This window comes from Achromobacter sp. HNDS-1 (genome assembly GCF_040084795.1).
GTDB lineage: Bacteria > Pseudomonadota > Gammaproteobacteria > Burkholderiales > Burkholderiaceae_B > Achromobacter > Achromobacter ruhlandii.
Map to the genome: position 1 here is coordinate 5,466,573 of NZ_CP157584.1, position 55,637 is coordinate 5,522,209.

General features: G+C 67.2%; 53 protein-coding genes (2 of these 53 cut by a window edge). 18 read left to right on the plus strand and 35 right to left on the minus strand.

Features of this window, described 5'->3' with window-relative positions:
• The 4 genes from ABFG95_RS25295 to ABFG95_RS25310 all read left to right on the plus strand — a co-directional run.
• A protein-coding gene (locus ABFG95_RS25295; protein WP_348995039.1) for an NAD(P)/FAD-dependent oxidoreductase crosses the window boundary here: on the plus strand, positions 1-788 show its 3' portion. It extends 841 nt beyond the left edge of the window; only the last 788 of its 1,629 coding nucleotides appear in the window; the start codon falls outside the window, past its left edge; its stop codon occupies positions 786-788.
• Positions 785-1,678: a transporter gene (locus ABFG95_RS25300; RefSeq protein WP_348995040.1), complete on the plus strand. Its 894-nt coding sequence runs from the start codon at positions 785-787 to the stop codon at positions 1,676-1,678. Before ABFG95_RS25295 ends, ABFG95_RS25300 begins: the two co-directional genes overlap by 4 nt.
• Positions 1,679-1,847: 169 nt before the next feature.
• Positions 1,848-2,222, plus strand: coding sequence for a glutathione S-transferase N-terminal domain-containing protein (locus tag ABFG95_RS25305; RefSeq protein ID WP_049074789.1), 375 nt, complete (start codon positions 1,848-1,850; stop codon positions 2,220-2,222).
• A gap of 12 nt (positions 2,223-2,234) precedes the next feature.
• Positions 2,235-2,660, plus strand: coding sequence for a hypothetical protein (locus tag ABFG95_RS25310; protein ID WP_238908714.1), 426 nt, complete (start codon positions 2,235-2,237; stop codon positions 2,658-2,660).
• A 203-nt stretch (positions 2,661-2,863) separates the two neighbouring features.
• On the opposite strand, the gene ABFG95_RS25315 is transcribed toward ABFG95_RS25310, so the two are convergent.
• From ABFG95_RS25315 to ABFG95_RS25335, 5 genes are all read right to left on the minus strand, one after another.
• Positions 2,864-3,931, minus strand: a complete 1,068-nt coding sequence (locus ABFG95_RS25315) for an AraC family transcriptional regulator (RefSeq protein WP_049074783.1) — start codon at positions 3,929-3,931, stop codon at positions 2,864-2,866.
• A 300-nt stretch (positions 3,932-4,231) separates the two neighbouring features.
• Complete coding sequence (locus tag ABFG95_RS25320) at positions 4,232-5,221, minus strand: tripartite tricarboxylate transporter substrate binding protein (protein WP_049074780.1); 990 nt, start codon at positions 5,219-5,221, stop codon at positions 4,232-4,234.
• A 77-nt stretch (positions 5,222-5,298) separates the two neighbouring features.
• Entirely contained in the window at positions 5,299-6,342 is a 1,044-nt protein-coding gene (locus ABFG95_RS25325; RefSeq protein WP_348995041.1) for a hydroxyacid dehydrogenase, read from the minus strand.
• Entirely contained in the window at positions 6,339-7,007 is a 669-nt protein-coding gene (locus ABFG95_RS25330; protein ID WP_348995042.1) for an RraA family protein, read from the minus strand. Before ABFG95_RS25330 ends, ABFG95_RS25325 begins: the two co-directional genes overlap by 4 nt.
• A 126-nt stretch (positions 7,008-7,133) precedes the next feature.
• Positions 7,134-8,033 (minus strand): LysR family transcriptional regulator, encoded by a 900-nt coding sequence (locus tag ABFG95_RS25335; protein WP_049074773.1) that lies wholly within the window; start codon positions 8,031-8,033, stop codon positions 7,134-7,136.
• 172 nt (positions 8,034-8,205) lie between these two features.
• Here ABFG95_RS25335 and ABFG95_RS25340 point away from each other — a divergent pair, with 172 nt between their 5' ends.
• Positions 8,206-9,363: an alpha-hydroxy acid oxidase gene (locus ABFG95_RS25340; protein WP_348995043.1), complete on the plus strand. Its 1,158-nt coding sequence runs from the start codon at positions 8,206-8,208 to the stop codon at positions 9,361-9,363.
• Between the two features lie 10 nt (positions 9,364-9,373).
• On the opposite strand, the gene ABFG95_RS25345 is transcribed toward ABFG95_RS25340, so the two are convergent.
• Both ABFG95_RS25345 and ABFG95_RS25350 read right to left on the minus strand, forming a co-directional pair.
• Positions 9,374-9,604, minus strand: a complete 231-nt coding sequence (locus tag ABFG95_RS25345) for a hypothetical protein (RefSeq protein WP_049074770.1) — start codon at positions 9,602-9,604, stop codon at positions 9,374-9,376.
• 29 nt (positions 9,605-9,633) lie between these two features.
• The gene (locus tag ABFG95_RS25350; RefSeq protein ID WP_068981389.1) at positions 9,634-10,734 is read right to left on the minus strand and encodes an NAD(P)-dependent alcohol dehydrogenase; all 1,101 of its coding nucleotides are present in this window, start codon (positions 10,732-10,734) and stop codon (positions 9,634-9,636) included.
• A 155-nt stretch (positions 10,735-10,889) separates the two neighbouring features.
• Here ABFG95_RS25350 and ABFG95_RS25355 point away from each other — a divergent pair, with 155 nt between their 5' ends.
• Positions 10,890-11,141: a hypothetical protein gene (locus ABFG95_RS25355; RefSeq protein ID WP_169535949.1), complete on the plus strand. Its 252-nt coding sequence runs from the start codon at positions 10,890-10,892 to the stop codon at positions 11,139-11,141.
• Positions 11,142-11,416: 275 nt separating this feature from the next.
• Here the strand turns inward: ABFG95_RS25355 and ABFG95_RS25360 are convergent, their stop codons facing one another.
• The 8 genes from ABFG95_RS25360 to ABFG95_RS25395 all read right to left on the minus strand — a co-directional run bounded on the left by ABFG95_RS25360 (position 11,417) and on the right by ABFG95_RS25395 (position 19,433).
• Positions 11,417-11,662, minus strand: a complete 246-nt coding sequence (locus ABFG95_RS25360; protein ID WP_217268896.1) for an NAD(P)-dependent oxidoreductase — start codon at positions 11,660-11,662, stop codon at positions 11,417-11,419.
• Positions 11,663-11,678: 16 nt separating this feature from the next.
• Entirely contained in the window at positions 11,679-11,912 is a 234-nt protein-coding gene (locus tag ABFG95_RS25365; protein ID WP_348995044.1) for a hypothetical protein, read from the minus strand.
• Between the two features lie 213 nt (positions 11,913-12,125).
• A complete protein-coding gene (locus ABFG95_RS25370; protein ID WP_238908710.1) occupies positions 12,126-13,442 on the minus strand; it encodes an aminotransferase class III-fold pyridoxal phosphate-dependent enzyme in 1,317 nt (438 codons plus the stop codon).
• Positions 13,443-13,476: 34 nt separating this feature from the next.
• A complete protein-coding gene (locus ABFG95_RS25375; RefSeq protein ID WP_348995045.1) occupies positions 13,477-15,108 on the minus strand; it encodes an ABC transporter ATP-binding protein in 1,632 nt (543 codons plus the stop codon).
• 2 nt (positions 15,109-15,110) lie between these two features.
• Positions 15,111-15,968 (minus strand): ABC transporter permease, encoded by an 858-nt coding sequence (locus ABFG95_RS25380; RefSeq protein WP_049074743.1) that lies wholly within the window; start codon positions 15,966-15,968, stop codon positions 15,111-15,113.
• Complete coding sequence (locus tag ABFG95_RS25385; RefSeq protein WP_054416094.1) at positions 15,965-16,906, minus strand: ABC transporter permease; 942 nt, start codon at positions 16,904-16,906, stop codon at positions 15,965-15,967. Before ABFG95_RS25385 ends, ABFG95_RS25380 begins: the two co-directional genes overlap by 4 nt.
• A 7-nt stretch (positions 16,907-16,913) precedes the next feature.
• Positions 16,914-18,491 (minus strand): ABC transporter substrate-binding protein, encoded by a 1,578-nt coding sequence (locus tag ABFG95_RS25390; protein WP_348995046.1) that lies wholly within the window; start codon positions 18,489-18,491, stop codon positions 16,914-16,916.
• A gap of 60 nt (positions 18,492-18,551) precedes the next feature.
• Complete coding sequence (locus ABFG95_RS25395) at positions 18,552-19,433, minus strand: hypothetical protein (protein ID WP_059269900.1); 882 nt, start codon at positions 19,431-19,433, stop codon at positions 18,552-18,554.
• Between the two features lie 115 nt (positions 19,434-19,548).
• Here ABFG95_RS25395 and ABFG95_RS25400 point away from each other — a divergent pair, with 115 nt between their 5' ends.
• Positions 19,549-20,439: a LysR substrate-binding domain-containing protein gene (locus ABFG95_RS25400; protein ID WP_063580257.1), complete on the plus strand. Its 891-nt coding sequence runs from the start codon at positions 19,549-19,551 to the stop codon at positions 20,437-20,439.
• A 25-nt stretch (positions 20,440-20,464) separates the two neighbouring features.
• Here the strand turns inward: ABFG95_RS25400 and ABFG95_RS25405 are convergent, their stop codons facing one another.
• The 6 genes from ABFG95_RS25405 to ABFG95_RS25430 all read right to left on the minus strand — a co-directional run bounded on the left by ABFG95_RS25405 (position 20,465) and on the right by ABFG95_RS25430 (position 30,170).
• Positions 20,465-22,141, minus strand: a complete 1,677-nt coding sequence (locus ABFG95_RS25405; RefSeq protein ID WP_348995047.1) for a diguanylate cyclase — start codon at positions 22,139-22,141, stop codon at positions 20,465-20,467.
• Positions 22,142-22,821: 680 nt separating this feature from the next.
• Positions 22,822-24,354: a surface lipoprotein assembly modifier gene (locus ABFG95_RS25410; RefSeq protein ID WP_348995048.1), complete on the minus strand. Its 1,533-nt coding sequence runs from the start codon at positions 24,352-24,354 to the stop codon at positions 22,822-22,824.
• A 169-nt stretch (positions 24,355-24,523) separates the two neighbouring features.
• Positions 24,524-25,414, minus strand: a complete 891-nt coding sequence (locus ABFG95_RS25415) for a hypothetical protein (RefSeq protein WP_278991537.1) — start codon at positions 25,412-25,414, stop codon at positions 24,524-24,526.
• Positions 25,415-25,663: 249 nt separating this feature from the next.
• A complete protein-coding gene (locus ABFG95_RS25420) occupies positions 25,664-28,429 on the minus strand; it encodes a TonB-dependent receptor (RefSeq protein WP_278991536.1) in 2,766 nt (921 codons plus the stop codon).
• Positions 28,430-28,636: 207 nt separating this feature from the next.
• Positions 28,637-29,632 carry a FecR domain-containing protein gene (locus ABFG95_RS25425; protein WP_100508273.1) on the minus strand — a complete coding sequence of 332 codons (996 nt, stop codon included), beginning with the start codon at positions 29,630-29,632 and terminating at the stop codon, positions 28,637-28,639.
• Positions 29,633-29,648: 16 nt separating this feature from the next.
• Positions 29,649-30,170, minus strand: coding sequence for a sigma-70 family RNA polymerase sigma factor (locus ABFG95_RS25430; protein WP_068950184.1), 522 nt, complete (start codon positions 30,168-30,170; stop codon positions 29,649-29,651).
• Positions 30,171-31,053: 883 nt separating this feature from the next.
• Between ABFG95_RS25430 and ABFG95_RS25435 the strand changes: the two genes are divergently transcribed.
• Both ABFG95_RS25435 and ABFG95_RS25440 read left to right on the plus strand, forming a co-directional pair.
• On the plus strand, positions 31,054-31,407 hold the full coding sequence (locus ABFG95_RS25435) for a hypothetical protein (protein ID WP_153228277.1): 354 nt from the start codon (positions 31,054-31,056) through the stop codon (positions 31,405-31,407).
• Between the two features lie 153 nt (positions 31,408-31,560).
• Positions 31,561-31,872, plus strand: a complete 312-nt coding sequence (locus ABFG95_RS25440; protein ID WP_047992397.1) for a hypothetical protein — start codon at positions 31,561-31,563, stop codon at positions 31,870-31,872.
• A gap of 230 nt (positions 31,873-32,102) precedes the next feature.
• Here the strand turns inward: ABFG95_RS25440 and ABFG95_RS25445 are convergent, their stop codons facing one another.
• A complete protein-coding gene (locus ABFG95_RS25445; protein ID WP_169537776.1) occupies positions 32,103-32,966 on the minus strand; it encodes a pirin family protein in 864 nt (287 codons plus the stop codon).
• Between the two features lie 252 nt (positions 32,967-33,218).
• On the opposite strand from ABFG95_RS25445, the gene ABFG95_RS25450 reads away from it, so the two are divergent.
• Positions 33,219-33,761 carry a DNA-deoxyinosine glycosylase gene (locus ABFG95_RS25450; protein WP_278991533.1) on the plus strand — a complete coding sequence of 181 codons (543 nt, stop codon included), beginning with the start codon at positions 33,219-33,221 and terminating at the stop codon, positions 33,759-33,761.
• A gap of 113 nt (positions 33,762-33,874) precedes the next feature.
• On the opposite strand, the gene ccmI is transcribed toward ABFG95_RS25450, so the two are convergent.
• The 9 genes from ccmI to ccmA are packed head-to-tail and all read right to left on the minus strand — an operon-like array spanning position 33,875 to position 40,672.
• Complete coding sequence (gene ccmI / locus ABFG95_RS25455) at positions 33,875-34,852, minus strand: c-type cytochrome biogenesis protein CcmI (RefSeq protein WP_348995049.1); 978 nt, start codon at positions 34,850-34,852, stop codon at positions 33,875-33,877.
• A complete protein-coding gene (locus ABFG95_RS25460; RefSeq protein ID WP_238908704.1) occupies positions 34,849-35,412 on the minus strand; it encodes a cytochrome c-type biogenesis protein in 564 nt (187 codons plus the stop codon). The genes ccmI and ABFG95_RS25460 overlap by 4 nt, the downstream gene beginning before the upstream one ends.
• Positions 35,402-35,926, minus strand: coding sequence for a DsbE family thiol:disulfide interchange protein (locus tag ABFG95_RS25465; RefSeq protein ID WP_278991530.1), 525 nt, complete (start codon positions 35,924-35,926; stop codon positions 35,402-35,404). Before ABFG95_RS25465 ends, ABFG95_RS25460 begins: the two co-directional genes overlap by 11 nt.
• A complete protein-coding gene (locus tag ABFG95_RS25470) occupies positions 35,923-37,914 on the minus strand; it encodes a heme lyase CcmF/NrfE family subunit (RefSeq protein WP_278991528.1) in 1,992 nt (663 codons plus the stop codon). The genes ABFG95_RS25465 and ABFG95_RS25470 overlap by 4 nt, the downstream gene beginning before the upstream one ends.
• A complete protein-coding gene (ccmE, locus tag ABFG95_RS25475; RefSeq protein WP_175145593.1) occupies positions 37,911-38,360 on the minus strand; it encodes a cytochrome c maturation protein CcmE in 450 nt (149 codons plus the stop codon). The genes ABFG95_RS25470 and ccmE overlap by 4 nt, the downstream gene beginning before the upstream one ends.
• Entirely contained in the window at positions 38,357-38,566 is a 210-nt protein-coding gene (gene ccmD, locus ABFG95_RS25480) for a heme exporter protein CcmD (protein WP_238908701.1), read from the minus strand. The genes ccmE and ccmD overlap by 4 nt, the downstream gene beginning before the upstream one ends.
• Complete coding sequence (gene ccmC / locus ABFG95_RS25485) at positions 38,563-39,357, minus strand: heme ABC transporter permease CcmC (RefSeq protein WP_348995050.1); 795 nt, start codon at positions 39,355-39,357, stop codon at positions 38,563-38,565. Before ccmC ends, ccmD begins: the two co-directional genes overlap by 4 nt.
• 11 nt (positions 39,358-39,368) lie before the next feature.
• Complete coding sequence (gene ccmB, locus ABFG95_RS25490; protein ID WP_068959246.1) at positions 39,369-40,049, minus strand: heme exporter protein CcmB; 681 nt, start codon at positions 40,047-40,049, stop codon at positions 39,369-39,371.
• Complete coding sequence (gene ccmA, locus ABFG95_RS25495; protein WP_175145581.1) at positions 40,046-40,672, minus strand: cytochrome c biogenesis heme-transporting ATPase CcmA; 627 nt, start codon at positions 40,670-40,672, stop codon at positions 40,046-40,048. Before ccmA ends, ccmB begins: the two co-directional genes overlap by 4 nt.
• Before the next feature lie 413 nt (positions 40,673-41,085).
• Here ccmA and ABFG95_RS25500 point away from each other — a divergent pair, with 413 nt between their 5' ends.
• The 7 genes from ABFG95_RS25500 to ABFG95_RS25530 all read left to right on the plus strand — a co-directional run bounded on the left by ABFG95_RS25500 (position 41,086) and on the right by ABFG95_RS25530 (position 50,921).
• Positions 41,086-41,250, plus strand: coding sequence for a hypothetical protein (locus tag ABFG95_RS25500; protein ID WP_175145579.1), 165 nt, complete (start codon positions 41,086-41,088; stop codon positions 41,248-41,250).
• 38 nt (positions 41,251-41,288) lie between these two features.
• Positions 41,289-42,509 carry a pentaheme c-type cytochrome TorC gene (gene torC, locus ABFG95_RS25505; protein ID WP_348995051.1) on the plus strand — a complete coding sequence of 407 codons (1,221 nt, stop codon included), beginning with the start codon at positions 41,289-41,291 and terminating at the stop codon, positions 42,507-42,509.
• A gap of 7 nt (positions 42,510-42,516) precedes the next feature.
• The gene (torA, locus tag ABFG95_RS25510) at positions 42,517-45,048 is read left to right on the plus strand and encodes a trimethylamine-N-oxide reductase TorA (RefSeq protein ID WP_348995052.1); all 2,532 of its coding nucleotides are present in this window, start codon (positions 42,517-42,519) and stop codon (positions 45,046-45,048) included.
• A 26-nt stretch (positions 45,049-45,074) separates the two neighbouring features.
• Entirely contained in the window at positions 45,075-45,776 is a 702-nt protein-coding gene (torD, locus tag ABFG95_RS25515) for a molecular chaperone TorD (protein ID WP_348995053.1), read from the plus strand.
• A gap of 103 nt (positions 45,777-45,879) precedes the next feature.
• Positions 45,880-46,647 (plus strand): sulfate reduction electron transfer complex DsrMKJOP subunit DsrO, encoded by a 768-nt coding sequence (gene dsrO, locus ABFG95_RS25520; RefSeq protein ID WP_049074705.1) that lies wholly within the window; start codon positions 45,880-45,882, stop codon positions 46,645-46,647.
• A gap of 13 nt (positions 46,648-46,660) precedes the next feature.
• On the plus strand, positions 46,661-47,695 hold the full coding sequence (gene nrfD / locus ABFG95_RS25525; protein WP_059269915.1) for an NrfD/PsrC family molybdoenzyme membrane anchor subunit: 1,035 nt from the start codon (positions 46,661-46,663) through the stop codon (positions 47,693-47,695).
• A 37-nt stretch (positions 47,696-47,732) separates the two neighbouring features.
• Positions 47,733-50,921, plus strand: a complete 3,189-nt coding sequence (locus tag ABFG95_RS25530; protein ID WP_348995054.1) for a tetrathionate reductase subunit A — start codon at positions 47,733-47,735, stop codon at positions 50,919-50,921.
• A gap of 72 nt (positions 50,922-50,993) precedes the next feature.
• On the opposite strand, the gene ABFG95_RS25535 is transcribed toward ABFG95_RS25530, so the two are convergent.
• Positions 50,994-51,848 carry a 3-keto-5-aminohexanoate cleavage protein gene (locus ABFG95_RS25535; RefSeq protein ID WP_059269917.1) on the minus strand — a complete coding sequence of 285 codons (855 nt, stop codon included), beginning with the start codon at positions 51,846-51,848 and terminating at the stop codon, positions 50,994-50,996.
• On the minus strand, positions 51,845-52,807 hold the full coding sequence (locus ABFG95_RS25540) for a 3-hydroxyacyl-CoA dehydrogenase NAD-binding domain-containing protein (RefSeq protein ID WP_238908695.1): 963 nt from the start codon (positions 52,805-52,807) through the stop codon (positions 51,845-51,847). The genes ABFG95_RS25535 and ABFG95_RS25540 overlap by 4 nt, the downstream gene beginning before the upstream one ends.
• A 208-nt stretch (positions 52,808-53,015) precedes the next feature.
• Here ABFG95_RS25540 and ABFG95_RS25545 point away from each other — a divergent pair, with 208 nt between their 5' ends.
• Entirely contained in the window at positions 53,016-53,924 is a 909-nt protein-coding gene (locus ABFG95_RS25545) for a LysR family transcriptional regulator (RefSeq protein ID WP_100508330.1), read from the plus strand.
• A 134-nt stretch (positions 53,925-54,058) separates the two neighbouring features.
• On the opposite strand, the gene ABFG95_RS25550 is transcribed toward ABFG95_RS25545, so the two are convergent.
• On the minus strand, positions 54,059-54,742 hold the full coding sequence (locus tag ABFG95_RS25550; protein WP_049074692.1) for a GntR family transcriptional regulator: 684 nt from the start codon (positions 54,740-54,742) through the stop codon (positions 54,059-54,061).
• Positions 54,743-54,759: 17 nt separating this feature from the next.
• Positions 54,760-55,637, minus strand: the 3' portion of a protein-coding gene (locus ABFG95_RS25555) for an IlvD/Edd family dehydratase (RefSeq protein WP_068949884.1). 898 nt of this gene lie beyond the right edge of the window; the window shows 878 of its 1,776 coding nt (coding positions 899-1,776); its start codon lies beyond the right edge, outside the window — the gene reads right to left on this strand; it ends in the stop codon at positions 54,760-54,762.

Genomic DNA, 55,637 nt, shown 5'->3' on the forward strand with positions numbered 1-55,637 from the left:
TCGTGGCCGCCGGCCGCGAGTACCGCGCCCGCGAGGCCGTGGTCTGCAACGTCACGCCCGGCCAGCTGTACGGCACGCTGCTGCCCGATGCGCCCGAGCCGGTGCGGCGCCGCGCCGCCGGCTACCGCCATGGCCGCGGCGGCATGCAGATCCATTTCGCGCTCGACGCGCCGCCCGACTGGCGCACGCCCGAACTGCGCCACGTGCCGCTGGTGCACCTGACCGAGAGCATGGAGCAGGTCTGCGCCTCGGTCACCGAGGCCAACAACGGCCTGTTGCCGGCGCGGCCGACGCTGGCTATCGGCCAGCCGGTCGCCGTCGATCCGTCGCGCGCGCCGGCCGGCGGCTGGATCCTGTGGGTGCAGATGCAGGAGCTGCCGGTGCGCGTCAAGGGCGATGCCGCCGGCCTGATCGACACGCCCGCCGACGGCCGCTGGACCCCCGCCCTGCGTGAAGCCGTCGCCGACCGCGTGCAGGCGCGGCTGGAGCCGGTCATGCCCGGCCTGGCGCAACGCATCGTCGGCCGCCGCAGCTACTCGCCGGCCGACCTGGAGGCGCTGAACTGCAACCTGGTGGGCGGCGATCCGTACGCGGGCGTCTGTTCGCCCGACCAGTTCTTCTGGCTGCGCCCGTTCGCCGGCAGCCAGGGCGCGCGCGGCCACCGCACGCCGCTGCGCAACCTTTTCCACATCGGCGCCGCCACCCACCCGGGTCCCGGACTGGGCGGCGGTTCCGGCTATCTCGTCGCACAACATCTCGCGCCCCGCGGGGGCAGGAGCGGAACATGAGCAGACACCTGACACGCCGGCTGGCTTGCGCCGCGGCATTGGCGCTGGCCGGCGGCGTGGCGCAAGCCACCGAAGGCGGCGGCCTGGGCATCTATCCGGACGGCCTGGAGAACTTCATGTCGGGCGCGCTGCCGCCGCCCGGGGTGCACATGCTGGTCTACGGCGGCGGCGCGCGCTACGACAAGCTGCGCGGCAACGACGGCGAGCGCCTGCCGGTGCCGGACTTCAAGGTCGACGTCAACGTGCTGGCCCCGCGCCTGATCTGGGTCACGCCGCGGCAGGTGCTGGGCGGCCAGCTGGCCTTCCATGCCATCGCGCCGCTGCTGGACGTGACCTTCAAGGCCGGCGGCCAGCGTTACCGCAGCACCGGCCTGGGCGACATGACGCTGGGCGTGGCGCTGGGCTATCACCTGTCCGAATCGCTGCACTACGTGGTCGGCCTGGACATGTACGCGCCCACCGGCGAATACGACCGCAAGGACCCGTCCAGCCTCGGCAAGAACTACTGGACCGCCCAGCCCGTGTTCGCGCTCAGCCGCATCAGCCCGGACGGCTTCAATGCCGATCTGAAGCTGATGTACGACTTCAACTTCCGCAATTCGGCCACCGACACCCGCTCGGGCCAGGCCATCCACGCCGACTACGCGGTGGGTTGGGGCGTGGGCAAGGGCTGGGTGCTGGGCGTGGGCGGGCATGCCTTCCAGCAGGTCACCGACGACAACGGCCCCAACAGCGCCGCCGGCCGCGCCCGCGCCTTCGGCGTGGGGCCGTCGGTGCGCTACATGAACGACCGCGGCTGGCTGTTCACCGCCAAGTGGCAGCAGGAATTCCAGGTCAAGAACCGGCCGGAGGGCGCGCAGCTGTACGTCAAACTGGCGATTCCGTTCTAGGACCCGCGCCCGGCTCCTTTCAGGGTAGACAGGCCCTGGGGCTACCTGCGGCGGGCCGGGCCGGCAGCGGGCCCGCCTCGGGGAAGGGGGCGGCAGCAAGGCGGGCGTCGCCCGCCCGTCGCCGCGAATGGGCTAGACTCAAGGCTCTCTTCGCTTCAAGCAGCCATCCATGATTGTCAAAGCCTTGCGTGCCGGTGTGGGTCAACTGATTGTCCTGGGCGATGCGCTGACGCGCCCGCGCCCGCGGCAACGCTCGGCCCAAGGCCAGGCCGCCGTCGACCGCGAGGCGGCCGCGCTGTCGCTCTACCAGTTCCATGCCTGCCCGTTCTGCGTCAAGACGCGGCGCGCCATCCACCGCTTGAACGTGCCCGTGGCGCTGCGCGATGCCAAGGGGGACCCCCAGGCGCGCGCCGAATTGCAGGCTGGCGGCGGCAAGGTCAAGGTGCCGTGCCTGCGCATCGAGGAAGCGGGCGGCACGCGCTGGATGTACGAGTCCAGCGACATCATCGCCTACCTTGAACAACGCTACGCCAACGTGGCCTGACGCGGCGGCTCCATGACACGCCCCGTCCGCCGCCTGGCTCTCCTGACCCTGTGCGCGGCCGTGGCGCTGGCGGGCTGCGACTCGTCGCTGCCGCCGCCGCCCGCCGGGTCCAGGCTCACGGCGGAAACCCTGGCCACCCAGGAGACGCCGCCCGAACGCCAGTTCAAGGGCACCTTGGCGGGCAGGCCCATCCACCTGCTCATGCATGAATGCAAGGTCTACAAGGTGGATCCGGCGGAAGGCGACAACGTCGCCTGGACGCTGGTGCTTGAAGGCGATTTCTCCCTGTTGCCCACGCTCTGCGTGCGCCAGGAACTGACGGCGGGAAAGGGCTTCGTGCAGGCCTTCATCGGCCGCCAGGCGTTCGGCGCCGGCGGCTGCTGCACCGGCACCCCGGAATACCGCTCGACCGACGGGCTGACCTGGAAGCCGCGCTGAACGCCACGCTGAACGTCGCACTGAACGCCACGCTGAACGTCGCACTGAACGCCACGTTGAATGCCGAACTGAATGCCGCACTGAACGCCATCAGCGCGAGCAGATGATCGTTTGCGGTTGGCCATCCCCAGGGTTGTTTGAACGCAAGGCCTGGCCAGTCCTGACAAAGCTGCCGCTTCAGCCGTGCCGCCGCGCGTGCCGCGTCAGCCGTGCCGCCGCACGCTCTGGCTGGGGCTTTCGCCGTAACGCGCCTTGTAGCTGGCGCTGAAACGTCCCAGGTGCGCGAAACCCCAGCGCAACGCCACGCCCGCGACGTTCTGGCATTCGCCCGACAGCAGTTCGGCGCGCGCCCGCTCCATGCGCAGATCGCGCAGATAGTGCATGGGGCTGATGCCCAGGAATTCCTTGAAGCCGGCATACAGGCTGCGCACGCTGACCCCCGCGATGCGCGCCAGCTGCTCGGCGCTGACCGGCTCGTGCGCATGCGCCTGCAGATAGTCTTGCACGCAGCGCACGTGGCGCGGCAGCACCGCGCCGCGGCGGCCCGCCGGCGTGGCGCTGTAGTTGTGGGGCAGGGCGGACAACAGCGTCGCCGCCACCAGTTGTTCCATCTGGTGCACGATCAGCTTGTGCTCGGCCAGGTCGGCATGCTGCGAGGAACAGTCCAGCAGATAAGCCATCAGGCAGCGCCAGGCCGGACACTCGCGCCAGCGGAACCCCAGCTGGAAGCGCAGCGGCCGATCCAGCGTACAGCCCAGGTGGCCCACCAGCGTGCGTTCCAGCAGCGAGCGGCCCACGCGCAACATGAACTGATCGTTGTCGTCGGCCCAATGCATCGCCAGGTCGTCATCCGGACTGACCACCGACGCCACGTCCGGCGTCGAATCCACCCGCTGCGGCCCGCTCTCGATCAGCGCGGCGCCCGACAGCGGCATCTGCACCAGGAAGAAGTCCTCCAGCGGCCCCGGCCGGATCTCGACGTTCGCGCCGTAGCGCAGCCGGTTCAGCGACACCTCGCCCAGCGGCTGGTGATGCATGCGCGCATTCAGGCGCTGCGTCGATCCGACCACGCCCAGGTGGTGCGGCCGCATCACGCGGCCCACCATGGCGCGCGCTTCGTCCAGGTCGCCCGAGGCGAACAGTTGCTGCGCGGGTGTCGCCAGGATGGTGTCGATGCGCCACCCCGGGGCGCCGGCCATGGCCCCGGCGGCCGCGCGCGGCCCGGCGGCTTGCCATGATGTCTCGGCATCGGACTGCGTCGTGTTCAGCATGGCCGGGATTCCTTGCTCAGGTCCTGATGTCCGGCGGGCAGCGGCCGCCGGTTCCCCTGGCGGCCACGTCCGTGGCGCGCCTTTATGATGGTCCTCATAGTAAAGCGCCGCGCCGCGAGCGGGACTGCTGGAAAACCCGTCCCGGCGGGCATGGGGCTATCCGTTTCTTGCGCTGGCTGTCCAGGGCGTGCGGGAAAACGTCCAGGGCCGGCCGCCCGTCAAGGCTTGAGGCAGCTGGACACCGATTCGGCCAGCCGGCGGGCTGGCGCGGGAACCCGCCCGCGCGCGCCCTCCAACCGCCTACTTATCCAGCCACGGCGCTTCCTTCCAGAGCGCCTGGAATTCCGCTTCGCCAGCCGCCAGTTCCTTGGCGTACTCCGGGGGCGCCAGATAACGCAACGGCGCGAACATGTCCCTGGCCTTGGCCTGGAACTCCGGATCGTCCACCGTGCGTTTCAGCGCGGCGACGAGCTTGGCGCGCACCTCGTCGGGCAAGCCCTTGGGCGCGGCCAGTCCTCGCAGCGAGGCCAGCTCGAAATCGAAGCCCTGTTCCTTGAAGGTGGGCACGTCCGGCAGCGCGGCCGAACGCGTCTTGCCCATCTGCCCCAGCATGCGCAATGGGGTGCCGCCTTTCTGGTACTGCAGCGCTTCGCCCACGTTGATGGCGCCGATCGTGATCTCGCCGCTGGCCAGCGCGCCCCGCACCTCGCCGGCGCCCTTGTAGGGGATGTGGCTGAGCTTGCTGCCGGACACGCGTTCGAAGCGCAGCATGGCCAGGTGGTCGTCGGAGCCCGTGCCGGTGGTGCCCACCGTGACCTTGCCCGGGTTCTTCTTGGCGTAGGCGGACAGGTCGGCCAGGGTCTTGATCGGGTTGTCGTTCCGCACCGAAAACGCGCCGGGATCGTCGATCAGGTTGCCCAGCAGATCGAAGCTGCGCCAGGTGAAGCTGGTCTTGCGTTCGATGGGAATCGTCAACAGGTTCGGCGTGTTGATGAAGCCGATGGTGTAGCCGTCGGGCTGGGCCCGCGCCAGCTCCGAGAAACCAATCGCGCCGCCCGCGCCAGGGCGGTTCAGCACGACGATGCGGGCATCGCCGCCCAGGTATTTCTGCAGATAGGGCGCCATCATGCGGGCCACCAGGTCGGTGCCGCCGCCCGGCCCGTAAGACACGATCAGGTTGATCGGATGTTCGGGGTAGCCGGCCGCTTGCGCGCCGCCGCTGAACAGGGCGGCGCCCGCCAGCAAGGCTGCCAGCGCGCGCAGCGTCCCGCGTTTATTGTGTTTTTGCATGGTTTGTCTCCTTGGTATGTGGCCGGGGCCTGCCTGCATCGTGCGTTGCGATGCCGGCGATGGCTCAAGCCGTGTCGTCACGCCAGATTTGCGATGCGTTCGGCCGCCAGCGGCCAGACCTCCGGATTGACGAGTTGCGGTGGGCGTTCGCCGCGCAGCATCGCAACGAGCTGCGTGGCCGATGAGCGGGCGACGTTGCGCCGGGCTTCGTGGGTGACGCCGGCGGTGTGGAAGGTGGCGACGACGTTGGGCAGGCCCAGCAGCGGGGCGTCGCGTTCGGGCGGCTCCTGTTCCCAGACGTCCAGCCCGGCGCCGCGCAGATGCCCGGCGCGCAGGGCGTCGTGCAGCGCCGCTTCGTCGTGGATGCCGCCGCGCGCGGTCGAGAGGAACACCGCATCGCGTTTCATGGCCGCGAAGGCCTTGGCGCCGAACAGGCCGCGCGTGGAGGCGTCCAGGGGGCAATGCAGCGACACCACGTCGGACCGCGCCAGCAACTCGTCCAGCGACACCGGCTCGGCGCCGCGGTCGCGGATGGCGTCGGCGGACAGCAGCGGATCGTGGGCGATCACGCGCAGGCCGAAGCCGCGCGCAATGCGGGCGACGCTGGTGCCGATCTTGCCGATGCCGACCAGGCCGAGGACGAGGCCATGGATTTCATGGCCCATGAGGTCCTCGCGCGTGAAGCCGGCGTCGTGGCGCAGGCGTTGGTGCGATTCCACCACGCGCCGCTGCACGGCGAGCAGCAGCGCGTAGGTGTGCTCGGCCACGGATTCCGCATTGCCGCCCGCCTGGTTGACCACGGCGATGCCCGCCGCGGTGCAGGCCGCCACGTCGATGGTGTCGTAGCCCGCGCCGCCGGACGAGACGCACACCAGGTCCGGGCATTGCGCGATCAGGTCGGCATTGACGAACCATTGCCGCGGCAGTTCGTCCTTGGCCGCGGATACGTGATACGCATGGGCCGACTTCAGGCCGGCCAGCGTGCGCGCATCGTCGCCCCTTGCCGGCAGCACCGACAGCGAGACCCCTGGCGTGGCGCCGATGATCTCGTCGAACACCGGATTGAGCCAGAGGTCCAGGCGGCAGAGCCGGGCGGTCTGGGGGGAAGACGCCGCGCTCACAGCACGCCCCGCGCCTTGAGCGTGGCGTCGACCCAGGCGCGGTCCAGTGCGCCGCGCGCGATGTCCTCTAGCACGCGGGCTTCCGCCGCGGCGATCGCGCGCACGCGCTCCGCGATGGCGGGGGCCTCGTCGGGACGGATGGCCAGCAGTCCGTCGGCATCGCCCACCAGCAGGTCGCCGGGCAGGACCACCATGCCGTCGATCGCGATCGGCACGTTGATCGCGCCGGGGCCATCCTTGTAGGGGCCGCGATGCGCGACCCCGCGCGCATAAACGGGAAAATCGCCGGCGCCGATCGTTTCGCTATCGCGGATGGCGCCGTCGATCACGAAGCCCGCCAGCTTGCGCCGCGCGGCCCAGCCAACCATGATCTCGCCGATGATGGCGTTGTTCATGTCGCCGCCGGCATCGACCACGATGACGTCGCCCGGCTCGGCGGAATCGATCGCCTTGTGCACCAACAGGTTGTCGCCCGGCCGCGTGCGCACGGTGTAGGCGCGGCCGAGGATGCGGCGCGAGCGATGCATCGGGCGCAGGGCCGAGGTGCCGGTCGCGCGGCTCATCGCGTCGCTGATGTTGGCCACGGCCAACGCCTGATAGGCCGCGAGCGTTTCGCGGCTGGGGCCGGCAGGGCATGCCTGCAGGGTGAATCCGAACTCCGACATGGCGCTTTGTCTCCTTGGATGCTTGTCCGGGGGGACTCTACGCCGGGCTCATGGCGGTTTAAAGCGAATAATTTGATGTCGAAAACAACGCTTTTTGGAAAGTGTCGCGTGCGGCTCGCGCCCGGGCTAGAGCATTCCGGCAGGGGCGTGAAAGTCCAGGCAGGCCTGCGCGTGCGTGCGCAGACTCTCCAGCATGGGCCGGGTGTCGTCGCGGCGCCATTGGAAGGTATAGGCCAGGGGGCGCAAGGGCGGAAAGCGCGACAGCGGCTGCAAGTCGCCGCGCTGGATCAACACCTGGGCCCACGCGGCGGGCAGGAAGCCCAGCCCCAGCCCTTGCCGCAGCATGGCGGCGATGCCCGGCCAGCTGTTGCAGCATTGATTGCGGCCCGGCGACACGCGCTGCTCGGTCAGCCAGTCGTCGAGAATGCGGATCGCGCCCGAGCTTTGCGGCAGGGTGATGAGCGTCAGGCCCGGCAGATCGGCCGGTTCAAGCGAGGCCGCGTCGGGCACGGCCCGGGCCGATACCACCCATTCGAAATGGGCGCTGCCGATCACGCGCGAGGCGAGCGACGCTCGGGACGACGGGCCCGCGATCACGGCGAAATCGAGTTCGCCTTCCTCCAGCCCGCGCTCGACCAGTTCGCCCACGCCCACGAAAGGTTCGACCAGCAGGTTGGGGTGGGCCTGCTGGATGACGGCGATCAGCCCGGCCATCCACGTCATGGCGGTCAGCTCGCCGGCGCCGAAGCGGCAACGGCCGGAGTAGCTGAGGTTGTTGCTGGCCTGCTGCATGAACTGGTCCGCGTTGCGCAGCAGGTCCTTGGCATGGGGCACCAGTTGCTCGCCCAGCGCGGTCAGGGTGGCGCTGCGGGCGCTGCGGCTGAACAGCGCGGCGCCGATCGAGGATTCCAGTTCGCCGATCCGCTTGGACAACGATGACACCGAAATATTCAGGCGATTCGCGGCGATGGCAAAGTTCTTGCAGGTGGCGGCCCAGTAAAAGGCCTCGAGTTGCTTGAGCGTCATGGGAAGTGAAGGGGCGGAGCGACTGCAGGGCGATTGAGGGCGAGAAAAAGTGTAATAACGAACTTCAATAAAGTCACTTTATTCAAACCTCGGGCCGGCCTATATTCGTTCGCCGTTACCCATGACCCTTGCGCGGCGGATCGTCCGCCGGGCCCCGCCAGGAACCCCCGCCATGCCAGATCCGCTGCGTCGCATGCTCAGCCTGCACGACTTCGAGGCCGCCGCCCGGCGGATCCTGCCCAAGCCCCTGTATGCCTATGTGTCGGGCGCGGTGGAAGACGGGCAGTCCGAGCGGAGCAACCGGCAGGCCTTCGGCGAATACGGGTTCCGCCCGAAGGTGCTGGTGGACGTGTCGCGCCGCCACACCCGCTGCACGATATTGGGCCGCGAATACGCGGCGCCCGTCGGCGTGGCGCCCATGGGCATTGCGGCGCTGACCAGCTATCGCGGGGACGTGGCGCTCGCCCGCGCCGCGGCCGCGGCGGGCGTGCCCTGCATCATGAGCGGTTCCTCGCTGATCCGCCTGGAAACCGTGATGGCGGCGGCACCCGGGACCTGGTTCCAGGCCTACCTGCCCGGCGACAGCGCCCAGATCGCCGCATTGATCGACCGTGTCGCCGCCGCCGGCGTGGAAACATTGGTGCTGACGGTCGACACGCCGGTGGCCGCCAACCGCGAGAACAACGTCAGGGCCGGTTTTTCCACTCCGCTGCGGCCCAGCGCCAGCCTGGCCTGGCAGGGCATCACGCACCCGCGTTGGTTGATCGGGACCCTGCTGCGCACGCTGGCCCGCCACGGCATGCCGCACTTCGAAAACAACTACGCCACGCGCGGCGCGCCGATCCTGTCCAGGCATGTGCTGCGCGACTTTTCCGATCGCGGGCACCTGAACTGGCAGCACGTCGCCGCCATACGCAGGACATGGAAGGGCAGGATGGTGTTGAAGGGCATCCTGCATCCGGACGACGCGCGCACCGCGCGCGCGCACGGCATGGACGCGGTCATCGTGTCCAACCATGGCGGCCGTCAACTGGATGGCAGCCTGGCGCCCCTGCAGGCCTTGCCCGCCATCGTGGACGCCGCGGGCGCCATGGAAGTGATGCTCGACAGCGGCGTGCGACGCGGCACGGACGTGCTGAAGGCGCTGGCGCTGGGGGCGCGCTGCGTGTTCGTCGGGCGGCCGTTCAACTATGCGGCCACGGTGGCGGGCGAGCGCGGCGTGGCCCATGCCATCGCGCTGATCACCGAAGAGGTGCGGCGCGACATGGGCCTGCTCGGCATCGTCGATCTGCGGGAGGTGGACCCGGGCCTGCTGCAACGCGGTCGCTAGCCGCGCCGCCTCAAGCCATGCGCGGCCTGCGCGTTCTCACGATGGTGCCGTCCGGCAGTTGATACGTTCCATACGCGATATGGTCCACGATTTGTCCTTCCGGCAGGCAGCAGTACAGGAACGCGCCGGGCGCGTCTTCGTCGGCGCCGAGCTGCCTGCGCTGCTCGATCCGGTAAGTCCTGCCATCCGGGTCAACGGCGATCACGGCGATGGCGCGCGTCGAGCGGGAGGGGAGTTGCATGGGTCTGGCTCCGGGTTCAGGCTTGAGCTTCAGGATGGCCGGATGGCCACCTTGAGCACGTTGTCGCGCTGGTTGGCGAACAGGTCGTAGGCCTGGACGATCTGGTCCAGGCCGAAGCGATGCGTGACCATCCGCGTCAGGTCCAGGCGCCCCGACTCAAGCACATTCATCAGACGGCGCATGCGTTCCTTGCCACCGGGGCAAAGCGCCGTGTTGATGCGGTGATCCCCGAGCCCGGCCGCGAATGCCGCCAGCGGGATCGTCAGGTCGGTCGAATAGACACCCAGGCTCGACAGCGTGCCGCCCGGCTTGAGGACGCGCAGCGCGGATTCAAAGGTGCTCTGCCGGCCCAACGCTTCGATGGCGGCATCCACGCCGCGGCCCCGGGTCAGGCGCATGATCTCCGCCACCACGTCGCAGTCGTTGGGATTGAGCAGGACGTCCGCGCCCCAGTGCCTTGCCATTTCCAGGCGGTGGGGATTGGCATCCACGCCGATGATGGTCGTGGCGCCCAGCAGGCGCGCGCCGGCGGTGGCGCACAGGCCGATCGGCCCCTGGGCGAAGATGGCGACCGTATCGCCGATGCGGATATTGGCGTTCTCGGCGCCCTTGAACCCCGTGGACATGATGTCGGGGCACATCAGCACCTGCTCGTCGGACAGCCCGTCCGGGATCGGCGCCAGGTTGGCTTGCGCATCGGGCACCAGCAGGTATTCCGCCTGCGCCCCGTCGATCTTGTTGCCGAAACGCCAGCCCGCGGTCGCCTGGTGGTCGTGGCAGCCGCAAAGACCGGCGCCGTGCAGGTAGCTGCCGTCCTGCGACGGCGCGCCGTCCTGGGCGGCATAGGAGTTGAAATTGGGGCAGATGGCCCCGGCGATGACGCGTTGGCCTTCGACATAGCCGCGCACGGCGCTGCCGAGTTTCTCGATCACGCCCACCGGTTCATGGCCGATGGTCAGGCCGGACGCCACCGGATACTCGCCCTTGAGGATATGGACGTCGGTGCCGCAGAGGGTGGTGGTGGTGATACGCATCAGGGCGTCGTTCGGGCCTACCTGGGGGATGGGCTTTTCCCGGATCTCGATCCGGCCCGGCGCGACGAACACGGTCGCCTTCATCGTGGTGGTCATGGCGGTCTCTCTGGCATGTCGAATACCCTGTTTAACGCGGCTGGCGGGACGCCTCTTGATTCATGTCAAGAAAGGACGCGGGCATGTCTTGCTCTTATGTATGGTTTTTTTTGGCATTATGCATGCCATAAAAGCCGTACAATTCAGCATAGTGTATGGGATTGGCGGTAAGATTCGACTGGCTCGGCAAAGAGCATGGTGCACGCTCTGGCCACTCCCAACTGAAGCTGCTGAAGCAGCGTTTTGAGGAAATAATGAATTTCTGGGTCCCTGTCATCTTCGGTACGTTCAAGATCCTCGTGTTGGGAACGGGCATGTTCCTCGCCATCAAGTCCCATTACGACGGGGCCAAAAAGGACAAGGAGAAGCTGGCGAAGGAGAAAGAGAAGGAGATGAAGGCAACGTAGGAGAGACCTCGCCGCGCTTGCGAGGCTTCCCATTCCAACCGGTGCGCCTGCGCTCTGCCGGTTCGGTCTCGCGTTCGATCTGGCGGTGCCGGTGCGATGGCCGGCATCCAGCGCTGTGCAGGCGTTGGGGCCGTCGCGCGGCGTCACCCGTGAAGGGGCGCTTCACGGAAAGCGGTTCGGCCAAGCGACGGGTCGCGATGGGTCGAACCGGTCGGTCGTCGAGGACTGCCATGGGCCGCCGCCCGACCTGTCCGTCGGTGCAAATAGATAGGGCGTCAGGAGCGATCGATGGGATTCGGCACGGTCCGGCCTGCGTAGAACGCCTCCAGATTGGCAAGCACCATGTTTTCCTGGGCCTCTCGGGCGCTGGTGGATGCGAAGGCGATGTGGGGCGAGAGGATCAGGTTGGGGGCGTGAAGCAGCGGGTCAGGCACGTTTGGTTCATCCTCGAAAACATCGAGCGCGGCCCCGGCTATCGTTCCCCGTTCCAGCGCTTCGGCAAGCGCCTCGGAGTCAATCAAGGAGCCCCGCGCCACGTTAATAACGTGCCCGCCCGGACCAAGAGGCCAGCGCCAATCCCATGGCGAAGTCCGCCACGCTGGAGGCATTGGCGCCAGGGCTGTGTGTGACGGCCAGTCGGCGCTGGGCCGCGGCCTCCAGGTCGTTGCCTTCGAATCCGGTGCCGAAGAAAGAAACGATGCCAAGTTTGGGAAGCGCCTCGATCAACGCAAGATCCGTCTTCAGACCGCCTTTCGTTACGAGGGCGCTCACGTCGGCCGCGCCGTCCGGCAAAGCCTCAGGGCTGGAATATGGAAGAGGCCCCAGCACGTTGTAGTGCTTACCTAGCAGGTTCAGAGAAATCGCAGGCGAGCAGGACGGTGGGTTTGGATGAAGGCATGATTCTCGTACGGAAGTGTTGCGTTCGCCTATCGTAGAACGATTCGGCGCGTGGCCCCATGTTCTTCGCATCAGCCGCCGGCCCGGTCAGATGCCGTCAACAAGAAGCGCTCGTCGCAAGCATTCAAAAATCTGTTCGACCTGGGCAGGGCTGATGATCAGCGGCGGCGAAATGACGATCATGTCGCCGGACGCTCGCACCAGTACGCCCTGCTCAAAGCAATGGCGGGCGACATCCGCGCCCCGCATGCCGGCCGCGCCGGCGCGCGGCGCGAGGTCGACAGCGCACAGCAGGCCGATGCTGCGCACATCGTTCACATGCGGCAGACCTTCGAGCGCCAGCGCTTGCGACTGCCAATGGGAGCTGATCTCCCGCACCCGAGTGTTGATCTCCAGGTCCTGGTGCAGACGCAGCGTCGCCAGGCCGGCCGCGCACGCCAGCGGGTGGGCGGAATAGGTGTAGCCATGCATCAGTTCCACCACCTGCGGCGGTCCGGCCATGAACGCTTCGTAGACGGCGCCGCCGACGATGACGCCGCCCATGGGCACCGCGCCGTTGGTCAGGCCTTTGGCCACGGTCATCAAGTCTGGGGTAACGCCAAACACCTGCGAGGCGAAGTTGCCGCCCACGCGCCCAAAGCCGGTGATCACTTCGTCAAAGATCAACAGCACGCCATGTTGCGTGCACAGCTCGCGCAAGCGTTGCAGGTAGCCGACCGGGGGCGGATACACGCCGCCGGAACCGGTGACCGGCTCGACAATGACGGCGGCCACCGTGCCGGGGTCCTGGATGTCCAGCAACTGCGCCAGCGCTTCCGCATAGCTGGCGCCGTGATCCGGTTGTCCGGCGCTAAAGCGCATGCTGGCGTCATACGGCAGCGGCAAATGGCTGACCTCGCCCAGCAGCGGCCCGAAGTCGCGCTTCTGGCGCCCGATGCCCGAGACGGACAAGCCGCCAAATCCCATGCCGTGATAGCCCTTGGCCCGGCCGATGAACTTGGTGCGGCGGCTGTCGCCACGAGCCTGATGATAGGCGCGCGCAATTTTCAAGGCGGTGTCGACGGCTTCGGAGCCGGAGTTGGTGAAGAACACTCTGGTCATGCCCTCGGGCGCCAGGGCAATCAAGGCATCCGACATGGCCTGCGCGCCCGGATGGCTCATCTTGAACGAGGAAACGAAGTCCAGGCGCGCGGCGGCCTCTTGAATGGCTTGCACAATGCTCGCCTGGCCGTGGCCGGCGTTGACGCACCACAGGCCGGCCATGGCGTCCAGAATCTGGCGGCCGTCGGGCGTGCGGTAGTACATGCCTTCGGCGCTGTCGAACATCATGGGCTGTTGGTGAAACTGCCGCATCGGGGTGAAAGGCGCCCAGAAGGCATTGGAAACGGAACTGGCGTCGGTCATGGAATCTCCTTGATGGGTTGAGCCGGCGGCCGGCTCAGGCTTGGGCCGGGCGGATGCGATAGCCCCCGTTGGCCAGCTTTTCCAGCGGGCTGGCCGCGGCCAGCAATTTGCGGGTGTAGGGGTGTTGCGGCGTGTCGAACAAGGCGTCGCGGGCGGCGATTTCGACAATTTCGCCCTGGCTCATCACCGCCACGCGATGCGCGATGCGTTCGACCGCGGCCAGATCGTGCGAGATGAACAGGCAGGCAAAGCCGTATTGCTTCTGCAGACGCTCGAACAGATCCAGAATCTGCTTCTGGATGGTCATGTCCAATGCCGAGATCGGCTCATCGGCAATGACCATCTTCGGCCGGCGTACCAGGGCGCGGCCGATCGCCACACGCTGACGCTGGCCGCCAGACAGTTGATGTGGGAAGCGGTCCCGGAACGACGGATTCAGGCCGACGTCGTTCAGCGTTTCCGCCACGCGCGCGCGGCGCTGCGCGTCGTTCAAGTCATCGCAATGCCGCAGGGGTTCGGCCAGGATCTGCCCGATCCGCATGCGCGGGTCCAGCGAGGAATACGGATCCTGAAAGATCATCTGGCATTGCAGGCGGGCGCGGCGGTTGACGGACTTGAGCAGGTCCACGCCTTCGAACCTGATGCTCCCGGCGCGGGGTTTGACCAATCCGGCCACCGCGCGCCCCAGCGTCGTCTTGCCGGAACCGCTGCCTCCGACAAGCGCCAGCGTTTCACCTGGCGCGATGCTCAGGTCCACGCCGCGCACCACGCGATAGGCGGCGCCGCGCTGCCAGAAGCTGCGCGGACCGGGGTACTCGACGCATACGTCTTTGACCTCGACCAGCGGTGCGCCGGCATGGGGCAAGGGCGGCAGGACACCGCGGCGGGGCAGTGCCTCCAGCAACTGACGGGTGTATTCGGCTTGCGGGTTCAGCAGGATCGAGGCCGTGGGCCCCTGTTCGACCGCCTGCCCATTTCGCATGACCACAACCTTGTGGGCATAGCGCGCCACCAGCGAAAGGTCATGGCTGATGAACAGCACGGCCGTGCCTTGTTCACGCGTGAGCTCCAGCATCAGTTCGATGACATCCAGCTGGGCCAGGCAGTCAAGCGCCGTGGTGGGCTCATCCGCGATCAGCAACGCCGGACGCAGCAGCATGACGGACGCCAGCATGATGCGCTGGCGCATGCCGCCCGAGAACTCATGCGGATAAGCGGTCAGACAGCGTACCGGGTCCTTGATGCCGATGCGCTCCAGCATGGTGAGACAACGCTGGCGGATCTCGGCCGCGCCGAGCCGCGTATGCAGCTTGAGCGCTTCGCTCATTTGACGGCCGATGGTCAGTGCCGGGTTGAGCGACACCATGGGTTCCTGGAAAACCATGCCGATCTCGGCCCCGCGAACCCGGCGCAAGGCGCGGGCATTGCGCGTGTCCAGCGTCCGGCCCTTGAAGCCGATGCTGCCGTCCGCCATCTGCATGGGGGCGGGCAACAGGCCGATGACGGCGCGCGCCGCCATGGTTTTGCCGCTGCCCGACTCTCCCACCAGCGCCAGGATTTCGCCTGGCGCCAGCTCGAAACTGACATCGTTCACGGCCAGCGGGCCATCCACGCCGGCACGAATCTTCAGGTGCTTCACAGACAACAGGGATGCGTTCTCGGTCATGTTCATTTCCTCATGCGCGGATCGAGGCGATCACGCAGGGCATCGCCAAACAGATTGATACCCAGCAGGGCCATGCTGATCAGCACACCGGGAAACACGCCCAGCCATGCGGCCGACGCAATGTAGGGACGGCTGGCTGCCAGCATGCTGCCCCAGGTGGCCGCGGGCGGCGGTACGCCCAGTCCGAGAAAGCTCAGTGCGCTTTCGGACAGCAAGGCCCAGCCGAACATGCTGGTGGCCAGCACGCACACGGGCGCGAGGCAGTTGGGAACGATGTGGCGGAACATCGTGTATAGCTCGGAATTGCCAATGACCCGGGACGCCTCGATGAATTCGCGCTCACGCAGCGACAGCACGCTGCCGCGAACCACCCGCACCACCGACGGCGTGTAGGCCATGCCCAACGCCAGGACGATGCTGTACTGGCTGGCGCCCAGCACCGCCATAATGCCCAGGGCCAGCAAAATGCCGGGAAAGGCCAGCAGGGCGTCGTTGAACATCATCAGGATGCGGTCGGTCCAGCCGCGCAGGTAGCCGGCCAGCATACCGATCAGGGTGCCGCATCCCAAGGCCACCGCCACGGACAGGAGGCTGATCCACAGGCTGGTCGATGCGCCGATGATCAGCCGGCTCAGGACGTCGCGGCCGAACTCGTCCGTGCCCAGCCAGTGCCGCGCGCCAGGCGCCTGCAGCCGAAGGCTCAGATCGAGCTTGAGCGGGTCGTACGGCGTCCACACCAGGCCCAGCAGCGCCAGCGCGACCAACCCCAGCAGAAGGCCGCCGCCAATCAAGGCATTGAGCGCGGGCAGGCCGCGGCGCCGCACGGGGGCGGCCGGCAAGGAGATGACGTCGCCATTCATAGTTTCACCCTGGGATCAAAGACCGGATACAGCAGGTCAACGATCAAATTCACCACCACATAGATGCTGGTGATCAACAAAAGACACCCCTGCAGGACCGGATAGTCACGGGCAAATATCGAATCCACCATGAGCCGGCCGATGCCGGGCAGGGTGAAGACGGTTTCCAACACCGCAATGCCGCCCAGCAGATTGCCCAGGATCAGGCCCACGAGCGTCCAGGTCGGCGCAAAGGCGTTGCGCAAGGCATGGCCCCACAGCACCGCCGATTCCGACAGGCCCTTGGCGCGGGCGTGGGCGATGTATTCCAGCCGCAAGACCTCGATCGTGCTGGCGCGGGCCATGCGGGCGATGGAGCCGAACTCCACGAGCGTCAGCGTCACCACCGGCAGGACCAGATAGCTCAGGCCGCGCAACGGATCCGCGCTGACACTGACGTAGCCGACGATGGGCAGCCACCCCAGCGTCATGCCGAAGCAGTACAGCAGCAGCAAGCCCAGCCAGAAGGCGGGAATTGACAGCAGCAGGGTGGCGCCGGCGACCAGGCCCAGATCCATCAGGCTGTTCTGCTTCCAGGCGGCGTAAAGGCCCACGGGAACGGCCAGCAGCACTGCCAGTCCCACCGAGATCAGCACGATGACGGCGCTGACGCTGAAGCGCTCGACCAGCAGGCCCAGCACCGGCTGGCTGCTACTGATCGACAAGCCGAAGTCGCCGCCCAGCACCGCCCGTATCCAGATCAGGTACTGGGTCACGAATGAGTGATCCAGTCCCAGGGCCTTGCGCATGTCGGCAAGGCTTTGCGCGTCCGCCATATCCCCCAGCATCAGCAGGGCGGGGTCGCCCGGGATGAAGCGGATCAGGCCGAAAACCATGATCGAGATCAGCAGCAGGGTGGGCAGCGCCATGCCCAGGCGCTGAATGAAGAATCGCAACATGACGGGCCTATTTCGTGGTCGCCGCCAAAGACACGCCCCACAGGCGCGGCTTGGAAATCGGCCAGGTTCGATAGCCCTGGACGCCATCACGGAAGGCGCCGATGGCGGTCCCGTTGTAGATGATGACCATGGGCACGTCCTTGATCAGCATGTCGTGCAACCGATCGAATAGCGCCTGGCGCCTGGCGGGTTCGGCTTCGCGCATGGCCTGGCGCAGGATGTCGATGGCGTCACCGTTGTCCCAGACCTTGCGCGCCTCCCTGGACTTGTCACCCAGTATCTGCTCGAAACTCAGGGCCGGGTCGAAGCGGGGCGAATACGAGAACGCCATCATCTGATAGTTGCCGCTCTGGTAGCGTTCAAGCTGCGTGCCCCACTCCAGCGTCTCCATCTGGATGTTGATGCCCACGGCCGCCAGCATGGCCTGACTCAGAATGCCCATATCGAACATCTGCGGGTAGCGCTTGTTCACAATCATCTTGATCGGCTGACCGCGATAGCCGGCCGCGCTCAGCAAGGCGCGGGCCTCGGCCAGATCGGTGCGGTAGCCCTTGGCCGTCGCCGCGTCATAGTAGGTGCTGCTGCTGGGCACGGCCGAATTGTTGACCTTGGACAGTCCGCTGGACAGCGTGGCGACCATCTGGCCGTAGTCCAGCGACAGCGCAATGGCGCGGCGGATACGCGCATCCTTGAGCAAAGGGTCGCGGGTCTGGAACAGCAGGCCGTTGATGGACATTGCCGGGCTGACCTGGATGGTCAGGCCCTTGGCCTGCTTCAAGTCGGCCGCGTCGGTCGCCGTCACGTCGGACAGCAGATCGATGCCGCGCGCCATCAGCGCGGCCTTGGCCGTCGCATTGTCGGGGATCACGACAAAGCGCACCTGGTCCACCAGCGCGGCTTTGTTGCCGGTATACCCGTCAGGCTTTGCCTCGGCACGCGGCGCATAGTCAGCAAAGCGTTGCAGCTCCACATATTGCCCGCGTTGCCATTGCCCCAGCTTGAACGGCCCGGTTCCCACCGGCGAGCGCCACGCGCCTTCCGGCGTCAGCGAATCCGGATGCAGAATGCCCGTGCCCCCGCAATCGGTTCTGGCCATCGTCGCCAGAAACAAGGCGTTGGGCTGTTCCAGGGTGAACACCACGGTCATCGGGTCCGGGCTGCTGATGTCCTGCACCTTGAGCAAGCCGCGGCCATCGAAGTCGCCCAGGCAGCGCCATTGTGTCTTGGGATCGAGGTAGCGGCGCCAGGTCCACAAGACTTCGGCGGCGGTCAGCGGCGCCCCGTTATGAAACCGCACGCCCTCGCGCAGTTTGAAGCGGTAGCTGCGTCCATCATCAGAAACGGTGATCGAGTCGGCCAGCAACGGCCCCACGGTCGCGTCTTCGCGGTAGGCCACCAGGCCTTCCACCATATGCATGACGACGGCGTCGGTGTTCTCGTCCCGGTTGACGCCGGGGTCGGTGCCGCGGATATCACCGCTGATGCCGACCTGAATCCGTGATGGCTCGGCGGCGTGACTTCCGGCCGTTGCCAGCGTCAACGCCAGCGCGGCGTACCCCAGGGCGGCCTTTACACTGTTGCGCATGAAGTAATCCTCCTTCAATGGGTGGGCGGCGCGGCCACGACCTGGCCGTGCCGCTTGTGCTTATTGCTGCGCCTGGCGAGCCCGCCGTTCGCGCAACACCGCCGCGAAGAATTTCTGCGCGGCCGGCATGACTTTGATGCCCATGTGGGGCACATTGGGAATCTGATCCAGCGTGGCGCTCACGCCCGCCGCTTCGAAGCTGGCGCGCAGGCGTTCCAGCCGCTCGGGCCGGGTGCGGCCGGCGTCGTTGGCGCCTTCCATGTAGTGCTTGCCGCCGGGGCGATGGGTGATTTCCCAGGTTTCGAGATCCGCCGCGCCGACCACCATGTGGATGGGGACCTGACGCAGCGCATCAAGGTTCAGCGCCTTGCCAAACCGCGTCTCCATGTCGGCCACGCCCACCCACCACTTGCGCGCGGTGTCCAGCAGCGTGACCGAACCCGGCGCGCCGATCGATGCGGCCCAGAGCCTGTCGGGGTGCAGGTAGCAGAAGCGATTGGTGAACTGGCCGCCGCCCGAATAGCCAAAGAGGGCAAAGGTGTCGAAGTTGCGGCCGTACTTCTTGCCGACCTCGGCGACCATATCCAGCAGGATCTGGTCATAGCGGATATCCCCTTCAAGAATCTGCTTGTAGCCGTCGCCGTTGCCATCGCCCAGCACGCCCACCGGAAACAGCGGCGCCAGGATGACGCAGTCGTTCCAGCGGCCAAACTCGGCAAAGCTGTTCCGGTAGGTTTCCATCGCGCGGTTGGACCCATGCACGACCACCACGAGATCCACGGGACGCGTTGCGTCTTCGATGGATTCGGGAACGTAAAGACAATAGGCGAAGCGTTTGTCGCCCGCATGGGCATAGACCGTTGTCGGCCCTTGGTCGTATAGACGCCGCGCGTTTTGCCGCGCCAGCAGGTCGGCCTGGGAATCCGGGGTAGCAGTGCTCATGGTCTACACCATTCAATGAGAAGACCCGCAGTATCCGCCAGTGCCTATACAAAGAAAATCTAATTTAGTTTTAATTAGAGTAAAGTAAATCTTTACCTAAAAATCGCCTCGCGCCATGAGCAGCATCCGGTTTCTCAGAACATTCATTGCCGTCGCGGAGGAGGGCAGCTTTGCCGCCGCGGCCGACCGGGTCGCGTTGACCAGCGCCGCCGTCGGTCAGCAAATGCGGGCGCTTGAAGACGAAATGCGCCGTACGTTGTTCGAGCGCAATCACAGACAGACGAGTTTGAGTCGCGACGGGACGCTGCTGCTTCCGCGCGCCAGGCGCCTGGTGGCCGATTACGAAGCAATGCTTGAAGACCCGGATCGGGATTTGCGCATGGAAGGCGAAATCACCGTGGGCGGCATCATTTCGGCCATGGGGCTGCTGGCCAATTGCCTGGTGCAGCTAAAGGCCATCCATCCCAAAGTGTCGGTCACGCTGACCAGCGCGCGTTCTGATGAGCTGGCGCCGCTGCTGCTGGCCGGCGAGCTGGATGCGGCGGTCGTGGTGAAGTCGCCCCGGCAGGAATTCAAAGGGCTGAGCTGCTCGCGGCTCTATGACGAACCGCTGATCCTGCTGGCCAGCGCGCAGGCCCATGCAAAAACGCCGGACATCACCGAGCTGCTGGCCACTCAGCCCTACATCCGCTATGACCGCAATACCGCCACCGGTTCCAAAGCCGATCGGGTGCTGCACCGATTGCGAGTCAAACCGCAGGAAATCCTGGAGCTGAACTCGATTCTTGGCATCGCGGCGCTGGTGCGCCAGCAAGTGGGCGTCAGCTTGGTGCCCTTGTTGCAAAACGTCCATTGGAACAAAGACCCGGCATTGAAAGTGCTGCCGTTGCCGGGGCCACAGGAGTTTCGCAGCATCAGCATCGTGGAACAGGGTCGCAAACGCCATCTGACTGGCGAAATCAACAGGTTGTTGCGCCTGGCTGTCGACCTGCGCGACCCGCCCTGAGGCAAACCCATGCGTCGGGCTGGCGCTACCTGAAAAACACCGATTCGATCCGGTTCCGGCCGCGTTGCTTGGCGTAATACAGCGCGCGATCGCTGCGGCTGAGCGCCAGTTCCGCGTCGTCGTCGTGCGTATGCAGCGCGGAAATGCCGATGCTGACCGTCAGCGGAATGCACTGTCCGCCCGTCAGATAGGGCGTATCCGCGATGCGGCGCTGTACGTCGTGGGCGAACAGGTGCGCGCTTTCGATGTCGGTGTCCGGCAGCACGACGGCGAATTCCTCGCCGCCAATACGGCCCACCAGGTCGATCTCGCGCAACTGGGCACGCAGCATGCGGGCGAAGTGCTGCAGCACGCCGTCGCCGATGGCGTGGCCCCAGGTGTCGTTGATGTGCTTGAAGTGGTCCAGGTCGCACATCAGCACCGCCGAACCGTGGCCGCCGTCGCTCTTGATGCGCGCAAGCTCCGCGGCGATGCGCGACATGAAATGGCGGCGGTTGGGCAGGCTGGTCAGCGCGTCGGTGGCGGCGAGTTCGCGCAATTCCAGTTCAGCGCGCTTGCGGTCGGTGATGTCCGTGACGAAGCCGTGCCAGACCACGCCCCCGCCGGCCTCGCGGCTCGGGCTGGCGTCGCCCAGACGCCACCGCACCCCCTGTCGCGGCAGGCAAACGCGGAACTCCAGGTGCCAGCGCGTGAGCGCGGCGGTCGCCTGCTGCAGCGATGCCCGGTAGGCGGGCAGGTCCTCGGGATGGACGCGCTGTTCGATCGCGGTGGCGCTGGCGCGCACGTCGTCGGCGGTCAGCTCGAACATGTCGCGGATGCCGGCGCTGACATACGAGAACCTCGCGCCGCCCTCGGCCACGGCCTGGCACTGAAAGACCAGGCCGGGCACGGCGTCGGTGAGGTTGACGACCAGGTCCGCCGTGAGCTTGAGGCGTTCCGCCAGGGCGCGCACCGCGCTGATGTCGGTGGTGGTGCCCATCATGCGCAGCGCCTTGCCGGCCTCGTCGCGACTGACCACCTTGCCCCGGCTGCAGATCCACTTGTAGCTGCCATCCTTGCAGCGGATGCGGTGCTCGACCTCGTAGCTTTCGGTCTTGCCGTCGAAATGGTCCTGCATGGCGGCTTGCACGAAACCCAGGTCGTCCGGGTGCAGGCGCTGGTAGGCGTCTTCGATGCGGGTCGTGAGTTCGGACTCGGAATAGCCGAGCAAGGCCTTCCAGCCGGGCGAATAGGTGATCTCGCCGGTCACCACGTTGCGGTCCCAGACCCCCGTGCCGCTACCGGCGATGGCCAGCGACAACTTCCTGGCTTCCTCCCGCCAGGCGATTTCGTCGGCGCGCTCGCGCGATGGGGGGGCGATAGCGGTCGCCGCGAGGTCCGCCAGGTCTTGCAGGGTCTGGCTGTCTTCATCCGTGAAAGCGCGTGCCTGTCCGTGCAGCAGGCGCACGCTACCCAGCAGGCGTCCGTCGGCGGCGCGGATGGGGGATTGCATGGACCATGGCTGCGGCGAAGCGGGGGGCGTGCCGGCCATCGCCTCGCATGCGCCCGCGGCGTCGGCGCGGGCAACGATTGCCGTGTCGACATTGAACAGTCGCCGCGCCAGGCGCGCCAGCCGCTCCAGGGCGCCGTCGGACCCGGCATGGCCGCTGCCCACGCCCTCGCCAGGAGGTCGGGTTGGAGGCGGATCGCCGATAACGGGCATTTCAGGACCTGATCAATACGGGGTTCGGCGGTACAGCCGGGACGCGGGTGCCCGATATTCTGTCACGTTCCTCGCGAAAATTGCATCACTTTGGCTGTGATTCGGGGCGCGTCATGAGACTTTCCGGCCGAGACTACCCGGCCGAGGCGCGCTGGCGCGTCAACGCCGATCCGGCCTCCCAGTGCATTTGCCCATGCTTCCCGGCATTGAAATCCTGGATTGCCAGGACGATCTCCGCTTGAAAATTCATCACAAACGGCCTCGGTCGGCGTGAAGGTACGGACCGGAGACCGTTCTGGCTTCGATTCCGTTAGCCCGGTTCCCGCCGAAATTCTCGACGCGCATGCTGATCGAAGACGCGTTCAAGGCCGCCAATGTGCAATTGCCGATAGCGGCGGAAACGGATAGCGCGGAGTCGCTCCTGGCGGTCTCTGGGGATGGGCAGCTTGGGACATCGTTCCTGAAACGGCGGCGACGGCTTCGAGCGCGGCAATTTCGTCCCTATCACGCAGCCGGAATTGTTTCGACAACTCCGCTTGCCGTGGCCGAAGGGAGCAGGGGGGACTCGCGCCGCGACGACTCTCGCCTGGATGCTCAAGGAGATATCCATGGCAGTGAGAAAGGGCCAGAACGTGTGAGCGTGGACGGATTGTTGCCCTGGTCGCCGACACGGATGCTGTTTAGAACCGCCTCTCCAGCATCAGGCTGACCTCGGTCCGGTCCCGCGCATACATGGGCAGATTGCTGGTGATCTTGAGGTAACTGAGGTTCAGCTTCGGCTCCAACCCGGCGATCTTGAAGTCCGGCGTCCAGACCGAGGCGTCCACGCGCAGCTCATGATCGCGCCGCCGCTGATTCAGGAACAGGGCATAGGGCGCCTCATACGCCTGTCTGCCATAGCGGGCGCTCAAACGCGTGCCCAACATTTGCCCGAAGGTCTTGACCACGCCCAGCTGCGCCCAGGGAAAGCGATAGGTGTATTCGCCCGCTGCCACCGCCTCGCGCTGCAGCCCGACGCTGGCGTAAGCCAACAGCGCGGGCGAGAACACGCGGATGGCCGTCAGCGACAGCACGTTCAGATGGCCGTCATAGGCGGCATAGGCCCGATCGTCATAGCCGCGCTTGAGCCACAGCCAGGCCCCCATCAACTGCCACCCCGGCGTTGGCCGCCACCCGTACTCCAGGCTCAAGCCGCGGTTGTGGCTATAGCGCCGGCTGCCCATCCAGCTGCGGCCCGCCTGGGGCGTCGCGGCAAACCAGCGCGTGGCGTCCTGCCATTTGTAGCCGCCGCGCAAGGTCAGGGAGCGGTCGCTGTAGTCGCGTTGCACGCGATACGCGGTGCCGTCGATATCCGCGCCCAGCGTGTAGTAGTGATGCCCGCCGAGATTGCGTTCGACATTGGCGCTGCCGCTGTATTTCAACCCCCAATCCGCCTTGGGCAACGCGTCGCGGCCCTTCGCGAACGGCACCCACAAGGGACCTTGCCGTGTCGCGACCGGCAGGTACAGCATCGGGTCGCGGTTGGCCGAATTGACGTTGTTGCTGTAGGCCGTGCCCGCGCCCAGGCGGAAATTCCAGCGGCGCTGCTGCGCCAATGCCTGACGGTAAAGCATGACGCTGTGCTGCGCCGCCGGCTCCAGCGACCCCAGCCGCAGGTCGGCCAGCTCGGCGTCGGACTGCGCGAATTGGCGATCCTCCATCAGCATGGTGGCCAGTTCCAGCCGCACGTAGCCCAGGTCGGGATGCTGCGCCACCAGCCGGCGGTACAACGCGATGGCCTCGGCCAGCCGTCCATCGTGGCGCAGCAGCGCGCCATGCACGTAGTCGCGCAGGATCGGATCAACGCCGGCCATCCAGGGGTAGAAGCGCATCACCCGGCGCAGGGTGCTCCAGTCCTCTTGCAGCATCGCCTGGTTGAGGATGCGTTCGGTCAGCCTGAGGTCGTGGGCCAGGTCCTGGTCGGTCAGTTCGACGGGCGGCTGGGCCGGTTGGGTGGGCGGGCGGTGCGTGATGGCGGGCGTGGGGCGAGGGGGAGGGGGGAGCGTCGGGGTGTCCGGCTCCAGGGGGCGGACGGGAGCGGGCAGGACGGCGGGTGACGGCGTGGCGGGTTGGGCCTGGAGCGTAAGCGGGTAGCCCGTGACCAACAGGCTGATGACGATTGCCGTGAACAGTGAATGACGGCGAGAGGGGTTGGACGAGAGAGGGGGCGGCACGGGTCTTCCGGATGCGGCGGCTTGAATAGGCAAAAGGACTGCAGGGAATCCCTGCAGTCCGTGATGGGAGCGATCGCAATTCAATGGCGGCCAATATCAAATAGCAGTCCGATTTGGGTCGCTATCTATTTGATGTTGAAGAGATATTGCTCCGCCCTTCTGGTAGCGATTACTGTTTTGCGCCGATGACCGCGACGGAGCCGACGCGGTCAGGCAGACCGTTGATGGCGCCTGCGATTTCCGCGCCGTTGGGGCCAAAGAGCGTCAGGTCATATTCCGGCTTCGCTACGAGACCACCGATTTCCTTCCACGCGTCGGGATTGCTGACGTCGTTCGTGGTGATAGTCACGTCTCCGGCGAAGACCAGACCGTTGCCGGTCGCATCCAAAGCCGTCGGATCCAGCTTGCCGTTATTGATGTTGAAGACAATGTCCTTGCCGGTCGAGGATATCTTGGCAGGAATCTTGATCTCGTCCAACGAGAATGACCCCTGGCCCGTGGCGGAGTTGGGGCCCGTTACCGTGACCTGGTAATCGAACATGCCACGCGGGAAGTTCGAGAAGGTCACACCGGCGTAGTTGTAGGTGCCATTTACCAGCGTGTCCGGCGCGGTCTGCTCGCCGACGATGCTCTTGACGAAGTGGCGGCCCACTGTGCCACGTGCAAGGTTGACCACCGCCGCCGAGTAGTTCTGGCGGTAGACGCGGTATACCACCGGAGACTTGACGCCGGCGGCCGCGGAATTGTCATTGGAGGTCAGGCTCAGATCATCGTTGCGACCTGTGCCTGCGGGGCCGTTCTTGCCGTACAGGGTGAAGGCTTGCAGGGAGTTCAGATCGAATACGTTGGAAATGCCTGTGCTGGCCTGAGTCGGAACGGCCGCGGAAGTGGAGGGACCGTAGGTCTGACCGTTGTAATTGAACGAGCCCTGGTAAACGACATTTGCTTGTTCTTCCAGGTTGCTGGGTTGGTCGAGGTCCAATTGGTTCCAGCCTGCGGAGGCGACGCCGGCGGATCCGGTCATCAGCAAGGCAGCGGAAAGTGAGGCGAGTTTGCGCATGGTCGTGTCCTTGAAGAGGGATGATGAACGATCCCCAGTGGCAACAAGGGTTGATTTTTGGGGACCCGGGTGAACCCGGCAGCCAGCGTTGTCGCCAGGACTGGGACCTGATCGGCTAGGATCCACACATCTAGGAGGACACGCGACCAGTGGTGAAAGTGCACGCCGTGTGGCAAACCCATGCAGCCTTTCGTCCGATTCGGTTATCTGCGGCAGAGGACGGCTGCGCGTCGGATGATCCGGATACCTTCACAAGCGGTAGCTCAAGGTCAGCAACGCATTCCGTGGCGGTGCTGAATTAAAGGAGCGTTCATGCTGGTAGTAGACCTTGTCGAATATGTTGTTGACGTTCAGTTGCATGCTGAAGTGCCGGTCGATCTGGTAGCGCGCCATTAGGTCGACGACGTAGTAGGCGTCCTGTCGCATCAGGTAGTCCTGCTTGCGGCGCTCTAAGTCCATGGGAATCCAGGCGGACTGTGTGCGGCTCTGCCAGCGCACGCCCGCGCCAATGGTCAGGCGTTTGACGCGATAGGTGGTGAACAACTTGAAGGATTGTTCGGGCGCGCGATAGCTGCCGGTCAGGTCGTCAACCGCCGAAAACATGATCTCCCCCTTGAATGGCGGCAGGACCTGTTTTTGTTTGACGTAGCCCACGGCGATATTCCAGTCTTTCGTGATCGCGCCGGTGGCATTGAATTCCCATCCATAGACGCGCCAGCCGTTGTTGTCAGTAGTCGGGGCGTTGGGGTCGTAGCTTTGAAAGGGAAAGTCCTTTTGTGTCATCCTGAAGTAGGATGCTGCGATATTGAGGCGTTCGTCGAAAAATGCGCCTTTGAGGCCTCCCTCCTCGGTGATCGAGCGCACCGGGGGGAGGTAATCGCCGGTAATGGCGTTGGTGCCACCGTTTGAACCGTTATAGACAGGGTCGCGCACGTAGGACGTTGTATAGCTGCCGTAGGCATTGATCTGCGGCGTCAGTTCGACGATCAGACCGCCATAGGGCAGGAACTTCGGGCGCATGGTGGGGTTGGTGGAATTGGGAAGGAAGTGGGTGGAGTTGCAGTGGTCGACTAGACAGTCGGTGTCGACATGGTCCGTCTCCACATCCTTGGCCCAACGCCCGCCCAGAATGAGATGAACGCGCGAAATCGGTCGCAAATGGCTGCTGAAGTAGTACCCGGTTTGCCGGCGCTTGGTGATATATCGTTCCCTGGCGCTGTACATGTCCCTGCGGGAGCCGGCCAACTCTGATTCCTCGGGAAGGCGAGCGGTCCAGCCTTCGATGGGAATGGCACCTATCGACGTGCGATCCATGGGCGACCTCGGTGGGAGGCAAGAGCGATTGCGGCGGCCACATGACTCGAAAGCGAGTAGGGGGTATTCCGCCGTCCCGAAGGAATCATAGCCACCGTAGACCATGTGATTCACGTTATAGGCATTGGCGCCCACGACGAATTCCTGGTCTCGGCCGAATGCCTCAATACGGCCTTTCAGGTGAACATCCACGGCATTGACGATGTTCTCTTGATGGTCGCGTTTGGCAACGTAGCTGGCCAACCCCGCTTGGGGCACGTAATAGCGGGATCCCATTTCCCCGTACAACTGGTCGTCCATGTTGCTGGCATGGTTGTAGCTGGCCTTGAATGACCAGTCGTCGTTGAAATCATGGTCCCAGGTGAGAAACAGATTGGTGTAATTACGATGGGTGTGTGACCAAGGGGTTGCGTTATTGAAGCCGCGCGAGACGCCTCTGGTTGGCAATACGCTGTCGCCTGGTGGCAGGTCGCGTATGCCCTCCGGTAGAAATTCTTTTTCTCCAGGCCGGAATCTGTTGTTTGACACTTCCGAATACCTCGCCAAGCCATGCGGCGAGGCCCCGTCCAGCTTGAAGTCGAATTGCGTCACGCCGGCGCTGATGCGGTTGTTCTCCGTCACATCCAATTGCCCGATCAGCGACACCGCGCCTCGATCGCTCTTGACCCGCTCGACCCAGTGATTACCCTTTTGCATGGCTGCCGCCAGCCGCACCCGGAACCGGTCGTTGACCGGCGTGGAGAGGTCCAGCTCGGCGCGGCGATTATTCCAGCTGCCGTATTTCAAATTCGCCGACAGGTGACGATCCAGGTAGGGATACTTGCGCACGAAGTTCAGGCTGGCCGACGCATCGCCTTCGCCGCCGGTCAGGCTGTTGGAGCCGCGGATCACATCGATGCGCTCGTACAGAAAGGAATCCTGCAGCCCGATGTTGCCGTTGGCGGAGCCGGACAGTATGTAGCTGCTGGCCATGACGCCATCCATTTGCACCGAAGTGACCGGAAAAGTCCGTGAATAGACAGGTTGGTTCCCGGCGCCCGCCACGCCGGCGCTAATCAGTGTGATGCCCGGCGTCTGGTCCAGCACTTCACTGACCGTCAACAACCCCTGATCCTGAATCTGCTGCGCCGTGAACGTGGTGATGCTCTGCGGCGTTTCCTTTGGCGCCAGGTCGAGCTTGGTGGCGCTGGACGTGCTGCTGACGGTGTAGCCCCGGTTGGGCGCGTCGCCTTCGCGGTAGCCGCTGACGGTGACGGCGTTCAGCTGGGTCACATCGGTGGCGTCCTCGCCTGCCGCCTTCGGCAAGCCGCGCAGCATGTAGCGCCCCGGCGCACGCGCCACCGCTTCGAATCCGCTGCCTTGCAGAATGCGGCGGAAACCCGCCTCCACCTCAAAACTTCCCTGCAACCCGGCGGATTCCTTTCCCGCAAGCAGCGAGGCGTCGAACGACAGGCTGACGTCGACCGCCTGCGCGTACTGGTTCAGCACCGTGGTCAGCGGACCGGCCGGGATGTCCACCTGCAAGGTGCTGGCGGCGAGGGCTGCCGAGGGCGTTTGCGCGTGGGCGGCGCGCAGCGGCGTGAAGGCGGCCAACAGGCATATGAGCGTGAGATTCAGCGTGAACTGGCGCGCTCCCGGCGCGGCAGGGTGCGAGGAGCGGCCAGGCGCGCAGGCCGTTGAAGTGGAGGGGTGATCGTGCATGGACATATCGCGGCAGAGTGATTGAACGGGAAGCGAGGCCATGGCCGGAACCGGTTCGGTTCGCGTCCATGGCGAGCGCCATCGTCATTGAGGACACGCGACGTACTACGAAAGTGCAAATGCGATTGAAAAAAAAACTTATGTGATCGCTTTTACGCTTGACCCGTGGCGTCAGGCACGAGGCTGCCGCCTGCGCCACCGCCCCGGCTACGCCCCTGGGCGCGCCAGCACCGTCACCCAGTAGCGCGTATGCCGCCGCACCTGCACAGGGAAACTGTCCGAGATTGCTTCCAGCGCCTCGTCGGTGTCCCGCAATGAGAAGACCCCGGAGACCTTCAGATCGGCCACCGCCGGATCGCACCGCAGAATGCCGGGCCGATAACGCGCCAGTTCGGCGACGACCTCGGCCAGTGGCCGATCCTCCACCACCAGACGGCCATGCAGCCAAGCCTGCGCATCCAAGGACGCGGCGCCCACCGGCCCCGCGCCGTCGGCATCGAACGACACCGCCTGACCGGCGCGCAGCAGCACCGCAGGGATGCGGATCGAAGGGTGATTCTGCGTCTGGCCAGGCAGGATGGTGGCCGACTGTTGCAACACCTGCACCCGCGTGTCGCGGGTATCCAGCCGCACCGTTAAGCGGGCTTCCTGCGGCAGGATGTCGCCATGCGGCGTGCTGACGACGAACGGGCGCGGCATGGCCCGCGAGGTCTGGTCCTGATGGACCTGCATCAGGATCTCGCCGGCACGCAGCACCACCCGACGCCGCGCGTCGCTGAAATCCAGCGTCACGCGGGTGGCGGTGTTCAGATAGAGCTGCGAGCCGTCGTCCAGTTGGAATTGGCGGAATTCGCCGGTCGCGGTCCGCCAGATGTCCGGCTCCCCTGACCGCATGACGCCATAGGCGCCGGTGGTCAGCAGGCCCATCCCCATCAACGACAGCAGGCTGCGGCGCTGTGCGCGCCGGCGCGCGGACGGGGTGAGCACGGCCGTGGCAACATCGGCCGGCACGCGGCTGAAGGCGCACCGCATCTTCTGCAGCCGTTCCCAGGCCTGGCGATGCGTGGGACTGGCGTCGAGCCAGGCCTGCCAGTCAACGCGATCGCGCGGCGTCGCGTCTTCGGCCATGAGGCAGGCAAACCAGCGGGCGGCTTCGTGTACGGCCGATTCCTCGGCGGACGACGGCGGGCGGGACTCGGCCATGCAACCTGCCGGGGGATCAGAAGGCCGCCAGGCAGCAGTGCGCCATGGCGCGCGCGATGTAGTTCTTCACCGTGCGCAGCGAGACATTCAGATTCACGGCGATCTGCGTGTAGGGCAACCCCTGGAACTGCGATAGCACCAGGGCCTGCCGCACCTTCGGGTCGAGGCCGTCGAGCATGCGATCGAACTCGAACAACGCCTCGCGCACCAGCGCCTGGGTTTCGAGGGAAGGCACCTGCTGCGGCGGCAGGGTGGCCAGGACTTCGAGATAGGCGATTTCCAGCGCCTGCCGCCGGTAGAAATTGGCCACCAGCCGTCCGGCCACGGTAGCCAGATAGGCGCGCGGTTCGCGCAGGGGGGAGGTGTCGATGTGGAGGGGCGTGGCGGCGCATAGCACTCGGACGAAGGTGTCCTGAGTCAGATCGTCGGCGTCTTCCGCGCGGCGGACTTTAGTGCGAAGCCAGTTGCGCAGCCAACCGTGATGCTCGCGGTATAGGCCACCGACCTGGTGGGCGGTGGGGGCGAGGCACTTTTTCATGGTGGGTGCGGCGGGGGGATGAAGTGCGAATGGGAAGTGTTTTGTTTTTATAGTCGATGGGATAGGGGGATGGGCGGGGGGCTGTGGGAAATCGGGTTTGTCTGAGGGGGGAGGGCACCGTCGTGGCTGTCGGGGAAGTGCTTGGTCAGCTTAATGTGGGTCACTGATGTGATTTGGCAAGGACCGCTTCCGGCCATGAACTGACATTCGTAGCCACTGCAAAATTCGACTACGATCCATTCGTTAAAACTAGGAGAGTTTGGTGAGTGAAATTCAATACGCGCGCGCCCTTTCCCTCCTGGAGAACCCCGAGAGCTACCCTCTTCTCCCACAAAGAAATTTCATAAGGCTGTTTAGGGTGTGGGTCTACCCGACCTTCGCGCCTTACGTCGCATGGTCTCTAGCGCAAGCCAGCGAACAGTTCTACATTCGCCGGGTAGTGTGGGATCAGGTTCATACCGTCGATTTGGAGCCAATCACATTCGGTACTGAATTGCCTGTTCTCGAGGAGACCTTTCACAAGTTGTTGGCCGAACTTCGTGCGATGCAGCTAACCCCATTTACGTTGGCATCAGCCACTGGTGTCGACGGCACATCCTACGGAGTGGAAGTCGGCACGTTCAACCCATCAGGTCGTCTCAGTTGGTGGGGTAATCCACCGGAAGCGTGGTCTCCACTCCAAGCTTGGCATACATGCGCGACACAACTCTTTGAGTCCTTACTCCCACTAAGTACGCCCGACCTTCGTCGTTTAGGGGCTTCTTCCTAGAGGCCGACCCCGTTGCCATGTCTGGGCTCCATCGGCTGCGACTGGCGGAAACGGGTCGGGATCGGTCTCTCGTCATAGACGGCACCCGGCCACAAGTGGAAGTAGAATGCCCCCATGATATCCGACGACACTATTGAAGGCTTAGAGGGTTGGTTCCAACCTTGGAACGAACACGATCTGACGACGAGACCATTCGTGAATATAGGTGGAACGTACACCATTTACACGGGACGACTGACCGAAGCCGAGCTCGCAGCTCTTGGCAGCTTATTTCTCCGATTGCCAGGAGCGCGGCCGAACTCGATGGGTTTTTTCAGCAATGCCTTGGGTGAGCCTTCACTTGTGACGTCATTTGAACCGTCAGGCATAACGGTCTGGGGTGAGACAACGCCGGAACAATGGGCTGAGTGGGACACCGCGTTCAGAACGGCTGTCGAGCAGGCCAAGCTTCCGCGCTTTCCGGCGTAGATCGGCTTTGCAAGCCTCGCATGAGCGGCCGCTTTGGGTCGGAAGCGGTCGGACGTCTCGAGGTACTTCCGCCAAGGCTACGGCCACCTTCAGCGAACCAAATCTCAATTTGGACGAAATTCGACAGCTCAACTCTGATTACCCGGAGGCGCCGTGCGCGACATCCAAATCCGCAAGCTAAGTCTCAAGTCCGTGTTCAAGCTCATCGCCATAGGGCAGTACCTCGCTTGGATCCCGTTCTCGATCCTGTGCGCCATCGGCACTTTCTTCGGCTTGGGCTCGATCCAATGGAACGGCCGCGTCCTGGAGGGTCTTGATGCGCTATTGATTAGCCCGGTGATCGGTTTCATCATCGCCACCGGCATCACGCTGGTCGTAGGCACGAGCACCGCCGTGGGGCTGTGGCTTTGGTCCAAGCTGCGCCCGCTCAACCTGCGTTTCAAGGACGTCGATCCAGCCACATGAACCGCATCTCGGGTCCGCTGGCGCACTGCGTCCGCCTGCCCTCAAAACCCGCGCCTTGTTATTTTTCAAATTGAGTGACCAAATTCCAAGTCCGTTGAACTTCAACAGTCGGTTTAGGGTCGTAACGCGACTCCCACGCCTCTCCGTTGCCTAACAAAAAGCCGCGTTCCCCAACCCAGGAAACGCGGCCTCATCCAGCAGGACCGACCAGCTATGGCCGGTCCCGCCCTTTAATGCATCTGCCCATACTTCCCGGCATTGAAGTCCTGGATCGCCTCGACGATCTCCGCCTGTGAATTCATCACAAACGGCCCGTATCCCACCACCGGCTCGTCGATCGGCTCGCCGCTCAACACCAGGAACACGGCGTCGTTGTTGGCTTCGACCGTGATCTCGTCGCCATCCTGCGAGAACAGCGTCAGTTGCGCGTCGCGGGCCACGGCTTCGCCGTTGACCAGCACCGTGCCGCGCAGCATCACCAGCATGCTGTTGCGGCCCGCCGGGATCGCGAAGGTCGCGGTCTTGCCGGCGGACAGGCGCACGTCCCACACGTCGATCGGCGTGAAGGTGCGGGCCGGACCGGTCTGGCCGCCGTAGCTGCCGGCGATGACGCGCAGCGAGCCGGCATCGCCAGGCAGCGACACCACCGGGATCTCCGCATTCAGCAGGCTCTGGTAGCCGGCCGGCGCCTTCTTGTCCTTGGCCGGCAGGTTGACCCACAGCTGCACCATCTCCAGCTCGCCGCCCTGGCGGGTGAACGCGGGGGAGTGGAACTCTTCATGCAGGATGCCCGAGGCGGCCGTCATCCACTGCACGTCGCCGGGCCCGATGACGCCGCCGTTGCCGGTGGAGTCGCGGTGCTCGACCTCGCCGCTGTAGACGATGGTCACGGTTTCGAAGCCGCGGTGCGGATGCTGGCCGACGCCGCGCGGTTGCGTGGCCGGCGCGAATTGCGCCGGGCCGGCGTAGTCCAGGAGCAGGAACGGGCTGACGTTCTTGCCCTTGTCGTTGTACGAGAACATCGAGCGCACCGGAAAGCCGTCGCCCACCCAGTGGGGACGCGGGCTGGCATGCACACCCAGAATCTTCTTCATGATCGTCATTCCTGTTGCGCGGCCCCTGCGGGGCCGTTCGTCATACCTGTCAAGATAAGGGCGGGAGGCCGCTTTCGGTAGTCCCCGCCATTGATAAGCACTGTTCCAGGAATAGGACACTGATAGCGTCAGACCTGGGCAGGTGTTGCCAGTGAGGCACGCGCGGAGTCGGGAGGATTCCGGGCCTGGACCCGTTCCGGTGGCCGGCGCGGGCGGCGGCGGAAGGCCCGCGAACCCGGGTATTCTTGCGCCATGCAACGAATTGCCGATACCACCGTGGCCGACCGATATGCCCACGTCCAGGGCTTCGCCCCGGTTGCCGCCGCCGACGCCCGCATCCTGGTGCTGGGCTCCATGCCCGGCGTCGCCTCGCTGCGGCAGGCGCGTTATTACGCCCATCCGCGCAACGCCTTCTGGCCTATCGCGGGCCAGGTGCTGGGGTTCGATCCCGCCGCCGACTACCCGCGGCGCCTGCAAGCGCTGCGATCCGCCGGCGTCGCGCTCTGGGACGTGCTGCAGGCCTGCGAACGGCCGGGCAGCCTGGATGCGGACATCCGCAGCGATACCCTGGTGCCCAACGACTTCGCGGCGTTCCTGTTGGCGCATCCGCGCCTGGTGCGGGTCTGCTTCAACGGGGGCAAGGCGGCCAGCCTCTACCGCCGCCATGTGTTGCCGCGCCTGCCAGCGCGGCCGCTGGAATACGTCGACCTGCCATCCACCAGCCCGGCCCACGCGGCCGCGTCGTTCGAGAAGAAGCTGGCCGCCTGGCGCGAGGCGTTGACGGTGCCTGCCTGATCCTGCGCCGGGGCGCTGGCGTCGCCCGGGCAGCGACGCACGGCGGGAGATCTCGCGCCGCAAAGGGCAACGGGAACAGGGGGGCGTGGATTGGCCGTGAGGAATGCGGACGGTCAATCCTGCCGGCCGCGGCCGCCACTGGCGCGAGCCCCCGGCGGGAAGGCGGGGCCTTCCGCGCCGGCCGCCGCGCGATCAGCCGCCGCTCGATCAGCCGCTCCACCATCGGTCGCCGCACCCTCGGCCGCCCGGCGGGCCTGCGCCAGGCTGGCCTGGACCTGCTCGTGGACGGGGCCATCCGGGTCGACCAGCGGCAGCAGGCGTTCCCAGGCGTCGATGGCGCCGTGGAAGTCGCCGCGGAAAAACGCGCTGGTGCCGGCCAGGGCCAGGCCTTTCACGTCGTCGGGCGCAAGCGCCAGCAGCCGGCCGATCAGGCGGTCGGGTTCGCCCGAAAAATCTCCGTCCGCCGCGGTGGCCAGGAGGTCGGCCCAGTCCGCCAGCACGCCGGGATCCTGCGGCGCCCGGGCGCCCATGCGCGCCCAGGTTGCCGCGCCGCCGGCGAAATCCCCCAGCGTCGCGTAGGTGTGGGCCAATGTCGTCCAGCCCTCGGTGTCGTCCGGGTGGGCCTGCAGGTGCTGGATCAGGCCGGCCAGCCGTTCGGCCATGGGATCGCCGGGGTCGTGGCCGGCGCTGGCGGAGGGCGACGCGTGCGGGTCGGCGTCCGCCGGCGTCAGGGCCGCCGGGTTGCCGAGCGCCGCGTACAGGCCGACGCTGATCGCGCCCAGCCCCAAGGCCACCGCCAGGGCCCAGAGGGGCGCGGGCCGGGTATCGAGGCGGTCCGGCGCCGCGCATCCTTCCCGCAGGGCGCGCCGTTCGATCTCGGTGCGCGCCTGGGCATAGTGGTCCGGTGCGAGGCGCCCGCTGGCATGGTCGGCCTGCAATTGCGCCAGTTGTTCGCGCAGCACCGCCAGCGATGCCTGCGCCTGGGGCGAGCCGCCGCGGCGGCCGGCGGCCTCTGGCGCCAGCAGGGGCGGCAGCACGAACAGCAGGGCGACGGCGACCATGCCGGCCGCGAGGAGCCAGAACAGGGTCATGGAGCGCGCTCCCCGCCGGCGGCGGACGGCCCGGCGTCTTGCGGGGGCTCGGCCAGCAGGGCCCGGGCCGCCTGCGCTTGCGGCGCGGGCAAGGGCGCCTCCGGCGCGCGGGCATGGCGCCGCAAGCGCCACAGCAGGCCGCCCATGGCGCCGGCAAGCAGCACGCCGGGCCCGATCCACAGCAGCGCGGTGCGGGCTTTCAGCGGCGGGCGATAGAGCACGTAGTCGCCATAGCGCGATACCAGGAACTGGCGCACCTGGACCTCGTCCTGACCCGAGCGGAACAGGCGACGCACTTCGTCGCGCAGGTCGCGCGCCAGCGGCGCGCGCGAGTCCGCCAGGGATTCGTTCTGGCACACCAGGCAGCGCAGGTCGCGCGTGAAGGCCTGGACGTGCGCTTCCAGGGCGGGGTCGGACGCGGCGGCGGGCGCCTCGCTGGCCACGGCCCGGGCCGCAATGAATAGCGCCAGCGCGATGCCGCGGCCGGTCGCGTGCCAACCGCTGGCCACGGCGGTGCGTCCTATCGTGGGGCGAGGCTGGCGGGGGATGTCAGGGTTCATTCAGCGCCCGGGGGATCAGGATGTTGTCGAGCACGTCCTGCGTGACCGGCCCGACGTGCTTGTAGCGGATGACGCCCTGGGCGTCGATGAGAAAGGTCTCGGGCACGCCGTACACGCCATAGTCGATGCCGAGTCTGCCGCGCGGGTCGAGCACCGTGGCGGTGTAGGGGTTGCCCAGGCGCGCCAGCCATGCGCGCGCCGCGCTGTCTTCGTCCTTGTAGTCCAGCCCGACGATGGCAATGCGGCCTTCGCGGGCGGCGCGCAGCAGCACGGGGTGTTCGACGCGGCAGGCGACGCACCAGCTGGCCCAGACGTTGAGCAGCCAGACCCGGCCGCGCATGTCGTCCAGCCCGAACTGGCCTCCCGGCGCGTCTAGCCGCGCCAGCGTGAAGGGCGGCGCTGGCCGGCGAACCAGGGGCGAGGGCAGTTCGCGCGGGTCCAGGCCCAGGCCGACGGCGAGCATGGCTACCAGCCCGAGAAACAACAGCAGGGGCACGAGGGATCGCAGTTTCATGGCAGTTCGCTTTGCGGGGGCCGGGCTTGGCCCGGGGGCGAGGCGTCGCGCCGCGAAGCCGGCTTGCGGTAGCGGCGGTCGGCGGCGGCGGCCAGGCCGCCCAGGATCATTAGCGCGCAGCCGGCCCAGATCCAGCTGATGAACGGCTTGTGGAACAGGTTCACGATCCAGCCGCCGTCGGGCAGGCTTTCGCCCAGCGCGGTGTAGAGATCGCGCAAGGGGCCGACGTCGATGGCCGATTGCGTCATCGGCATCGCTTGCGTCACGTAGTGGCGGGTCTCCGGTCGCAGCGTGGCGACATGCCTGCCGCCGCGCGCGACATCGAGGGTGGCGCGCGCGGCGATCCAGTTGGGGCCGGCGACCTGCTCGACGCCGCCGAAGGTGAAGGTGTACCCGGCCAGATGGGCGGTCTGGCCGGGCAGCATGCGCACGTCGAGCTGGGACTGGAAGCTGTTGACCATGGTGACGCCGATGATGAACACGCCCAGGCCCAGATGCGCCAGCCACATGCCCCACCAGCTCCCGGGGATGCCGCGCAGGCGGGTGGCGATGTCGGCCCGCCCGCCGCCGTGCAGGCGCTCCGCCAGCAATTGCAGGCTGCCCAGCACGATCCAGGCCGCCAGCGCCAGGCCCAGGCAGGTGCGCCAGGTGAAGTGCCCGAGCCCGTGGCCCAGCGCCGGGCCCAGCAGCGCGCTGGCGAGCGCGGCCGGCCCCAGGCGGCGCGCCAGCCGTTGCCAGGTGTCGGCCTTCCAGCGCGCCACGGCGCCAGGCACCAGCAGCGCGAGCACCGGCGTCATCAACGGCACGAAGGTGGTGTCGAAGTAGGGCGGTCCCACCGAAATCTTGCCCAGGCCCAGGGCGTCGAGCAACAGCGGGTAGAGGGTGCCGAGCAGCACCGCCGCGCAGGCCACGGACAGCAGCGCGTTGTTGGCCAGCAAGGCGGCGTCGCGCGATACCAATTGGAAGTGGCCGCCGCCCTGCAGCCGCGGGGCGCGCCAGGCGTATAGCAGCAGCGATGCGCCCACCACCGTCACCAGCAGGCACAGGATGAACAGGCCGCGCGCCGGGTCGGTGGCGAAGGCGTGCACCGAGGTGACGACGCCGGATCGCACCAGGAACGTGCCCAGCAGCGATAGCGAGAAGGTGCCGATCGCCAACAGCACGGTCCAGCCGCGGAACGCGCCGCGCTTTTCGGTCACGGCCAGCGAGTGGATCAGCGCGGTGCCCAGCAGCCACGGCATGAACGAGGCGTTCTCGACCGGATCCCAGAACCACCAGCCGCCCCAGCCCAGCTCGTAATAGGCCCAGCTCGATCCCACCGCGATGCCGGCGGTCAGCAGCACCCAGGCGGCCACGGTCCAGGGCCGCGACCAGCGCGCCCAGGCGGCATCCAGGCGTCCCGTCATCAGGGCCGCGATGGCAAAGGCGAAGGCGATGCTGAAGCCCACGTAGCCCAGGTACAGCAAGGGCGGGTGGATGATCATGCCGGGGTCCTGCAACAGCGGGTTCAGGTCGCGGCCCTCGCGCGCCGCGGGCAGCAGGCGGGCGAAGGGGTTGGAGGTCAGCAGCGTGAAGGCGGTGAAGCCCGCGCCGACCGCGCCCAGCACGCCCAGGACGCGCGCCGTGAATGCCTCGGGCAGCCCGCGGCTCCAGCGCGTCACCGCCATCGTCCACAGCGACAGCGAAACGATCCACAGCAACATGGAGCCCTCGTGGTTGCCCCAGACCGCGGTGATCCGGTAGATCAGCGGCGTGCGGCTGTGGCTGTTGTCCGCCACCAGCCGCACGGAGAAATCATTGGCGATGAAAAGCAGGTGCAGGCAGGCGTATGACAGCAGCACGAACAGCAGTTGCCCGCGCGCGGCGCCGCGGCCGACCGCCATCAGCGCCGCGCGGCCGCGCCAGGCGCCATACAGCGGCACGATGGCCTGCACCAGCGCCAGCGCGAAGCCGAGCACCAGGGAAAAGTGGCCGACTTCGGCGATCATGGCCGCACCGTCCTGCTGGCGTCGTGGGCGCGCGCGATGGCGTCGCGCACTTCGATCGGCGTGTAGTTCTCGTCGTGGCGCGCCAGCACGCTGGTCGCGGTGAACACGCCGTCGGTGTCCAGCGTGCCTTGGGCGACCACGCCCGTGCCTTCGCGGAACAGGTCGGGCAGGGCGCCGCGATACACCACGGGCACCTCGTGGGCGGTGTCGGTGACGATGAAACGCACGCCCAGACCGTCCGGCTCGCGTTGCAGCGAGCCGGCCAGCACCATGCCGCCGACGCGGAACAGCCGCTGTCGTGGCGCCTCGCCGCGCGCGATTTCGCTGGGCGTGTGAAAGAACACCAGGTTCTGGCGCATGGCCGTCAGGATCAGGGCGGCAGCCGCGCTCAACAGCGCGACCGCACAGAGCAGCAGGAGCAGACGCCGGCGGCGGGGGGAAGTCATGCCGGTCCTCCGTCGTGTGATTGCTGCCTGGCCGTGGGATTGGCGCTAGCCAGCGCCGCCAGGCGCCGCAGCGCGCGGCGCCGCCGCCGGGCCAGCGACACGCATTCGGCCAGCACCAGCAGGGCCAGCATGCCGTAGCTGCCCCAGACGAAGGCGGCGCGCCCGCCCATGTGCCAGAACGCGGCCCAGGATTGCCAATGCATCATGCCGGCTCCTTGCGCGTCGCCGTCTCGCGGCGCGCCAGCTCGCGCACCCAGCCGGCCGGCCACTCCCGCTCCAGCATCATGACGCGCGCGCGCGCCAGCGCCACGGCGGCGGTGTAGGCCCACGCGGCCAGGGCCATGAGCAGCATGGCGGCCAGCATGGTCGCCGCCATGGACGGCGCGCGCGTCAGGCTGACCGAAGCGCCCTGGTGCAGCGTGCTCCACCAGGACACCGAGAAATAGATGACCGGTACGTTGATGGCGCCCACCAGGGCCACCAGCGCCCCGGCGCGGTCGCCGCGATGGGGATCGACGGTCAGGGCGGTCAGCGCCAGATAGCCCAGGTACAGGAACCCCAGGATCAGTTGTGAGGTGAGCCGCGCGTCCCAGACCCAGTAAGCGCCCCAGGTTGGCCGGCCCCATAGCGCGCCGCTCCAGAGCGCGACGAAGCAGAACAGCGCGCCGGTGGGAGCCAGCGCGCGCGCCATGATGAACGACAGGCGGGTGCGCAGGATCAGGCCGAGCGCGGACCAGAACGCCATCAGCAGATAGATGAACAGCGACATCCACGCGGCGGCGACGTGGATGAAGATGATGCGGTAGACCTCGCCCTGGGTGGCATCGGTGGGCGCGACGAAAAAGCCGATCGCCAGGCCGCATGCGCCAAGCAGGATGGCGAGCCCGCCACACCAGGGAACCAGCCTGCCCGCCAGCGGATAGAAGGCCTGTGGCGCGGCGAACCGCAGCAGACGGCTGGCGTGGCGGGCGGGAGGAGCGGGCGGGAGGGCAGGCATGGGAGGCATCTTCATTCTTCGACGGCAAAGCGCAGCGCCAGGACACAGGCGGGCGGGGCCAGCGCCAGCGCCGCCAGCAGCGCGCCGCCAAGCAGCAGGAACGGGGTGGCGGGCGGCTGGCCGGCGCCACACGAGGCCACCGAGCCCGCGCCGAAGATCAGCACCGGCACGAACCAGGGCAGCAGCAACAGGGCCTGCAGCACGCCGCCGCCGCGCATCCCGAGGGACAGCGCGGCGCCGATCGCGCCGACCAGGGCCAGCACCGGCGTTCCCAGCGCGAAAGATAGCGACAGGGTCAGGCGCGAACACTGACCCAGGTCAAACAGCAGGCCCATGACCGGCGCCACGGCGATCAAAGGCAGACCGGTTCCGATCCAGTGCGCGGTGATCTTGGCCAGCACCCAGAGCGTGGCGGCGCCCGGCGAAAGCAGCAGTTGTTCGAGCGTGCCGTCGGCGTGGTCCTGCGCGAACAGCCGATGCTGCGACAACAGCGCGGCGAGCAGCGCGGCCACCCACAGCACGCCCGGTCCGAGTGCACGCAGGAAAGCCGCATCGGCGCCCACGCCCAGCGGGAACAGGCAGGCGACCAGCACGAAGAAAAGCAGCGAGACGACGGCGTCGGCCCGGCCTCGGCCAAGCAGCAGCAGGTCGCGCCGCAGCACGGCGAAGAAGGGGCTGGCCAGCCGTGTCATGGCGCGCGCGGACCGAGATCGAGGGTGCGCACCGGGCGGTCCAGGTCAACCTCCTGGTGCGTGGTCAGGAGGACGCGCCCGCCGTTGTCGCAATGGCTTGCCAGCGTCCGCGTCAGCGCCGCCACCGTGGCCGCGTCGAGCAGGTTGAAGGGTTCGTCCAGGATCCACAGCGGCCGCGCCGGGCGCAGCGACAGCCGCGCCAGCATCACGCGGCGCCGCTGGCCGCGCGACAGCAGGCGCGCCGGCAGGTCGAGCATCGCGGTCAGGCCCATCCGGCACAGCGCGTCGCGACAGGCCGCCGTGGTGACGGCATCGGCCTGGGCCTGGCACAGGAAGCGCAGGTTTTCGAGCGGGGTCAGGGAATCGGCGAGCGCGTCGGCATGGCCCAGGTAGAGCAGCTGCTGGCGGTAGGCCGGCCCCAGGCGGTGGATGTCGGCCCCGCGCCAGCACACCGTGCCGGCGTCGGCGCGCGTCAGGCCGCACAGGATGCGCAGCAGGCTGGTCTTGCCATGACCGTTGGGCGCGGTCACGCGCAGCAGTTGCCCCGCGCATAGCTGGAACGACACGTCCTCGAACAGCAGACGGGTTTCTTTCGAACAGGTGAGCCCCTGCGCTTCAAGCATGGCCGGTGCCCATCCAGATACTCATGACAACAATCCTCGCTGCATCAAGGGCGGCGCGAAGCCGACAACGGGATCGGATATTAATGAATCCGGATCGCGGTTTTGCCTGGCTGCGGCGCATTTGGATTTATGTCGGACGCGTTTACCGTCGGCCACACCATGATGCCGATCGCCGCGCCACGATATGTGTTTTTCGGAGGTCACCCGGCCGTGGTTTCGGACCGGTCTGAGTAACGGGCGCGATGGCGCGTGCGACCCGCGGCGCTTGACCGAGATCAACATGGGGGGGCCGGCCGCGCGTCGATCATGAAAAGGCATCGAACCGCCAACGACCCTCGCGGGGACCGCCGGCCTTGCTTGTGCCGCGACGCGGTTCGACGCAGTCGCCGTTCATATCCAAATAGTTGTACTCCGTGAAAAGCAAACCCAAGCACAGCAGTAATGGTGGTGGGGCCGAGTGGACCAAGTTCCTGTCGCTGGCCTTTGTGGCGTGTCCCGTCGTGGCGTTCCTGATGATCTGCATCTACGGATTCGTCGTCTGGTTCGGGCAGATCCTGTTCTGGGGGCCGCCGGCATGAATGCTCCGTTCTACAAAGCCGCAGCCTGAGCCACCGACATGAAAAATCCCTTCAAGATCGCCAAATCCGTCATCCAATGGACGGGCGCGCTGTTGCTGCGTCCCGCCACCCGCATCGGCCTGGGCGTGCTGGTCATCGGCGGGTTCCTGGGCGGCGTGACGTTCCTGGCCCTGTTCAATACCGGCATGAACGCCACCAACACCGAGGCCTTCTGTATTTCCTGCCACTCGATGCGCGACACGGTGCTGCCCGAGCTGCAGCAGAGCGTGCACTGGAAGAACCGCTCGGGCGTGCGCGCGCACTGTCCGGACTGCCACGTGCCGCATGACTTCACCTCCAAGGTCGCGCGCAAGATGCAGGCCTCGCGCGAAGTGCTGGGGCACCTGATGGGCACCATCGGCACGCCCGAGAAATTCCAGGAACACCGCATCGTGCTGGCCACGCGCGAGTGGGCCCGCTTCAAGGCGAACAACTCCAAGGAATGCCGCAATTGCCATGATTACGCCAGCATGGATTTCGACAAGATGCGGGTAACCTCGCAGACCACCATGCACGGCGCGGCCGAACGCGATGCCAGTTGCGTCGACTGCCACAAGGGCATCGCGCACCGACTGCCCGAGGTCAAGTCGCAGGGCAACCCGGCGCTGGCGGCGCTCACGGCCGACGCGCGCGGCGCCGCCATCGACGCCGGTCGCGACTACTACAGCGTCATGCCACAGCCGCTCTACGCGGACGAGACCCTGGCCCACGAGATCGGCGCCATCGAGATCGCCACCGCCGTGAAGGTGCTGCAGAAGAAAAAGGACGCGGTGCAGGTCGAGTTGCAGCTCTGGAGAAAGAACAAGGGTTACGCCCGCGTGCTGTACGGCCGGTTCGGCATGAATATCACCAGCGCCGTGCTGAGCCAGGACGTGTCGCGCGACGACGGCGTGGTCCATGTGATCGAAAGCCGCATCGACGACGTGACCGGCCTGCAGTGGCAGAAGATCTCCGCGACGGTCTGGCTGCGCGGCGGCGGCCTGGTGGCTGACGTCGAACCGATCTGGGCGGTGGCGCGCAAGAGCTATTCGCAAAGCTGCAGCGTGTGCCATCGCCAGCCGAACGAGGCCTCGCACGATGCCAACCAATGGCCGGGGCTGTTTGGCGGCATGGTCGGGTTCACCAACATGGATGATCCGACCGCCAGGCTGGTCCTGAAGTACCTGCAGTTGCATTCTTCCGATTTCGTAGCCAAGGACGGTGTGGCTTCGGCCCACTGAGCAAGAAATGAAAATCTCCCGTCGACGTTTCATGGGCGGTGTCGCCGCTTCACTGGGTTCCTTCGTGGTGCCGCCGCTTTTGCGCAATGGCAATGTGGTGCGGGCCGCGGCCGCCGCCACGGCCGCGGCCGATCCCGGCCGCTGGAGGTTCTCGGGCGCCCATTGGGGCGCCTTCCGGGCGCGGGTCGTGGCCGGCCACGTGGTGGAAATAAAGCCATTCGAGTTCGACAAGCACCCCACGCCGATTCTGGACGGCACGCTCGACGTGCTGTACAGCCCATCGCGCGTGCGCTACCCGATGGTGCGCCTGGACTGGTATCGCAACCGGCGCGCGGGCGCGGCCCCGAGCCAGGCGGGCCAGGCGTCGCGCGGCGACAACCGGTTCATCCGGGTGGGCTGGGACGAAGCGCTGGATCTGGTCTATGACGAGCTGGAGCGTATCCAGAAAGACTACGGCCCGTGGGCGCTGCACGTGGGCAACGTCGGCTGGCGCTCGGTGGGACAGATGCATAGCTGCGGCAACCATATGCTGCGGGCGATGGGGATGCACGGCAACAGCGTCGGCACGGCGGGCGACTACTCGACCGGCGCCGGCCAGACCATCCTGCCCTATGTGCTCGGGTCGACCGAGGTGTACTCGCAGGGCACGTCGTGGGAGATCATCCTCAAGGAGACGCAGGTGCTGGTGTTCTGGGCCAGCGACCCGATCAAGAACCTGCAAGTGGGGTGGAACACCGAAACGCACGAGGCCTACGAGCATCTGGCGCGGCTCAAGCAGAAGGTGGCCAGCGGCGAGATCTCGGTGATCAGCGTCGACCCGGTGAAAAGCAAGACGCGCAACTACCTGGGCTGCGAACACCAGTACGTCAACCCCATGACGGACGTGGCGCTGATGCTGGGCCTTATCCATACCCTGTGGAAAGAGGAGCTGTACGACAGGAAATTCATCGAGACCTATGCCGTGGGCTTCGAGGAATTCATCGCCTATGTCGAAGGCAAGACCGAGGACAAGATCGAGCGCACCCCCGAATGGGCCGAGTCCATCTGCGGCGTGCCGGCCGGGCGCATCCGCGAACTGGCGCGCCTGATGGCGGGCAATCGCACGCAGCTGATCCTCGGCTGGGCGATCCAGCGCCAGCAGCACGGCGAACAGCCTTACTGGATGGCCGCGATCCTGGCCACGATGCTGGGCCAGATCGGCTTGCCGGGAGGCGGCATCAGCTACGTCCACCACTACAGTTCGGCGGGCGTTCCGGCTTCGGGGGCGTCGATGCCGGGCTCGTTCCCGCTGAATCTGGATCCCGGCCGCAAACCGCGGCACGAGAACGACGATTATCAAGGCTATAGCGCGGTGGTGCCGGTGGCCCGCGTGATCGACGCGCTGCTGGAGCCGGGCAAGGAAATCAACTTCAACGGCCACAAGGTCAAGCTGCCGCCCTACAAGATGGCCATTTTCTCGGGCGGCAACCAGTGGCACCGGCAGCAGGACCGCAATCGCATGAAGCGGGCCTACCAGAAGCTGGAGACCGTGGTCGCGATCGACTACAACTGGACGGCCACCTGCCGCTTCGCGGACATTGTGTTGCCGGCCTGCACGCCGTTCGAGCGCAATGACATCGATGCCTACGGCACCTTCTCCAACCGGGGCGTGATCGCCATGCACAAGCTGGTCGATCCGCTGTTTCACTCGCGCTCGGATTTCGACATCTGGACCGACTTCTGCAAGCGCATGCAGCGCGATGTGGAATACACCCGCAACATGAACGAGATGCAGTGGGTCGAATTCCTGTACGAGGAGTGCCGCAAGGAGAACGCCGGCAAGGGTTTCGCCATGCCGCCCTTCGCGCAGTTCTGGGAACAGGGCTACGTGCTGTTCCCGGAGGGCAAGCCGTGGGTGCGGCATGCCGATTTCCGCGAGGATCCGGAAGTCAACGCCCTGGGCACGCCGTCCGGGTTCATCGAAATCTACAGCCGCAAGCTTGCCAGCTTCGGCTACCGCGACTGCAAGGGGCATCCGCTCTGGATGGAAAAGGCGGAGCGTTCGCACAACGGCCCGCGTTCGGACAAGTACCCGCTCTGGATGCAGTCCTCGCATCCCAACGAGCGCCTGCATTCGCAGACGTGCGAATCACCGTCGCGGCGGGCGACCTACACCATCCAGGGGCGCGAGCCCGTCTATATCAGCCCCGAGGACGCGCGCCAGCGCGGCATCCGCCAGGGCGATCTGGTGCGGGTCTTCAACGACCGCGGGCAATTGCTGGCGGGCGCCACCATCTCCAGCGACTTCCCGCCCGGGGTGGTCCGCATTCACGAGGGCGCCTGGTATGGGCCCACCGGACCCGAGATCGGCGCGCTGGATACCTACGGCGATCCCAATACATTGACGCTGGACATCGGCTCATCCGAGCTGGCGCAGGCGACCAGCGCCAATACCTGCCTGGTGGAAATCGAGCTGTTCAAGGGCGTCGCGCCGGCGGTGACGGCATTCGGCGGTCCGACCGAAGTCGATATCGACGGCAAGCTCATGGCCAGCCTTTGAGAGCCGGGATAGCCGGGGAGGGCGTGTTGCCCTCCCTCTTTTTCGCGGAGCAGCAATTGAACAGCGAGCACATCGACCCGGACTGGGTGGCGGCGTCCCCTCTGCGGTCGCAGTTGTATGGATGGTTTTCCACCCTCTTTGCCCGGGAGCTGGGGCGGGACGCCATGGCGCTGTATCAGGGCGGGGGCGCCGCCGACATCATGGCCGTCCTCGCCGAACTCGGAATGGCGCGCGAGGCGGACGCCGTGGCCGGGGTGTTCCAGGAGTGGGCGCGGCACGCGGATGCCGCGGTCGAGAATGCCGCCGACTTCGCCACCCTGTTCCTGATGGAGGGCCGTGCCTGCCCGCTTCCTTACGCCTCGCACTATCTGGATGGCGGCGGACAGTTGTACGGCAAGCCGGCGCTGTTGATGCGCGCGATGCTGGCGTCCAATCGGTTGCGGCTCGACGAACCGTTCAAGGAGCCGGAAGACCATCTCGCCGTCATGCTGGCATTGATGTCCCACTGGGCCAGGGCCTGCGATCGGCCCGCCGACCTCGCGGGCCAGGCGCGGGAGCAGGCCGCGTTCATTGAATCCGCCCTGTTGTCCTGGATCGACGCCTGGCTGGCGCGCATGCACGCCATCAAGTCCCTGACGTTCCGCTTCTATCCGGCCGTCGGCGCGCTGCTGGCCGCGTTTCTGCGTCAGGATCGCGACTACCTGCGGTCTTTCGAGGTGGGGCAATAGGAAGGGTCTGAAATAAACCCGTCCCCTATTGATCGGCATCAACTCTCTATATAACTAAAAGCGATAAGTTAATGGCACAACGACATAATTCGCGGAGAAGTCTGTGCCTCACCCCCCACCCGAAGTCCCCCTCCCGGGCAAACGTGGTTTCCTGAAGAACCTGCTCGGCCTGAGCGCCGCTGCCACCATCATCCCCATCCGTGCCGAAGCCGGCACCGGCATCAACCAGCAACCCCCTCGTCGTCCCGGCATCCCCGGCAAGCGCTACGGCATGCTGGTCGACCTGCGCAAATGCATCGGCTGCCAGTCCTGTACGGTCAGCTGTTCGCTCGAAAACCTGCCGCCCGTCGGCCAGTTCCGCACCACCGTCCTGCAATACGAAGTGCGGCCCGACAATGGCGGCCCCTGCGCCATGGTGATGCTGCCGCGCCTGTGCAACCACTGCGACAACCCGCCCTGTGTGCCGGTGTGTCCGGTGCAGGCCACGTTCCAGCGCGAGGACGGCATCGTGCTGGTCGACAACCAGCGCTGCGTCGGCTGCGGCTACTGCGTGCAGGCCTGTCCGTACGACGCCCGCTTCATCAACCACGACACCCAGACCGCCGACAAGTGCACCTTCTGCGAGCACCGGCTCGAAGCCGGCCTGCTGCCGGCCTGCGTCGAAAGCTGCGTGGGCGGCGCTCGTGTCATCGGCGACCTGAACGATCCGGACAGCGCCATTTCGCGGCTGATGGCCGAGCATCGCGCCGACATCAAGGTGCTCAAGCCGGAGATGAAGACCGACCCGCACGTCTATTACATCGGCCTGCCCGATGCCTTCGTGCACCACATTGACGGCCAGGCCGGCGTGCGCCTGGCCGGCGGCCATTGAGAAGGGGACGCGCATGCAGATCACCGAATTGCTGACGCCCGTTTATGACGCCGCCTGGCTGCCGTGGGCCGTGCAGTATTTCTTTCTTATCGGCATCGCCGCCACTGCCGCGTTGACGGCGGCCGGCGCCGCGTTTGGCGAGGCCGGCTCGCCGGCCCGCCGGTTGCTGCCGGCGGCCGTGACCGTGCTGCTGGTGTGCGCCATCGCCGCGCCCGTGTCGCTGCTGGCCGACCTGCACCAGCCGGGCCGCTTCTGGCATTTCTATACCCGGCTGACGCCGTGGTCGTGGATGTGGCTGGGGGCGCTGCTGCTGCCGGTCTTCACCGGGCTGGCCGTGCTGTTCTGCGCCGCCTGGTGGTGGGGCCGCATGGCCTGGGTGCGGCTGCTGGGCATCGCGCTGGCGCTGTCGGCGGTGTCGATCCTGGTCTACACCGGCGCCGAGGTGATGGTGCTGCGGGCGCGGCCGCTGTGGCACACGCCGTTCCTGCCGCTGAACTTCGCGCTGACCGCCTGGCTGGGCGCGTTGGGGGCGATGTTCCTGGTGGCGCGCTGGCTGCCCGGCGGCCTGAAGGCGCTGCCGGTCGACCTGTTGCGCCGCCTGAGCGTGACGGCGGTGGTGATGATGGCCATTGGCGCGGGCGCGTGGATCCTGCTGGGATTGCTGGGCGCGGACCCGTCGTTCGAGGCCGCGTTGCGCCTGTTCGGCGAGTTCCCGGTATGGCGCGCCAGCCTGGCCGGCGCCGTGGCCACCGCGTTCTGCATGATCGCGCTGTTGCAGCGCGCGCCGCGCGCGCTGGCGGCGCCGCTGCCGTCGGCCGCGCTGGCGCTGACCATGCTGGCCGCCGCCTGGATCTTCCGCTGGGTCGTGTTCATGAGCGTGCAGGGCGTGCCCAAGTATGGCGCCGGCCTGTACCTGTACGACATGCCCTGGGGCAGCGACGGCCTGCTCGGCATGATCGGCGTGCTGGGCCTGTGCGCCGCGCTGGTGGCCGCCGTGACCTATGCGCTGGAACGATTCCCGGCCCGCACCCGCGGCCTGGCGGCCTGAGCCGCCGGCCCCGACAAGAATTCGCATCGAGATGACCATGGACAAGCAACACCGAGACGACACGCCCGACGCCCACGCCGACGGACCCGATCAACCCGACAACGCCGCGCGCCGCAAGCTGATCGCGCGCGGCGGCGTGGTCGCCGGCGGCCTGGCCGCGTTCGCGGCCGGCTACGGCGAGACCGTCGGCAAGGCCGTCAAGGGCCTGGCGCAAGGCACCGCCGGCGCGCCCACCGCGCACGCCGTGCGCGGCAACTCGCTGACGCCGGAATTCCGCATCGATCCGGTCACGGGCCTGCTGTCGGCCCAGCCCGGCCAGACCGTCAGCCCCTCCAGTTGCCTGGGCTGCTGGACGCAATGCGGGGTGCGGCTGCGCGTCGATACCAAGGCCAACCGTATCCTGCGGGTGGCCGGCAACCCGTATCATCCGCTGGCCACGACCCGGCCGGCCGCGATGGAAACCCCGGTGCGCGAAACCTACGCGCAACTGGGCGGCGACAACGGCCTGGAAGGGCGCGCCACGTCCTGTGCGCGCGGCTCGGCCATGCTGGAGCAGTTGCATAGCCCGTACCGCGTGCTGCAACCGCTCAAGCGCGTCGGCGGCCGCGGCGAAGGCAAGTGGCAGACGATTTCCTTCGAGCAGCTGGTGCAGGAGGTGTGCGAAGGCGGCGACCTGTTCGGCGAGGGCCACGTGGACGGCCTGCGCGCGATCTTCGACCGCGACACGCCGCTGGATCCGGCCAACCCGGAGTACGGGGCCAAGGTCAACCAGTTCCTGTTCACGGACGCGTCCAACGAAGGCCGCACGCCGCTGATCCAGCGCTTTGCCGGCCAGTCGTTCGGCACCGTCAACTTCAGCAACCACGGTTCCTATTGCGGCCAGAGCTTCCGCGTCGGCGCGGGCGCGGCGCTGGGCGACCTGAAGGGCATGCCGCACGGCAAGCCGGATTGGGACAACGCCCGCTTCGGCCTGTTCATCGGCGCGGCGCCGGCGCAGGCCGGCAACCCGTTCCAGCGTCAGGCGCGCCAGCTGGCCGAGGCCCGCACCCGGCCGCAGGAAACCGGCTTCACCTATGTAGTGGTGTCGCCGATGCTGCCGGCCTCGTCCAGCCTGTCGGCGGGCTCGGGCAATGAGTGGGTGCCGGTCAATCCCGCCAGCGACCTGGCGCTGGCGATGGGGCTGATCCGCTGGATCCTGGACAACGAGCGCTTCGATGCGCGGGCGCTGGCGCAGCCGGGTCCCGCGGCCATGAAGGCGGCGGGCGAGGCGGCGTGGACCAATGCCACGCACCTGGTGATCGCCGAACCCGGCCATCCGCGCCTGGGCAGCTTCCTGCGCGGCGCCGACCTGGGCTGGGCCAGGCCGGCCGATGCCGGCGAGAAATGGGAAGACGTGTACGTGGTGCGGCGGGAGGACGGCACGCTGGCGCCGCATACCGGCGCGCTGCCGGCCACGCTGTTCGTGGACGAGGCGGTCGCGGCGCCGGGCCTGGCGGGCGCGCCGGCCGCGCTGCGGGTATGCAGCGCGCTGGCGCTGCTGCGCGATGAAGCGCGGCGCAAGTCGCCGGCGGAATACGCCGCGCTGTGCGGCGTGCCGGCGGCCAAGATCGCCGAACTGGCCGAGCGCTTCACCAGCCACGGCAAGCGCGCGGTGGCGGACGCGCACGGCGGCACCATGAGCGGGGCGGGCTTCTACACCGCCTACGCCATCGCCATGCTCAACACGCTGGTGGGCAACCTCAACGTCGAGGGCGGCCTGGTGCTGGACGCCGGCCCGTTCCCGCCCTATGGCGCGGGGCCGCGCTACAACATCGCGGGCTTCGCCAACCGCGCCACGCCCAAGGGCGTGGCCCTGTCGCGCAACCGCTTTCCGTATGAGAAGTCGAGCGAGTTCAAGCGCAAGCAGGCCGCCGGCCAGCCGGTCTATCCGGCCGCCGCGCCCTGGTATCCGGCCACCGGCGGCCTCAGTTCCGAGATGCTGGCGTCGGCGCTGGCCGGCTATCCGTATCGCGCCAAGGTCTGGTTCAACCACATGAGCAACCCGGTCTACGGCATTGCCGGGTTCAGGAACGTGCTGCTGGACAAGCTGAAGGACCCGAAGATCCTGCCGCTGGCGGTGTCGATCAATCCGTTCATCAACGAGACCAACGCGCTGGCCGACTACATCGTGCCCGATACCGTCACCTACGAAAGCTGGGGCGTGTCGGCGCCGTGGGCCGACGTGGTGGCCAAGGCGTCGACGGTGCGCTGGCCGGCGGTCGAACCCCGCGTGGCGCGCAGCGCCGACGGCGCGCCGGTGTGCCTGGAGTCGTTCCTGATCGCCTGCGCCAAGCGCATCGGCATGCCGGGCTTCGGCGCCAACGCCATCGCCGATGCGGACGGCAACCGCTATCCATTGGACACGGCCGAGGACTTCTTCCTGCGCGGCATCGCCAACATCGCCTTCGGCGCCGGGCGGCCGGTGCCCGAGGCCAGCGACGACGATCTTGAACTGACCGGCGTGGCGCGCTATCGCGACGCGCTGCTAGGCAAGCTCAAGCCCGAGGAGTGGCGCCGCGTGGCGATGGTGATGAGCCGGGGAGGGCGTTTCGACCGCGTGCGCGACGCCTGGAGCGACGCCGGCCAGACCCGGCAGGCCTGGGCCAAGCCCTTGCAGATATGGAGCGAGGAACTGGCGGGCTTTCGCCATGCCATGACCGGCGAGCGCTACAGCGGCTGCCCCACCTGGTATCCGGCGCGGCTGGCGGACGGGCGCGACGTGCGCCAGCAGTATCCACGCGCCGACTGGCCGTTCCTGTTGAGTTCGTTCAAGTCCAACCTGATGAGTTCGATGTCGATCGGCGTGGACCGGCTGCGCCAGGTGCATCCGCACAATCCGGTGTCGATCAACCGGCAGGACGGCGAGCGGCTGGGCCTGCGCAACGGCGATCGGGTGCGCATCGTCACGCCGGGCGGGTCGGTGACCGGTCTGGCGCTGCTGCGCGACGGCATCCAGCCGGGCGCGGTCGGCGTCGAGCACGGCTATGGCCACACCGAACTGGGCGCGCGCGCCCACCTGGTCGATGGCAAACCGATGCCGCACGATCCGGCCCTGGCGGCCGGCGTGAACCTGAACGACCTGGGCTTCGGCGATGCGACGCGCGGCGAGCACGCCAACGTCTGGATCGACTGGGTTTCGGGCGCGGCGGTGCGGCAGGGGTTGCCGGCGCGCATCGAGCGGGCCTAGGGCCGGCCTGGCCGGGCTGGCAAGGCCCGCCGGGGCGCGTGGCGCGCCGCCGCCCCGGGGCTTGTCCTGGCGTCAGCCAATCGCGCCGTAGATCCGGCGCGCCTGTGCCGCGTCCGCCAACGGCCGTCCCAGCGCGCGCGCGCCCTCGACGGCCTGGCGCACCAGATCGGCATTGCCGGCGGCGATGCTTCCGTCCCGCAGCTTCAGATTGTTCTCGAACCCCACCCGCATGTGGCCACCGAAGGCCGCCGCCGTTGTCACGCAGGCGTTCTCCTGCGCCCCGAACGCGCACACCGCCCAGGGCAGCGAATGATCGTAGGCCGCCAGGAACGGCAGCAGGTCATAGGCCGACGAGGTCTGCCCCACGCTGTAGCGTCCCAGCACGAACAGCACCGACCACGCGCCCGGCGGCACCAGCCCGCGCGCCCGCAGCGACAGCCAGCGCCGCACGTCGCCCTCGTCGTACAGGATGATCTGCGTCATGATGCGCCGCTCGGCGACCCAGGCCAGGAACGCCGCCAGCTCGCTTTCGGCAATCTCCGGCACCGCGATCTCGCGCAGGCCGATCGACACCGCTTCGGGCTGCAGCGCGCGCACCAGCGCCATCTGCTCGGCCGCCTTATACACGCCGGCCGCTTCGCTCGTCACCTGCACCAGCAGCTCGTCGCCCACCGCGCGCCGCACCGCCGCCAGCGCGTCGCGGTAGGCCTGCGCGTCCAGCAGATGGCTGCCGTCCGGCTTGCGCACGTGCATGTGCATCATCGCCGCGCCCGCGTCCAGGCAGGCGCGGGCTTCCAGCGCCAGGGCCTCGGCCGTCAGCGGCACGGCCGGGTGGTCGGCGGCTTTCTTGTAGGCGCCGTTGGGCGCCACCGTCACGATGACGGGCGACTCGGCCAGGGCAGGGCGGGGGATGTCCACGGCGTTCATGGCTGGATCTCCGGCAGTTCCGGCGCGATCAGGTCCAGGCCCGCGCGCAACAGGCGGTCATAGCGCGCGCGCTCGGCGGCGATGGTGTCCGGCGTCCAGGCATAGAAGCCTTCGCCCGCCTTCATGCCGTAGCGGCCGTCGGCGGCGCGCTCGGTCAGGCAGCGCGCCGGATGGTCGTCGTTGCAGAACGTCGGGTACATGGTCGCGCCCGCCGCCGCGTGCACGTCGATGCCGGCGTGGTCGCGCTGCATCACCGGCCCGGCCGCCAGGAAGCGGAAACCGAAACCGAAGCGCACCGCCGCGTCCACGTCCTCGGGCGAGGCGATGCCGCGGTCGATCAGGTTGAAGGCCTCGCGCGACAGCGCGTGCTGCAGGCGGTTGGCCAGGAAACCCGGCAGGTCCTGGCGCACCTTCACCGGCACGCTGCCGCAGCGGCGCATGAAGGCGATCAGCGCGTCGGCGCGGGCCTCGTCGCTGGTCTCGGCCATCACCACCTCGACCAGCGGCACCAGGTGCGCCGGCATGAAGAAGTGCAGGCCCAGCATGCGTTCGCGCGTGGCCAGCCCCTGGCCGATGGCGCTGATCGGGAAGCTGGAGCTGTTGCTCGCCAGGATGGCGTCGGGCCGCGCGCGTTGCACCAGCTCGGCGAACAGCGCCTGCTTGATGTCCAGCCGCTCCGGCACGCACTCGATCACCAGGTCGACGCTGGCCCAGTCCACCTGGTCCAGGCTGGCCGCCGTGGCCAGTTGCGCCACCTGGGCCTCGCGGCCGATGGTCTTGAGATTGTCGGCCACGCGCGCCGGCAGGGCGGCCGCGCGCGCCGCGTCCGGCTCGATCACCGTGGTGCGGCAGGCGGCGCGCGTCAGCACCACCGCCACGTCGGCGCCCATGGTGCCGCCGCCCACCACCACCGCATGCGCCGCGCCCGGATTGGGCAGGGCCTTCGCGTCCGTCTGCATGGTTTGCTCCTTGTTCTGAAACCGCTGTTGCATCTGCGTCTGTATCTAAGTCCGTATCTGCGTCCGTATCTGCGCGTGCGTCCGCGCTCGTGTCCGCGCTTGTGTCCCTATTCGGCGCCGAGTGTAGAGAAGCCTGTTTGATTGATGAATCAGATTTTTTGGATAGAATGATCGACAAATCGGATCAATGGACAAGGCGCCCGGCGGCATGCAGATCAATCTCTCGATGCGCGACATCGACACCACCCTGGTGCTGGGCCGCACCCTCAACTTCCGCCAGGCGGCGGCGCAACTGCACCTGTCGCAATCGGCGCTGTCCACGCAGATCCAGCGCATCGAGGACGCGCTGGGCGTGCGGCTGTTCGACCGTACCACGCGCACGGTGCGGCTGACGGCGGCGGGCGAGGTCTTCATGCAGCAGGCAGCCGCGCTGCAGGTGGCCTTTCGCGACGCCATCGCCGCGGTCAGCGGCATCGCCAGCGCCGAGCATGGCCAGGTGTCGGTGGCGGCGCTGCCGTCGCTGGCCGCGCGCCTGTTGCCGCGGGTGTTGATGGCCTACCGCCAGGCGCATCCGCAGGTGGCGCTGAAGGTGCGCGACACGCTGTCGGGCCCGGCCTTCGACCTGGTGCGCGCCGGCGACGTGGACTTCGCGCTGACCGCCGCCGACCCGCAGCACGCCGACCTGCATTACCAGCCCTTGATGTCGGACAGCTTTCTGCTGCTGATCCCCGAGGGGCACCCGCTGGCGCGCGCCCGGGGGCCGCTGCGCTGGGCCGACACGGCCGGCGCGGCGCACGTGTCGATGGTGCATCCGAGCAGCGTGCGCCAGTACACCGAATGGGCCTTCCTGCAGAACCGCATCCGCTTCACGCCAGCCTTCGAGGCCGAGCACCTGACCACCATCGTGGCCATGGTGGAGTGCGGTTTCGGGGTGGCGGCGCTGCCCGAGATCGCGGCGGGCGCGGTGGCGCAGAACGGCATCGTGCAGCGGCCGCTGATCGGCCCGGTGGCCGAACGCTCGATCGGGCTGGTGACGGCGCGTAACCGCAGCCTGCCGCCGGCGGCCGCGGCGCTGGTGGCGATGCTGCGCCAGTATCTGGCCGAAGAGGCCCGCTGAGGCGTGACCTTGGCAAGGCAAGGCGGCCGCCAGGTCATGCCCCGTCGTGGCGTTCGATGCGTCATGCGCGTGCGCCGCGTTCGGTCCGCGCGGGGGGCCGGCCCGTCCGCTGCCAGGTTCCGCGTGCTGCCCGTTCAGGCGCCGCGGCGCGCCTGTTCCGACGCCAGATAGGCGTCGCGCGAGGGCAGCAGGTGCTCGCGGCACAGCGCCATCAGCGCGGCGCGGTCGCCGTCGCGCAGGGCGTGGATCATGGCCCAGTGTTCCTGGCGGGCGCGTTCGCGGTAATTGGCGGCGGCCAGCGAGCCGAAGCGGATCGGGTGGGTGCGGCGCGCGTATTCCTCGATGGCCTGGCCCAGCACCGCGTTGTCGAGCAGGCTGAACAACTCGCGGTGAAAACGCTGGTTGCTGCGGAACACGCGGCGCGCGTCGCCATCGGCCACCGCGGCGTCGTGCTCGCGCTGCACCGCCGTCAACGCCGCCAGCCGCGCCGGCGGGACCGGCAGCGGCATCAGGCTGGCGGCATGCACTTCCAGCACTTCGCGCAGCGCATACAGCTCCATCACCTCGCGCGCCGAGAAAGCCCGCACCACCGCGCCGACGTTGCGCTTGCGCTCGACCACCCCCAGCAGCTCCAGCTCCACCAGCACCTGGCGCACCGCGTGGCGCTTCATGTCGAAGCGCGCCATCAGCTCATCCTCGGTCAGCCGCTCGCGCGGATGCAGCCGGCCGAAGACGATGTCTTCCTCCAGCGCGGCGACCGCCGCCGCCAGGGCGTCGGGCGCTTGGGGTTCGAGGGCGGCGGGGCTGATGGCGTTCATGGGCGAGAGGAAAAGCGTTATTGCCTGGGTACGGTGTCGCGGGTGGCGCCGGCGCGCAGGAAGTCGAAGTCCACGCCCTGGTCGGCCTGCGTCACCGTCTGCAGGAACAGCTTGCGGTAGCCGCGCTCGGCCGCCGGACGCTCGACCGGGCCGGCCGCCATGCGGCGCGCCAGCTCGGCATCCTCGACCAGCAGGGCGATTTCGCGCCGCGCCACCGACAGGCGGATCCGGTCGCCATTTTGCACGTAGGCGAGCGGTCCGCCAATCGCGGCCTCCGGGGTGACGTGCAGCACGATGGTGCCGGCCGCCGTGCCGCTCATGCGGCCGTCGGAAATCCGCACCATGTCCTTGACGCCGGCGCGCGCCAGCTTCTTGGGGATCGGCATGTAGCCGGCCTCGGGCATGCCGGGCGCGCCGGTGGGACCGATGCGCTTGAGCACCAGTACGTCGTCGGCGGTCACGTCCAGCGCCTCGTCGTCGATGCGGCGGGCCATGTCCTCGGCGTCCTCGAACACCACGGCGCGGCCTTCATGCTCCATCAGCTTGGGATTGGCCGCCGACTGCTTGATGATGGCGCCGCCGGGCGCCAGGTTGCCGCGCAGCACGGCCAGGCCGCCCACCGGATAGATCGGCGCGGCGACGCTGCGGATCACGTCCTGCTTGAACGGGGCGGGGGCGTCGTCCAGTTCCTCGCCCAGGGTGCGGCCCGACACCGTCAGCGCGTCCAGGTGCAGCAGCGGGCGCAGTTCGCGCAGCAGCGCCAGCATGCCGCCGGCGTGGTGGAAGTCTTCCATGTAGTGCTGGCCGGAGGGCTTGAGGTCCACCAGCACGGGCGTCTCGCGGCTCATGCGGTCGAGCCCGGCCAGGTCGATATTGATGCCCAGGCGGCCGGCGA

What these genes read in the sequence shown, in the direction of transcription:
- ABFG95_RS25300 (WP_348995040.1), top strand. Translation starts at nt 785, where the DNA reads ATGAGCAGACACCTGACACGCCGGCTGGCTTGCGCCGCGGCATTGGCG.
- ABFG95_RS25305 (WP_049074789.1), top strand. Translation starts at nt 1,848, where the DNA reads ATGATTGTCAAAGCCTTGCGTGCCGGTGTGGGTCAACTGATTGTCCTG.
- ABFG95_RS25310 (WP_238908714.1), top strand. Translation starts at nt 2,235, where the DNA reads ATGACACGCCCCGTCCGCCGCCTGGCTCTCCTGACCCTGTGCGCGGCC.
- ABFG95_RS25315 (WP_049074783.1), bottom strand. Translation starts at nt 3,931, where the DNA reads ATGCTGAACACGACGCAGTCCGATGCCGAGACATCATGGCAAGCCGCC.
- ABFG95_RS25320 (WP_049074780.1), bottom strand. Translation starts at nt 5,221, where the DNA reads ATGCAAAAACACAATAAACGCGGGACGCTGCGCGCGCTGGCAGCCTTG.
- ABFG95_RS25330 (WP_348995042.1), bottom strand. Translation starts at nt 7,007, where the DNA reads ATGTCGGAGTTCGGATTCACCCTGCAGGCATGCCCTGCCGGCCCCAGC.
- ABFG95_RS25335 (WP_049074773.1), bottom strand. Translation starts at nt 8,033, where the DNA reads ATGACGCTCAAGCAACTCGAGGCCTTTTACTGGGCCGCCACCTGCAAG.
- ABFG95_RS25340 (WP_348995043.1), top strand. Translation starts at nt 8,206, where the DNA reads ATGCCAGATCCGCTGCGTCGCATGCTCAGCCTGCACGACTTCGAGGCC.
- ABFG95_RS25345 (WP_049074770.1), bottom strand. Translation starts at nt 9,604, where the DNA reads ATGCAACTCCCCTCCCGCTCGACGCGCGCCATCGCCGTGATCGCCGTT.
- ABFG95_RS25350 (WP_068981389.1), bottom strand. Translation starts at nt 10,734, where the DNA reads ATGACCACCACGATGAAGGCGACCGTGTTCGTCGCGCCGGGCCGGATC.
- ABFG95_RS25355 (WP_169535949.1), top strand. Translation starts at nt 10,890, where the DNA reads ATGGGATTGGCGGTAAGATTCGACTGGCTCGGCAAAGAGCATGGTGCA.
- ABFG95_RS25370 (WP_238908710.1), bottom strand. Translation starts at nt 13,442, where the DNA reads ATGACCGACGCCAGTTCCGTTTCCAATGCCTTCTGGGCGCCTTTCACC.
- ABFG95_RS25375 (WP_348995045.1), bottom strand. Translation starts at nt 15,108, where the DNA reads ATGACCGAGAACGCATCCCTGTTGTCTGTGAAGCACCTGAAGATTCGT.
- ABFG95_RS25380 (WP_049074743.1), bottom strand. Translation starts at nt 15,968, where the DNA reads ATGAATGGCGACGTCATCTCCTTGCCGGCCGCCCCCGTGCGGCGCCGC.
- ABFG95_RS25385 (WP_054416094.1), bottom strand. Translation starts at nt 16,906, where the DNA reads ATGTTGCGATTCTTCATTCAGCGCCTGGGCATGGCGCTGCCCACCCTG.
- ABFG95_RS25390 (WP_348995046.1), bottom strand. Translation starts at nt 18,491, where the DNA reads ATGCGCAACAGTGTAAAGGCCGCCCTGGGGTACGCCGCGCTGGCGTTG.
- ABFG95_RS25395 (WP_059269900.1), bottom strand. Translation starts at nt 19,433, where the DNA reads ATGAGCACTGCTACCCCGGATTCCCAGGCCGACCTGCTGGCGCGGCAA.
- ABFG95_RS25400 (WP_063580257.1), top strand. Translation starts at nt 19,549, where the DNA reads ATGAGCAGCATCCGGTTTCTCAGAACATTCATTGCCGTCGCGGAGGAG.
- ABFG95_RS25405 (WP_348995047.1), bottom strand. Translation starts at nt 22,141, where the DNA reads ATGCCCGTTATCGGCGATCCGCCTCCAACCCGACCTCCTGGCGAGGGC.
- ABFG95_RS25415 (WP_278991537.1), bottom strand. Translation starts at nt 25,414, where the DNA reads ATGCGCAAACTCGCCTCACTTTCCGCTGCCTTGCTGATGACCGGATCC.
- ABFG95_RS25420 (WP_278991536.1), bottom strand. Translation starts at nt 28,429, where the DNA reads ATGCACGATCACCCCTCCACTTCAACGGCCTGCGCGCCTGGCCGCTCC.
- ABFG95_RS25425 (WP_100508273.1), bottom strand. Translation starts at nt 29,632, where the DNA reads ATGGCCGAGTCCCGCCCGCCGTCGTCCGCCGAGGAATCGGCCGTACAC.
- ABFG95_RS25430 (WP_068950184.1), bottom strand. Translation starts at nt 30,170, where the DNA reads ATGAAAAAGTGCCTCGCCCCCACCGCCCACCAGGTCGGTGGCCTATAC.
- ABFG95_RS25435 (WP_153228277.1), top strand. Translation starts at nt 31,054, where the DNA reads ATGATATCCGACGACACTATTGAAGGCTTAGAGGGTTGGTTCCAACCT.
- ABFG95_RS25445 (WP_169537776.1), bottom strand. Translation starts at nt 32,966, where the DNA reads ATGAAGAAGATTCTGGGTGTGCATGCCAGCCCGCGTCCCCACTGGGTG.
- ABFG95_RS25450 (WP_278991533.1), top strand. Translation starts at nt 33,219, where the DNA reads ATGCAACGAATTGCCGATACCACCGTGGCCGACCGATATGCCCACGTC.
- ccmI (WP_348995049.1), bottom strand. Translation starts at nt 34,852, where the DNA reads ATGACCCTGTTCTGGCTCCTCGCGGCCGGCATGGTCGCCGTCGCCCTG.
- ABFG95_RS25460 (WP_238908704.1), bottom strand. Translation starts at nt 35,412, where the DNA reads ATGAACCCTGACATCCCCCGCCAGCCTCGCCCCACGATAGGACGCACC.
- ABFG95_RS25465 (WP_278991530.1), bottom strand. Translation starts at nt 35,926, where the DNA reads ATGAAACTGCGATCCCTCGTGCCCCTGCTGTTGTTTCTCGGGCTGGTA.
- ABFG95_RS25470 (WP_278991528.1), bottom strand. Translation starts at nt 37,914, where the DNA reads ATGATCGCCGAAGTCGGCCACTTTTCCCTGGTGCTCGGCTTCGCGCTG.
- ccmE (WP_175145593.1), bottom strand. Translation starts at nt 38,360, where the DNA reads ATGACTTCCCCCCGCCGCCGGCGTCTGCTCCTGCTGCTCTGTGCGGTC.
- ccmD (WP_238908701.1), bottom strand. Translation starts at nt 38,566, where the DNA reads ATGATGCATTGGCAATCCTGGGCCGCGTTCTGGCACATGGGCGGGCGC.
- ccmC (WP_348995050.1), bottom strand. Translation starts at nt 39,357, where the DNA reads ATGCCTGCCCTCCCGCCCGCTCCTCCCGCCCGCCACGCCAGCCGTCTG.
- ccmB (WP_068959246.1), bottom strand. Translation starts at nt 40,049, where the DNA reads ATGACACGGCTGGCCAGCCCCTTCTTCGCCGTGCTGCGGCGCGACCTG.
- ccmA (WP_175145581.1), bottom strand. Translation starts at nt 40,672, where the DNA reads ATGCTTGAAGCGCAGGGGCTCACCTGTTCGAAAGAAACCCGTCTGCTG.
- torC (WP_348995051.1), top strand. Translation starts at nt 41,289, where the DNA reads ATGAAAAATCCCTTCAAGATCGCCAAATCCGTCATCCAATGGACGGGC.
- torA (WP_348995052.1), top strand. Translation starts at nt 42,517, where the DNA reads ATGAAAATCTCCCGTCGACGTTTCATGGGCGGTGTCGCCGCTTCACTG.
- nrfD (WP_059269915.1), top strand. Translation starts at nt 46,661, where the DNA reads ATGCAGATCACCGAATTGCTGACGCCCGTTTATGACGCCGCCTGGCTG.
- ABFG95_RS25530 (WP_348995054.1), top strand. Translation starts at nt 47,733, where the DNA reads ATGGACAAGCAACACCGAGACGACACGCCCGACGCCCACGCCGACGGA.
- ABFG95_RS25535 (WP_059269917.1), bottom strand. Translation starts at nt 51,848, where the DNA reads ATGAACGCCGTGGACATCCCCCGCCCTGCCCTGGCCGAGTCGCCCGTC.
- ABFG95_RS25540 (WP_238908695.1), bottom strand. Translation starts at nt 52,807, where the DNA reads ATGCAGACGGACGCGAAGGCCCTGCCCAATCCGGGCGCGGCGCATGCG.
- ABFG95_RS25545 (WP_100508330.1), top strand. Translation starts at nt 53,016, where the DNA reads ATGCAGATCAATCTCTCGATGCGCGACATCGACACCACCCTGGTGCTG.
- ABFG95_RS25550 (WP_049074692.1), bottom strand. Translation starts at nt 54,742, where the DNA reads ATGAACGCCATCAGCCCCGCCGCCCTCGAACCCCAAGCGCCCGACGCC.